At 70.4% G+C, this 57,671-nt stretch carries 50 protein-coding genes, 1 tRNA gene and 1 other RNA gene (2 of these 52 cut by a window edge); 39 read left to right on the plus strand and 13 right to left on the minus strand.

What is annotated here, in order from left to right; all coding sequences use genetic code 11:
* From ACIRJR_RS29030 to ACIRJR_RS29045, 4 genes are all read left to right on the plus strand, one after another.
* On the plus strand, positions 1 to 664 hold the end of the coding sequence (locus tag ACIRJR_RS29030; protein ID WP_403786025.1) for a serine/threonine-protein kinase. Its footprint begins 986 nt before the window's first position; the window shows 664 of its 1,650 coding nt (coding positions 987-1,650); the start codon falls outside the window, past its left edge; it ends in the stop codon at positions 662 to 664.
* A gap of 146 nt (positions 665 to 810) precedes the next feature.
* Positions 811 to 2,049 (plus strand): serine/threonine-protein kinase, encoded by a 1,239-nt coding sequence (locus ACIRJR_RS29035; protein WP_403786027.1) that lies wholly within the window; start codon positions 811 to 813, stop codon positions 2,047 to 2,049.
* Between the two features lie 69 nt (positions 2,050 to 2,118).
* Positions 2,119 to 3,225, plus strand: a complete 1,107-nt coding sequence (gene prfB, locus ACIRJR_RS29040; RefSeq protein WP_403786029.1) for a peptide chain release factor 2 — start codon at positions 2,119 to 2,121, stop codon at positions 3,223 to 3,225.
* Positions 3,226 to 3,583: 358 nt separating this feature from the next.
* Complete coding sequence (locus tag ACIRJR_RS29045) at positions 3,584 to 4,216, plus strand: hypothetical protein (protein ID WP_403786031.1); 633 nt, start codon at positions 3,584 to 3,586, stop codon at positions 4,214 to 4,216.
* 134 nt (positions 4,217 to 4,350) lie between these two features.
* Here the strand turns inward: ACIRJR_RS29045 and ACIRJR_RS29050 are convergent, their stop codons facing one another.
* Positions 4,351 to 4,542, minus strand: a complete 192-nt coding sequence (locus tag ACIRJR_RS29050) for a hypothetical protein (RefSeq protein ID WP_403786033.1) — start codon at positions 4,540 to 4,542, stop codon at positions 4,351 to 4,353.
* A 258-nt stretch (positions 4,543 to 4,800) separates the two neighbouring features.
* On the opposite strand from ACIRJR_RS29050, the gene ftsE reads away from it, so the two are divergent.
* The 5 genes from ftsE (at position 4,801) to ssrA (ending at position 8,740) form a co-directional block, all read left to right on the plus strand.
* Complete coding sequence (gene ftsE / locus ACIRJR_RS29055) at positions 4,801 to 5,490, plus strand: cell division ATP-binding protein FtsE (RefSeq protein ID WP_014046319.1); 690 nt, start codon at positions 4,801 to 4,803, stop codon at positions 5,488 to 5,490.
* 70 nt (positions 5,491 to 5,560) lie between these two features.
* Complete coding sequence (gene ftsX, locus ACIRJR_RS29060) at positions 5,561 to 6,481, plus strand: permease-like cell division protein FtsX (protein WP_403786035.1); 921 nt, start codon at positions 5,561 to 5,563, stop codon at positions 6,479 to 6,481.
* A 68-nt stretch (positions 6,482 to 6,549) separates the two neighbouring features.
* Positions 6,550 to 7,737 carry a S41 family peptidase gene (locus tag ACIRJR_RS29065; protein WP_403786037.1) on the plus strand — a complete coding sequence of 396 codons (1,188 nt, stop codon included), beginning with the start codon at positions 6,550 to 6,552 and terminating at the stop codon, positions 7,735 to 7,737.
* Between the two features lie 18 nt (positions 7,738 to 7,755).
* Positions 7,756 to 8,244 (plus strand): SsrA-binding protein SmpB, encoded by a 489-nt coding sequence (gene smpB / locus ACIRJR_RS29070; protein ID WP_103760447.1) that lies wholly within the window; start codon positions 7,756 to 7,758, stop codon positions 8,242 to 8,244.
* A 108-nt stretch (positions 8,245 to 8,352) separates the two neighbouring features.
* Positions 8,353 to 8,740, plus strand: a transfer-messenger RNA (tmRNA) gene (gene ssrA / locus ACIRJR_RS29075).
* Positions 8,741 to 8,823: 83 nt separating this feature from the next.
* Here the strand turns inward: ssrA and ACIRJR_RS29080 are convergent.
* Positions 8,824 to 10,020, minus strand: coding sequence for an MFS transporter (locus ACIRJR_RS29080; protein ID WP_403786039.1), 1,197 nt, complete (start codon positions 10,018 to 10,020; stop codon positions 8,824 to 8,826).
* Between the two features lie 83 nt (positions 10,021 to 10,103).
* Between ACIRJR_RS29080 and ACIRJR_RS29085 the strand changes: the two genes are divergently transcribed.
* From ACIRJR_RS29085 to ACIRJR_RS29145, 13 genes are all read left to right on the plus strand, one after another.
* Complete coding sequence (locus tag ACIRJR_RS29085) at positions 10,104 to 11,075, plus strand: LysR family transcriptional regulator (protein ID WP_403786041.1); 972 nt, start codon at positions 10,104 to 10,106, stop codon at positions 11,073 to 11,075.
* Between the two features lie 306 nt (positions 11,076 to 11,381).
* On the plus strand, positions 11,382 to 11,894 hold the full coding sequence (locus ACIRJR_RS29090) for a hypothetical protein (RefSeq protein ID WP_403786043.1): 513 nt from the start codon (positions 11,382 to 11,384) through the stop codon (positions 11,892 to 11,894).
* A complete protein-coding gene (locus ACIRJR_RS29095; RefSeq protein ID WP_403786045.1) occupies positions 11,895 to 14,087 on the plus strand; it encodes a glycosyltransferase in 2,193 nt (730 codons plus the stop codon).
* A complete protein-coding gene (locus tag ACIRJR_RS29100) occupies positions 14,084 to 15,484 on the plus strand; it encodes an acyltransferase (protein WP_403786047.1) in 1,401 nt (466 codons plus the stop codon). Before ACIRJR_RS29095 ends, ACIRJR_RS29100 begins: the two co-directional genes overlap by 4 nt.
* A 151-nt stretch (positions 15,485 to 15,635) precedes the next feature.
* Positions 15,636 to 16,967 (plus strand): nitrate/nitrite transporter, encoded by a 1,332-nt coding sequence (locus ACIRJR_RS29105; RefSeq protein ID WP_403786049.1) that lies wholly within the window; start codon positions 15,636 to 15,638, stop codon positions 16,965 to 16,967.
* 130 nt (positions 16,968 to 17,097) lie between these two features.
* Positions 17,098 to 18,243: a uroporphyrinogen-III synthase gene (locus tag ACIRJR_RS29110; RefSeq protein WP_403786051.1), complete on the plus strand. Its 1,146-nt coding sequence runs from the start codon at positions 17,098 to 17,100 to the stop codon at positions 18,241 to 18,243.
* 20 nt (positions 18,244 to 18,263) lie between these two features.
* A complete protein-coding gene (locus ACIRJR_RS29115) occupies positions 18,264 to 18,827 on the plus strand; it encodes a GNAT family N-acetyltransferase (protein ID WP_403786053.1) in 564 nt (187 codons plus the stop codon).
* 233 nt (positions 18,828 to 19,060) lie between these two features.
* The gene (locus tag ACIRJR_RS29120; protein ID WP_403786055.1) at positions 19,061 to 19,654 is read left to right on the plus strand and encodes a CGNR zinc finger domain-containing protein; all 594 of its coding nucleotides are present in this window, start codon (positions 19,061 to 19,063) and stop codon (positions 19,652 to 19,654) included.
* Positions 19,655 to 19,776: 122 nt separating this feature from the next.
* Positions 19,777 to 20,364 carry a sigma-70 family RNA polymerase sigma factor gene (locus tag ACIRJR_RS29125; protein ID WP_403786057.1) on the plus strand — a complete coding sequence of 196 codons (588 nt, stop codon included), beginning with the start codon at positions 19,777 to 19,779 and terminating at the stop codon, positions 20,362 to 20,364.
* On the plus strand, positions 20,361 to 21,245 hold the full coding sequence (locus ACIRJR_RS29130) for a zf-HC2 domain-containing protein (protein WP_403786059.1): 885 nt from the start codon (positions 20,361 to 20,363) through the stop codon (positions 21,243 to 21,245). The genes ACIRJR_RS29125 and ACIRJR_RS29130 overlap by 4 nt, the downstream gene beginning before the upstream one ends.
* Positions 21,246 to 21,329: 84 nt before the next feature.
* Complete coding sequence (locus ACIRJR_RS29135; protein WP_403786061.1) at positions 21,330 to 23,699, plus strand: HelD family protein; 2,370 nt, start codon at positions 21,330 to 21,332, stop codon at positions 23,697 to 23,699.
* Between the two features lie 449 nt (positions 23,700 to 24,148).
* Positions 24,149 to 25,582, plus strand: a complete 1,434-nt coding sequence (locus ACIRJR_RS29140; RefSeq protein ID WP_403786063.1) for an NAD-dependent malic enzyme — start codon at positions 24,149 to 24,151, stop codon at positions 25,580 to 25,582.
* 402 nt (positions 25,583 to 25,984) lie between these two features.
* Positions 25,985 to 26,266 carry an HU family DNA-binding protein gene (locus ACIRJR_RS29145; RefSeq protein WP_403786065.1) on the plus strand — a complete coding sequence of 94 codons (282 nt, stop codon included), beginning with the start codon at positions 25,985 to 25,987 and terminating at the stop codon, positions 26,264 to 26,266.
* Between the two features lie 359 nt (positions 26,267 to 26,625).
* Here the strand turns inward: ACIRJR_RS29145 and murA are convergent, their stop codons facing one another.
* The gene (gene murA / locus ACIRJR_RS29150; RefSeq protein WP_014155976.1) at positions 26,626 to 27,966 is read right to left on the minus strand and encodes a UDP-N-acetylglucosamine 1-carboxyvinyltransferase; all 1,341 of its coding nucleotides are present in this window, start codon (positions 27,964 to 27,966) and stop codon (positions 26,626 to 26,628) included.
* 286 nt (positions 27,967 to 28,252) lie between these two features.
* Between murA and ACIRJR_RS29155 the strand changes: the two genes are divergently transcribed.
* The 13 genes from ACIRJR_RS29155 (at position 28,253) to ACIRJR_RS29215 (ending at position 43,927) form a co-directional block, all read left to right on the plus strand.
* Entirely contained in the window at positions 28,253 to 28,813 is a 561-nt protein-coding gene (locus ACIRJR_RS29155) for a YqgE/AlgH family protein (protein ID WP_103760433.1), read from the plus strand.
* Positions 28,814 to 28,843: 30 nt separating this feature from the next.
* Positions 28,844 to 29,143 (plus strand): DUF3039 domain-containing protein, encoded by a 300-nt coding sequence (locus tag ACIRJR_RS29160; RefSeq protein WP_014155978.1) that lies wholly within the window; start codon positions 28,844 to 28,846, stop codon positions 29,141 to 29,143.
* 280 nt (positions 29,144 to 29,423) lie between these two features.
* On the plus strand, positions 29,424 to 30,728 hold the full coding sequence (locus ACIRJR_RS29165) for an extracellular solute-binding protein (protein ID WP_403786067.1): 1,305 nt from the start codon (positions 29,424 to 29,426) through the stop codon (positions 30,726 to 30,728).
* Between the two features lie 2 nt (positions 30,729 to 30,730).
* Complete coding sequence (locus ACIRJR_RS29170) at positions 30,731 to 31,702, plus strand: carbohydrate ABC transporter permease (RefSeq protein WP_403786069.1); 972 nt, start codon at positions 30,731 to 30,733, stop codon at positions 31,700 to 31,702.
* Positions 31,699 to 32,547: a carbohydrate ABC transporter permease gene (locus tag ACIRJR_RS29175; protein ID WP_403786071.1), complete on the plus strand. Its 849-nt coding sequence runs from the start codon at positions 31,699 to 31,701 to the stop codon at positions 32,545 to 32,547. The genes ACIRJR_RS29170 and ACIRJR_RS29175 overlap by 4 nt, the downstream gene beginning before the upstream one ends.
* 1 nt (position 32,548) lies before the next feature.
* Positions 32,549 to 34,189, plus strand: a complete 1,641-nt coding sequence (locus tag ACIRJR_RS29180) for a beta-N-acetylhexosaminidase (protein WP_403786073.1) — start codon at positions 32,549 to 32,551, stop codon at positions 34,187 to 34,189.
* Between the two features lie 249 nt (positions 34,190 to 34,438).
* Complete coding sequence (locus tag ACIRJR_RS29185; protein WP_403786075.1) at positions 34,439 to 35,335, plus strand: FAD binding domain-containing protein; 897 nt, start codon at positions 34,439 to 34,441, stop codon at positions 35,333 to 35,335.
* Positions 35,332 to 36,933 (plus strand): 2Fe-2S iron-sulfur cluster-binding protein, encoded by a 1,602-nt coding sequence (locus ACIRJR_RS29190; protein WP_403786077.1) that lies wholly within the window; start codon positions 35,332 to 35,334, stop codon positions 36,931 to 36,933. Before ACIRJR_RS29185 ends, ACIRJR_RS29190 begins: the two co-directional genes overlap by 4 nt.
* 88 nt (positions 36,934 to 37,021) lie before the next feature.
* Positions 37,022 to 39,355 carry a xanthine dehydrogenase family protein molybdopterin-binding subunit gene (locus ACIRJR_RS29195; protein WP_403786079.1) on the plus strand — a complete coding sequence of 778 codons (2,334 nt, stop codon included), beginning with the start codon at positions 37,022 to 37,024 and terminating at the stop codon, positions 39,353 to 39,355.
* 141 nt (positions 39,356 to 39,496) lie between these two features.
* Positions 39,497 to 39,964, plus strand: a complete 468-nt coding sequence (locus ACIRJR_RS29200) for a hypothetical protein (RefSeq protein WP_403786231.1) — start codon at positions 39,497 to 39,499, stop codon at positions 39,962 to 39,964.
* 107 nt (positions 39,965 to 40,071) lie between these two features.
* On the plus strand, positions 40,072 to 41,469 hold the full coding sequence (locus ACIRJR_RS29205; RefSeq protein ID WP_403786081.1) for a hypothetical protein: 1,398 nt from the start codon (positions 40,072 to 40,074) through the stop codon (positions 41,467 to 41,469).
* A gap of 26 nt (positions 41,470 to 41,495) precedes the next feature.
* On the plus strand, positions 41,496 to 42,890 hold the full coding sequence (gene mycP, locus ACIRJR_RS29210; protein WP_403786083.1) for a type VII secretion-associated serine protease mycosin: 1,395 nt from the start codon (positions 41,496 to 41,498) through the stop codon (positions 42,888 to 42,890).
* 377 nt (positions 42,891 to 43,267) lie between these two features.
* Positions 43,268 to 43,927: a hypothetical protein gene (locus ACIRJR_RS29215; RefSeq protein WP_403786085.1), complete on the plus strand. Its 660-nt coding sequence runs from the start codon at positions 43,268 to 43,270 to the stop codon at positions 43,925 to 43,927.
* Between the two features lie 64 nt (positions 43,928 to 43,991).
* Here the strand turns inward: ACIRJR_RS29215 and ACIRJR_RS29220 are convergent.
* A tRNA-Cys gene (locus ACIRJR_RS29220) sits at positions 43,992 to 44,066 on the minus strand.
* A 185-nt stretch (positions 44,067 to 44,251) separates the two neighbouring features.
* On the opposite strand from ACIRJR_RS29220, the gene ACIRJR_RS29225 reads away from it, so the two are divergent.
* Together ACIRJR_RS29225 and ACIRJR_RS29230 are read left to right on the plus strand one after the other, a co-directional pair.
* Entirely contained in the window at positions 44,252 to 45,748 is a 1,497-nt protein-coding gene (locus ACIRJR_RS29225; RefSeq protein ID WP_403786087.1) for an MFS transporter, read from the plus strand.
* A gap of 229 nt (positions 45,749 to 45,977) precedes the next feature.
* Complete coding sequence (locus tag ACIRJR_RS29230) at positions 45,978 to 47,759, plus strand: DEAD/DEAH box helicase (RefSeq protein ID WP_403786089.1); 1,782 nt, start codon at positions 45,978 to 45,980, stop codon at positions 47,757 to 47,759.
* A 62-nt stretch (positions 47,760 to 47,821) separates the two neighbouring features.
* Here the strand turns inward: ACIRJR_RS29230 and ACIRJR_RS29235 are convergent, their stop codons facing one another.
* From ACIRJR_RS29235 to ACIRJR_RS29245, 3 genes are all read right to left on the minus strand, one after another.
* Complete coding sequence (locus tag ACIRJR_RS29235; RefSeq protein ID WP_403786091.1) at positions 47,822 to 48,388, minus strand: hypothetical protein; 567 nt, start codon at positions 48,386 to 48,388, stop codon at positions 47,822 to 47,824.
* A gap of 117 nt (positions 48,389 to 48,505) precedes the next feature.
* Positions 48,506 to 50,797, minus strand: coding sequence for a hypothetical protein (locus ACIRJR_RS29240; protein WP_403786093.1), 2,292 nt, complete (start codon positions 50,795 to 50,797; stop codon positions 48,506 to 48,508).
* A complete protein-coding gene (locus ACIRJR_RS29245) occupies positions 50,797 to 51,246 on the minus strand; it encodes a hypothetical protein (protein ID WP_403786095.1) in 450 nt (149 codons plus the stop codon). Before ACIRJR_RS29245 ends, ACIRJR_RS29240 begins: the two co-directional genes overlap by 1 nt.
* A gap of 661 nt (positions 51,247 to 51,907) precedes the next feature.
* Between ACIRJR_RS29245 and ACIRJR_RS29250 the strand changes: the two genes are divergently transcribed.
* Both ACIRJR_RS29250 and ACIRJR_RS29255 read left to right on the plus strand, forming a co-directional pair.
* Positions 51,908 to 52,549: an IclR family transcriptional regulator gene (locus tag ACIRJR_RS29250; RefSeq protein ID WP_099172898.1), complete on the plus strand. Its 642-nt coding sequence runs from the start codon at positions 51,908 to 51,910 to the stop codon at positions 52,547 to 52,549.
* A gap of 72 nt (positions 52,550 to 52,621) precedes the next feature.
* A complete protein-coding gene (locus tag ACIRJR_RS29255; RefSeq protein WP_403786097.1) occupies positions 52,622 to 53,410 on the plus strand; it encodes a S16 family serine protease in 789 nt (262 codons plus the stop codon).
* Here the strand turns inward: ACIRJR_RS29255 and ACIRJR_RS29260 are convergent.
* The 6 genes from ACIRJR_RS29260 to ACIRJR_RS29285 all read right to left on the minus strand — a co-directional run.
* Positions 53,340 to 54,659 carry an MFS transporter gene (locus tag ACIRJR_RS29260; RefSeq protein WP_403786099.1) on the minus strand — a complete coding sequence of 440 codons (1,320 nt, stop codon included), beginning with the start codon at positions 54,657 to 54,659 and terminating at the stop codon, positions 53,340 to 53,342. The genes ACIRJR_RS29255 and ACIRJR_RS29260 overlap by 71 nt on opposite strands.
* Positions 54,660 to 54,685: 26 nt before the next feature.
* Entirely contained in the window at positions 54,686 to 54,868 is a 183-nt protein-coding gene (locus ACIRJR_RS29265; protein WP_403786101.1) for a hypothetical protein, read from the minus strand.
* A gap of 13 nt (positions 54,869 to 54,881) precedes the next feature.
* A complete protein-coding gene (locus ACIRJR_RS29270; protein ID WP_403786103.1) occupies positions 54,882 to 55,493 on the minus strand; it encodes an ArsR/SmtB family transcription factor in 612 nt (203 codons plus the stop codon).
* A 149-nt stretch (positions 55,494 to 55,642) separates the two neighbouring features.
* A complete protein-coding gene (locus tag ACIRJR_RS29275; RefSeq protein WP_403786105.1) occupies positions 55,643 to 56,611 on the minus strand; it encodes a glycine betaine ABC transporter substrate-binding protein in 969 nt (322 codons plus the stop codon).
* Entirely contained in the window at positions 56,608 to 57,462 is an 855-nt protein-coding gene (locus ACIRJR_RS29280; protein WP_403786107.1) for an ABC transporter permease, read from the minus strand. The genes ACIRJR_RS29275 and ACIRJR_RS29280 overlap by 4 nt, the downstream gene beginning before the upstream one ends.
* On the minus strand, positions 57,459 to 57,671 hold the 3' end of the coding sequence (locus tag ACIRJR_RS29285; RefSeq protein WP_403786109.1) for a betaine/proline/choline family ABC transporter ATP-binding protein. Its footprint extends 1,056 nt past the window's final position; only the last 213 of its 1,269 coding nucleotides appear in the window; the start codon falls outside the window, past its right edge; it ends in the stop codon at positions 57,459 to 57,461. Before ACIRJR_RS29285 ends, ACIRJR_RS29280 begins: the two co-directional genes overlap by 4 nt.

Here is a 57,671-nt window from a genome sequence, read left to right on the forward strand (position 1 = left end):
CCCCGCGGCCCCGACCAGCGTGATGCAGCAGACCCCGGGGGCGGGCGGCCAGGCCGACCCGACCGCGATGATGCCGCCCGTGCCGCCCGGCCCCCCGCGGCCCGACGAGCCCCACCCCTGGCAGTCCCAGCTCCGTGCGGCCCGTGACCGCAACGAGCAGACGCAGGTCCAGTACCTCGACCCCGGTCAGGACCCGCTGCGCCGCCGTCCGCAGCGCCAGCAGCCGCCGCAGGACCAGCGGCAGCAGGGCCGGCAGGACCAGCGCCCGCAGCCCCAGCGCGGCCAGCAGTACCCGCAGCAGCAGCCCCAGCGCCACCAGCCTCAGCAGCAGCGGCCCCCGCAGCAGCAGAGGCCCCAGCAGCCGCAGCGTCAGCAGTACGCGCCCCCGCAGCCGCCGCCCCAGACGCCGGCTCCGCGCCAGCCGAGGCAGCGCAGCGCCAATCCGATGCGCATCCCCGGCCTCGGCTGCCTCAAGGGGTGCCTGTTCTCGGTGGTGCTCCTGGTCGTCGCCGCCTGGCTCATCTGGGAACTGACACCGCTTCAGGACTGGGTCGCTCAGGGCAAGAGCTTCTGGGACGCCATAGGGGACGGCATCACCAACGTCACCGACTGGTTCGAGGAGCTCGGCGCGAGCGGCGACTCCGGCGGCCCGACCGGTCAGTAGCACCGTCGACTCTGTGTCTTTGTCGACTTCCGCGGGCCCAATTCGCCCGCAGAAGTGAAGGTTGGCGCCATCCAGGGCACGCAACACCCCGATCGCCGCGTAACTTTGTCGACCGGGGGTCAACGCCAGCCGCTGAGGGAGCAGTCTTGGCACGGAATATCGGCAGCCGGTACACCGCGCACCAGATCCTGGGGCGCGGCAGCGCCGGCACGGTGTGGCTCGGCGAGGGGCCCGAGGGCCCGGTCGCCATCAAGCTGCTCCGCGAGGACCTCGCGTCCGACCAGGAGCTCGTGGGCCGCTTCGTGCAGGAACGCACCGCGCTCCTCGGGCTCGGACATCCGCACGTCGTCGCCGTCCGCGACCTCGTGGTGGACGGCACCGACCTGGCCCTGGTGATGGACCTCGTGCGGGGCACCGACCTGCGCACCCGTCTCGACCGGGAACGCCGCCTCGCACCCGAGGCCGCGGCGGCGATCATCGCGGACGTCGCCGACGGCCTCGCCGCCGCGCACCGCGCCGGTGTGGTGCACCGCGACGTCAAGCCGGAGAACATCCTGCTCGACATGGAGGGCCCGGTCGGTCCCGGCGGCTCGCACCCCGCGCTGCTCACGGACTTCGGCGTCGCCAAGCTGATCGACACCCCGCGCCGCACCAAGGCCACCAAGATCATCGGCACGCCGGACTACCTGGCCCCCGAGATCGTCGAAGGACTTCCGCCGCGCGCCGCGGTGGACATCTACGCCCTCGCGACCGTGCTCTACGAGCTCCTCGCCGGCTTCACCCCCTTCGGCGGCGGCCACCCCGGTGCCGTCCTGCGCCGCCACGTGACCGAGACGGTCGTCCCGCTCCCGGGCATCCCCGAGGAGCTCTGGCAGCTCCTGGTCCAGTGCCTGGCCAAGGCCCCGGCCTCCCGGCTGCGCGCCTCCGAGCTCGCCGCCCGGCTGCGCGAGCTGCTCCCGCTCCTGTCCGGGATACCTCCGCTCGACGTCGACGAGCCGGACAACGAGGCCGAGCCGCAGGCGTACGACGAGCAGCAGTACACCCCGGCCCCGGAGGAGCCCCGCCGCCGTGGCGCGGTGCCGCTGGTGCCCGGATCCTCCCCGGACTCCAACCGGGACACCCACACGAGCATGCGGGTGCCCGCCCCCGACGAGCTCTCCGGCGGCCCCCTCGGCACCGCCCGCGCCCCGCGCGCCCCCGGCCGCCCCCGGCCCGGCTCGGCCCGGAACAAGTCGGCGGCCGTCCGTAAGCGCAGGATCACCCTGGGCGTCGCGGCGGTCGCGCTGTGCGCCGCGATAGGGGTGGGCGGCTGGCTCGCCGTGAGTGGCGACGACCCGGGCGCGGCCCCCGAGGACACGCGGAATTCGGCGCCGACGGCCCCCTGAGAGCCCCGCGCGGACGGCCGGGAACCGGGGGAGGGCCAGGTTCACTCGCCCAGCCGTTAGGCTGGACCCGTGGCAGTCGTCGATATTTCCGAAGAGCTGAAGTCCCTCTCCTCGACCATGGGGTCGATCGAGGCCGTCCTGGACCTGGATGCGCTGAGGGCCGACATCGCCGCGCTCGAGGAGCAGGCGGCGGCACCGTCCCTCTGGGACGACCCCGACGCGGCGCAGAAGATCACCAGCAAGCTTTCGCACCTCCAGGCCGAGGTCCGCAAGGCCGAGGCCCTGCGCAGCCGTATCGACGATCTCGGAGTCCTCTTCGAGCTCGCCGAGGACGAGGGTGACGCCGACACGCTCGCCGAGGCCGAGACGGAGCTCGAGTCCGTCCGCAAGGCGCTCGACGAGATGGAGGTCCGCACCCTCCTCTCCGGCGAGTACGACGCGCGTGAGGCCCTGGTCACCATCCGGGCCGAGGCGGGCGGAGTCGACGCGGCGGACTTCGCCGAGAAGCTCCAGCGCATGTACCTCCGCTGGGCGGAGCGGCACAACTACAAGACCGAGGTCTACGAGACGGCGTACGCCGAAGAGGCCGGCATCAAGTCGACCACCTTCGCGGTGGAGGTGCCGTACGCCTACGGCACGCTCTCCGTGGAGCAGGGCACGCACCGACTCGTCCGCATCTCTCCCTTCGACAACCAGGGCCGCCGCCAGACGTCCTTCGCGGGGGTCGAGGTGCTGCCGGTCGTCGAGCAGACCGACCACGTCGAGATCGACGAGTCGGAACTGCGCGTGGACGTCTACCGCTCCTCGGGCCCCGGCGGCCAGGGCGTCAACACCACGGACTCCGCGGTGCGCCTGACCCACCTGCCGACCGGCATCGTCGTCTCCTGCCAGAACGAGCGCTCGCAGATCCAGAACAAGGCGTCCGCGATGAACGTCCTCCAGGCGAAGCTCCTCGAGCGCCGCCGCCAGGAGGAGCAGGCGAAGATGAACGCGCTCAAGGGCGACGGCGGCAATTCCTGGGGCAACCAGATGCGTTCGTACGTCCTGCACCCGTACCAGATGGTCAAGGACCTGCGTACGGAGTTCGAGATCGGCAACCCCGAAGCGGTCTTCAACGGTGAGATCGACGGCTTCATCGAGGCCGGTATCCGCTGGCGCAAGCAGAGCGAGAAGTAGCCTCGGCCGTGAGGCTGTCGGGCCCGGACGGGATTCACCGTCCGGGCCCTTCGCGTTCCCACCCCGTCGGATGCGCAGGGGAGTTGAGGGGAACGTGTGGCGAACGCGTCACAGTCGTGGTTCCTATTAGCGGTCAAGAGCCCCCATAGCGGCCCGTATCCCCTCGGAACCGCCTTGACGTACTCCTTATCTCTGGACAGGGTGCTGAAGCAGCACGCGTATGTCTGGGACAGGCGTGAACGGGGGCGGGCGGGATGACCACGGTACGGCGTGGCCCTGCAGTACGAGTTACCCCGCAGGGCCGAGGACCGCATATGGCTGCTCCATCGACGAGATCAGCTACTGGGGGTAGCAACAGATGACGAAGAAGACGCGAATCCGCGTCGCGCGTATAGCCGCCTGCGCGGTTATCGCCGCAGGTGCCTCGCTCACGGCCGCCGGTGCGGCCCAGGCGTCGGGGCTGGGCGACATTTTCGGTATCGACGGCACGGAGGCCGGCGCCAACGGCTTCGGTCCTGGCGACGACGAGACGGAGGACCCGAACAACCCGGGTACGCCGACCGACGGGACCGACCCGACGGACGAGCCCACGGATGAGCCCACGGACGAGCCGACCGATGAGCCCACGGATGAGCCCACGGACGAGCCGACCGATGAGCCGACCGATGAGCCCACGGACGAGCCGACCGATGAGCCCACCAGTGAGCCCACGGACGAGCCGACCGATGAGCCCACCAGTGAGCCCACCGACGGCTCGACCGACGGGCCCACCACCGCCCCGTCCGACCCGTCCTACCCGGACGCCGGTGACAACACCGACACGGACAGTGTCGGCAACCAGCCGGTCGAGCAGGGCAAGGGCAAGGACGAGCTCGCCGAGACCGGTGCGGCGGAGACCACGTTCCTGCTGCTCGGTGCGGCCACGATGATCGCCGGCGGCATCGGCTTCCGCCTCCTGCCGCGTCTCGCGGCCGGTCGCACGACCGCCTGACGGTCCTCACGCGCACGCTGAAGGGCCCGGGAGAGCCTCAGGCTTCTCCCGGGCCCTTTCGCGTACCGGAACCGCTCCTGCGGCCGTACGCGCACGTCTCAGCCCCGCGGAGCATGCGAGGCGCGGTGTCCGGCTCAGACGGCCTGGTGCGCCAGCAGGGCCAGGGCGGCCACCAGGATCACCATCAGCGCGATCAGCATCGCGGGACTGAGCCCCGCGAACGGCCCCTGCTCCTGCATGCGCTCCCGGCTCGCACGGCAGACGCGGCAGCGGCCCTCGCTCACGGGCGCCGCGCAGTTCGCGCACACCAGTCGGTCGTAGGTCATGCGCACTCCTCCTCCCGCGCGGCGGAGCCGCATCCACGTTCTCTCCGCACAACGCTCAGGGAAACGCGACCGTTCCCCCTACCACTGTGACAGCTCGGGGCGATTTCGGCGCGGCCCGCCGGACAAGGTCCGGCACGCCCCGTTTCGTTCCCTGGCGCTTTCCGTCACAAATCCCTCATTGCCGGACGCCGACTGCACGCGCTCACCCGGTTCGCGTATGGTCACGCTCACCTACCCCCGGCCGACCGTGGTGCATCCGTGATCCGATTCGACAACGTCTCCAAGACCTACCCGAAGCAGAGCCGTCCAGCTCTCCGGGACGTCTCACTCGACATCGAGAAGGGTGAGTTCGTCTTCCTGGTCGGGTCCTCCGGCTCCGGCAAGTCCACCTTCATGAGGCTCATCCTCCGGGAGGAGCGCGCCAGTCAGGGCATGGTCCACGTGCTCGGCAAGGACCTCGCGCGGCTGTCCAACTGGAAGGTGCCGCAGATGCGCCGCCAGCTGGGCACGGTGTTCCAGGACTTCCGTCTCCTCCCCAACAAGACCGTCGCCGAGAACGTGGCCTTCGCGCAGGAGGTCATCGGCAAGCCCCGCGGCGAGATCCGCAAGGCGGTGCCGCAGGTTCTCGACCTCGTGGGTCTCGGGGGCAAGGAGGACCGGATGCCCGGTGAGCTCTCCGGTGGTGAGCAGCAACGTGTCGCGATCGCGCGGGCGTTCGTCAACCGCCCCATGCTGCTGATCGCGGACGAGCCGACCGGCAACCTCGACCCGCAGACCTCCGTGGGCATCATGAAGCTGCTGGACCGGATCAACCGGACCGGCACCACCGTGATCATGGCGACCCACGACCAGAACATCGTCGACCAGATGCGCAAGCGCGTCATCGAGCTCGAGCAGGGACGTCTCGTGAGGGACCAGGCGCGCGGCGTCTACGGCTACCAGCACTGAGCAGGGCCGGTGGCCCGACGCGCCGGCCCCTCGCAGCCCCTGCATGAGCATCGAGTACTGAAAGGACGCCATGCGCGCCCAGTTCGTCCTGTCGGAGATCGGGGTCGGTCTTCGTCGTAATCTCACGATGACCTTCGCCGTCGTGGTCTCCGTCGCCCTCTCGCTCGCCCTTTTCGGCGGCGCGCTGTTGATGCGCGAGCAGGTCAGCTCGATGAAGACCTACTGGTACGACAAGGTCAACGTCTCGATCTTCCTCTGCAACAAGAACGACGCCAAGGACGTGCCCAAGTGCGCCAAGGGCGCCGTCACGGCGGATCAGAAGAAGGAGATCAAGGCCGACCTGGAGAAGATGGAGGCCGTCGAGAAGCCGGTCCTCTTCGAGACGGTCGACCAGGCGTACAAGCACTACCAGGAGCAGTTCGGCGACTCGCCGATGGCCGGCAACATCACGCCGGACCAGATGCAGGAGTCGTTCCGGGTCAAGCTGAAGGACCCGCAGAAGTACAAGGTGGTCGCGACGGCCTTCGCGGGCCGTGACGGGGTGCAGTCCGTCCAGGACCAGCGGGGCATCCTCGACAACCTCTTCGGGCTGATGAACGGCATGAACGTGGCCGCGATCTTCCTGATGGGGCTGATGCTGGTCATCGCGCTGATGCTCATCGTGAACACCGTCCGCGTCTCGGCGTTCAGCCGGAGACGGGAGACGGGCATCATGCGGCTGGTGGGAGCCTCGGGCTTCTACATCCAGATGCCGTTCATCATGGAGGCCGCCTTCGCCGGCCTGATCGGCGGACTGCTCGCCTGCGTCATCCTGATAGCGGCACGGTACTTCCTGATCGACGGCGGACTCGCGCTGCAGGAGAAGTTGAATCTGATCGACTTCATCGGCTGGGAGGCGGTGCTCACGAAGCTTCCGCTCGTCCTCGCGATCGGCTTGCTGATGCCCGCCGTTGCCGCCCTCTTCGCGTTGCGCAAGTACCTCAAGGTGTGACGAGCGCCCCGTCCCGCATGCGGCCAACGCGCCGTGTGCGGACGGGGCGTTGTCCTACACTCGGCCACATGCCGGGCCGTACGTACCACCTGAAACCCCGCGGTATCCATCGCGGGGCGGCCCTGACGTTGGTGTTCGCGAGTGTGCTTGCCACCGCCGCGGCCACCGGGTCCCTGCCCCGCGAGGGCGGCACGGGCACGGAGATAAAGGCCCGTGCGGTGTCGTCCACCGTCGGTTCCGTGGACCGCGAGGAGATCGCTGAGGCGGTCGCCGACGCCGAGGCCGACGGGAAGTCCGGCGCGGACGCCGCCGAAGAGGTCGTCAGCCGCAGCGGGGACCGCTGGGGCGCGGTCTACGACGAGCGGGAGTACGAGGAGCTCGAGCAGGCCCTCGACGGCACGTACACCGGCGTGGGGATCTCCGCCCGCCGCTCGGCCCGGGGCGAGGTCACGGTGACCGCGGTCAAGCCCGGTGGACCGGCGGACCGGGCGGGCGTGCGCGAGGGCGACCTGCTGCGCACCGTCGACGGCCGTCCGGTCGAGCGGCGCCCCGTCGCCGAAGTGGTCGCGCTGCTGCGCGGCGACCGCACCAAGGCGGCCGAGGGCTCCTCCGTGATCCTCGGACTGAGCCGTGGCGGGCACTCCTGGACCACGACCCTGCGCAGGGCCCGGCTCAGCACCGATCCGGTGAGCGTCCGGCGCCTCGGGCCGGCCCCGTCCTCCGCCGTGCTGATCAAGGTCGCCGCGTTCACCAAGGGGGCCGGCACCGCCGTCCGCGAGGCCGTGGACGAGGTGCCCGGTGAGGCGGGGATCCTCCTCGACCTGCGCGCCAACGCGGGCGGCCTGGTCACCGAGGCCGTCACCGCGTCCTCCGCATTCCTGGACGGCGGTCTCGTCGCCACCTACGACGTGCACGGTGAGCAGCGCGCCCTGTACGCCGAACCCGGCGGGGACACCGAGCGGCCCGTGGTGGTCCTGGTGGACGGCGGCACGATGAGCGCGGCCGAGCTGCTGACCGGTGCGCTGCAGGACCGGGGCAGGGCCGTGACCGTCGGATCCCGCACCTTCGGCAAGGGGTCCGTGCAGATGCCCAGCAAGCTCCCGGGCGGATCGGTGGCCGAGCTGACCGTCGGGCACTACCGCACTCCGGCGGGCCGCAGCGTCGAGGGAAGCGGCATCACACCGGACGTCGGAGCAGGTCCGGAGGCCCAGCAGCGGGGCGAGACGGTATTGAGTGGCATCGGGGGTGGGTCGTAGTGCGAAAATGACCGCACTATGGCCAAGGAAAAAGACACCGGGCGCAAGATGATCGCGCAGAACAAGAAGGCGCGGCACGACTACCACGTCCTCGACACCTACGAGTGCGGTCTCGTGCTCATGGGTACGGAGGTCAAGTCGCTGCGGATGGGCAGGGCGTCGCTGGTCGACGGCTTCGTCCAGATCGACAACGGGGAGGCGTGGCTGCACAACATCCACGTCCCCGAGTACGTGCAGGGCACCTGGACCAACCACTCGGCCAAGCGCAAGCGCAAGCTGCTCCTGCACCGGGCCGAGATCGACAAGCTGCAGTCCAAGTCGCAGGAGACGGGCCACACGATCGTGCCGCTCGCCCTGTACTTCAAGGACAGCCGCGTCAAGGTCGAGATCGCGCTCGCGAAGGGCAAGAAGGAGTACGACAAGCGCCAGACGCTGCGCGAGAAGCAGGACACGCGGGAGACGAACCGGGCGATCTCGGCGGCGCGCAGGCGCCAGCGGAGCGCCTAGCGGCTGCACCGCCCCGGAGCCGCCGGAATACAGTGGCATCCGTGCGCGTTGGTCACGTACGATGGGCCGTGCACCTCAGCGAAGGTGCGCGGATTGAAAAATCAACATGGGGATGATCGGTTTCGACAGCGGATGTCGAAGCAGGGGAAGCGAGTCGAGGAAGCGGCAATGATCTCGTAAACCATATGTCGCAAACAATAATCGCCACTTCCAAGCGCGATTCCTCCGCCTTCGCCCTCGCTGCCTAATTAGCAGCTAAGCGAAGACTCTGCGGAGTGTCAGCCCGGGATTGATCCCGACCCGGTTCCTGGCATCAACTAGGGATCTAAACTTCTAGGCCCGGTCACGGGGCCTGGGAGGAAATCAAACAGTGACTGGGCCTGTCGGAGGCTTGTTCGCGTGACCTCCGGGGCCGAGAAAAGCGTAGCGAACTGCACTCGGAGAAGCCCTGGTTCCGCACCGTTGGACGCGGGTTCGATTCCCGCCATCTCCACAATTCCCATGTGAACGAGGACCCCGTTGCCCCAGGCAGCGGGGTCCTCGTTTTTTGCGTGCGCGGAATCAGACGGTGCCCCGGAATCAGGCGCGGCGCGTGCCGATCGCCGATACGGCCAGGGCGAGAGCCGCGGCGCACATCGGCACCGCGTATCCGGTCACCGTCCCGGAGTGCTCCACCGCCCAGCCGCCCACCGCCGAACCCGCCGCTATGCCGCCCAGCAGTGCGGTGACGGCGAGGGTCATGCCCTCGTTGAGCTGCGCCCGAGGGGTGAGCCGCTGGATCAGGGTCATGCCGGTGACCATCGTGGGCGCGGTGGCCGCCCCGGCCAGCAGCAGGCAGGCCGCCAGGACGGGCAGGGAGCCGGTCGTGGCCGCGGCGAGCAGGGGGAGTGCCATCAGCGCGGTCATGCCCGTCAGACACAGGAGCAGCCGGCGGCCGATGCGTGGCGCGGGGCGCAGTGTGCCGTACAGCAGCCCGGCCACGCAGGAGCCGCCGGCCTGGAGCGCGAGGATCGCGCCTCCGGCGTGGGCGATGGAGACGACCTCCATGGCGCCGAAGACGGCACCGGTCGCGAGGAAGACGGCGAGCAGCGCGGGGATGCCCGGGGTGCGCAGGGGCGAGGCCGCCTGTGTGCGGGGCGACGCCGGGGGCTCCGTCGCGCGCTGCGCGGCGAAGATCAGTACTCCGGCCATGAGCAGGACCGCGCCGGTGAGCGTTCCGGCTTCGGGGAAGAGCGCGCCGCAGAGAGTGGCGGCGAGCACCGGCCCGAGCATGAAGCACAGTTCGTCGACGGCCTGTTCGAAGGAGTTCGCGGTGTGCAGGGCCGCCGCGTCGCCCTGGTGCAGATGGGACCAGCGGGCCCGCGACATGCCGCCTGTGTTCGGGGTGGTGGCCGTCGCGGCGTAGGCGGCGAACAGCGTCCAGACCGGTGCGTCGTAGTGGACGCACAGCACCAGGGCCAGTGACCCGAGCACCGCGACGGCGGTGGCGGGCACCGCGACCCTGGCCTGGCCGTACCGGTCGACGAGGCGTGCGGTCCAGGGGGCGACCACGGCGGTCGCGGCCAGCCCGGTCGCTGTGACCGCACCGGCCAGGGCGTACGAACCGTGCGCCCCGGCGATCATAATGACGGCGCTGACGCTGAACATCCCCATGGGTAGCCGGGCGAGCAGATTGCCCGCGGTGAACGCGCGTGCGCCGGGGGTGGCGAGCAGCCGGCGGTACGCATGGGGTGTGGCGGCCGAAGGGGGAGCCGGGGCCGCGGTTTCGTAGGACACGCGTTCACCCTCGGGCCGTGCGGGCCGCGGCGTCCAACACCTGATCGGAGCACATTCACGCACCTCCGTTGTAGGTTGGGCGCGTGGCCGTCCCCGACATCGACCCCCGGCTCCTCCGTGCGTTCGTCGCCGTGGCCGAGGAGCTGCACTTCACCCGCGCTGCCGCCCGGCTCTACGTCGCGCAGCAGGCCCTCAGCCGGGACGTCCGCCGGCTGGAGCGGGAGGTGGGCCGGGACCTCTTCGTCCGCACCACCCGGCAGGTGGCGCTGACCCCGGAGGGGGAGCGCCTCCTTCCGTACGCCCGGCGGGTGCTCGACGCGCACTCCGCGCTGTCGGCCGCCTTCGCCGACCCGGCTGACCGCCCGCTGCTCGTCGACCTGAACACCGACGGGATGACCGCGGCCCGGGTGCTGGCCCGCGCACGGGAGCTCGCGCCGGAGTGCGAGCTGATGGCGCGCTTCGAGAGCGGGCTGACCTGGGCGGCCGACGAGGTGCTCGCGGGGAGGCTCGACGTCTCCTTCGGGCGGGCCGCCGGCCTCGCTCCCGGAGTGCTCGCCCGGCTCTCCGTGCAGCCGGTGCGGTACGAGCCGATGGCCGTCCTCCTGCCGGACGGTCATCCTCTGGCCGCGCACGAGACCGTCGCCATGAGCGATCTGGCCGGAGAGACCGTCTACGCCGGTGCGGGCAATACGCGCACGTCCGAGTGGACGGATCTGGCCGCCGCCCTGTTCGCGGAGTGGGACGTCGTCCTGGCTCCGCCCGCCCCGCTCGCTGTCGGAGTGGCCGAATTCCAGCGGGTCATGGCGAAGACCGGGAACCCCGTACTGGCCGTTTCGGGCTTCCCGCCCCTGCCGGGGACGGTGTTGCGCCCGCTGGTCCGGCCGGTCCCCCTCTCCCCGTTGCTGATGGTGTGGGCCAAGGGCCTCCGGCACCCGGGACTGGACGCGTTGCGGGCTGCGGCGAGGGGCCTGGCCAGGGCGGAAGGGTGGATGGTGCGGCCACCGGCATCGTGGTTGCCTGAGACCGATTCGTCACTCATGGGTCACCATTCATGAACAACACGTGATTACGCCCCCTGGGCGTCGTCGGCGTGCGCTACATTCGGGGTTCTGGTGCACGGTGGCAGGTGACGCGCGGACGGGAGTGGGGGCTCCGATCCGACAGCAGGATTCCAGTCATTTCCCGCGCACCTGTTTCATTGAGTGGGGGAAGTGCGAACACCTGTGGAAAATTGGCGCGAAGGTACCCGAACCGGGCATACCCATGAGCCGAACGACGTCACCGTCCCGTTGGACGGGCTGGGCCGTCAGCTCTCCGAACTACCTGTTGAACCCAGCTCTCCGGAGCCTTCCGACGGTCCGGTGTTCGTCGACGAGAGCGGTCGCCGCAGCAAGACCTACCGGCGTGTGGGCTGGGTACTCGCCGCGATCTGCGCCGTGTACGCGGTGACGCTCGTGGTCGCCGTGCTCGGCGGGAACTCCGCCGCTCCCTGGCTGCCGCTCTCCGGTCCGGAGAAGAAGCACGCGGAAGAGGTCGAGGTGCGGCCCGCCCCGAGCAGCGACGCCGTGTCCGAGAGCCCCGGAGCGACGCCCAGCGCCTCGTCCTCGGTCTCCGGAGCCGCCTCGGCATCACCGTCCGACGGCGTGTCCGCGTCCGCCCCGGCGGCCCCCGGCGCGAGCGCCTCGGCCTCCGCCTCCGTCAAGCCTCCCCGGGGCGGCTCCTCGTCGGCGCCCGCCCCGCACACCTCGGCCTCCACGGCGCCCGCCGGTGAACCGACGGTGACCAACAGCCCCGAGCCGCCCGTCGAAGAGAGCCCGCCGGTATCGCCGGACCCCTCGGAATCTCCGGTGCAACCACAAGAAGGCACTCAGTAGATGACAACCCCCGTTTCGCGGGGCAGGCACAACCGGAAGAAGAAGCGGACCGTCCGGCGCAGGCTTCCCATGCGCTATCTGCTTCCGTCGCTCCTGCTTGTGGCCCTGCTCGCCATGCTCATGCTGCGCGGTTACGTGCACAGCGAGATCCTCGCCGACCACCGTATCCAGGCGCCGGCCCCCACCAGTCAGGTGCCGGACGACGTCCTCGAAGGCGGCCCGGTGATCGACGCCCGTACGCCGGGCAAGGGCGCGGAGACGCTCCGGATACCCGACCACAAGATCGTCCTGACCTTCGACGACGGCCCCGACCCGGTGTGGACGCCGAGGGTCCTGGACGAGCTCAGGAAGCACCACGCGCACGGAGTCTTCTTCGTCACCGGCACGATGGCCTCCCGCTACCCGGACCTCGTGAAGCGGATGGTCGACGAGGGCCACGAGGTCGGGCTGCACACCTTCAACCACCCCGACCTGTCCTTCCAGACCACCAGCCGCATCGACTGGGAACTCTCCCAGAACCAGCTGGTCCTGGCGGGTTCGGCAGGCATCCGTACGTCGCTCTTCCGGCCTCCGTACTCCTCGTTCTCCGACGCCATGGACAACAAGTCCTGGCCGGTCACGCAGTACATCGGCAGCCGCGGCTACCTCACCGTCGTGAACAACACCGACAGTGAGGACTGGAAGCGCCCCGGCGTGCCCGCGATCATCGAGCGCGCCACGCCCAAGCACGGCAAGGGCGCCGTCATCCTGATGCACGACTCCGGAGGCGACCGGTCCCAGACCGTGGCCGCGCTGGGGAAGTTCCTGCCGCAGATGCAGGCGCGGGGGTACGACTTCACCAACCTGACCTCGGCGCTCGGCGCCCCCAGCGCGCACACCCCGGTCACCGGGCTCGCGCTCTGGAAGGGCAAGGCGTTCATAGGGGCGGTGGAGATCTCCGAGCACGTCACCGGCGTCCTGGTGGTCGGTCTCGCGGCCATCGGCGTCCTGGTGATGGTCCGCTTCGGGCTGATGCTGCTGCTCTCCTTCCTGCACGCCCGGAAGGTCCGCCGGAGGGACTTCCGCTGGGGTGAGCCCTTCACCCGCCCGGTGTCGGTCCTCGTGCCCGCGTACAACGAGCGCGAGTGCATCGAGGCCACCGTGCGCTCGCTGGTGGCCAGTGACTACCCGATCGAGGTCATCGTCATCGACGACGGCTCGACGGACGGCACGGCCGACCTCGTCGAGGCGATGTGGATCCCGAACGTCCGGGTCGTGCGCCAGCGCAACGCGGGCAAGCCCGCGGCGCTCAACAACGGCATCGCGAACGCCCGTTACGACATCGTCGTGATGATGGACGGCGACACGGTCTTCGAACCGTCCACCGTGCGCGAACTCGTCCAGCCGTTCGCCGACCCCCGCGTCGGGGCGGTCGCGGGCAACGCCAAGGTCGGCAACCGCGACTCGCTGATCGGTGCCTGGCAGCACATCGAGTACGTGATGGGCTTCAACCTCGACCGCCGGATGTACGACCTCCTGGGCTGCATGCCCACCATCCCCGGTGCGGTCGGCGCCTTCCGCCGGGACGCGCTGGACCGGATCGGCGGCATGAGCGAGGACACCCTCGCCGAGGACACCGACGTCACCATGGCCCTGCACCGCGACGGCTGGCGCGTCGTCTACGCGGAGAACGCCAGGGCCTGGACGGAGGCTCCCGAGTCCGTGCAGCAGCTGTGGTCGCAGCGCTACCGGTGGTCGTACGGCACGATGCAGGCCATCTGGAAGCACCGCCGCGCGGTCATCGAGCGGGGGCCCTCGGGCCGCTTCGGGCGGGTGGGACTGCCGTTCGTCTCCCTGTTCATGGTCGTCGCGCCGCTGCTCGCACCCCTCATCGACGTCTTCCTGCTCTACGGGCTGGTCTTCGGTCCGACGGGCAAGACGGTCGCGGCCTGGTTCGGGGTGCTGCTGGTGCAGGCGGTCTGCGCCGCCTACGCCTTCCGGCTCGACCGGGAGCGCATGACCCATCTGATCTCCCTGCCGCTGCAGCAGATCCTCTACCGGCAGCTGATGTACGTCGTGCTGCTCCAGTCCTGGATCACCGCTCTCACCGGTGGCCGGCTGCGCTGGCAGAAGCTGCGGCGTACGGGTGTGGTGGAGGCGCCGGGCGGCACGCAGAACCGTCGCAAGGAATCGGACCGGAGGCCGGTGGCATGACCTGTCCAGACCGCCACGACGGCGCCGGATACGGCGACGGCGCCCGGCCGTCCTCCGACGCCGCCTGGGCGCCGCCGCACCAGCCGGACGGCGCCGCCCGCCCGGCGCACGCCGGCGCCGCGTACACCGCTCCCCGCACACCCGCCTCCGGGTACCCCGCCCCGGCGGGGTACCCGGAGCAGGCCCCCGTCGCCACCGTCCCCGCCCCGGCGGCCCACCCGGACCGGGCTGACACCGCTCCGGGCACCGCCGCCGAGGCCCCCGCGCCCCCGGCCAAGCCCGGCCGGGACCGCTACCTCGACCTGCTCAGGGCCGTGGCCCTGGTCCGTGTCGTCGTCTTCCACCTCTTCGGCTGGGCCTGGCTGACCATCCTGTTCCCCTCCATGGGCGTCATGTTCGCCCTGGCCGGGTCTCTGATGGCCCGCTCGCTGGCCCGGCCTGCGGGCAGCGTCATCCGCGGGCGGCTGCGCAGGCTGCTCCCGCCCATGTGGGCGTTCTCGCTCGTCGTCGTCCCGGTGATGTTCGCGCTGAGCTGGAAGCCCGTCCGGGAGGAGGGGATCTGGTGGTTCATCAAGATCGGCAGCTACCTCTTCCCGCTCGGCTCCCCTCCGTACCCCGAGGAGAGCGGCTCCGCCGGGGGCTGGCTGGAGCTGTCCTGGGCCGACCAGGCGGCGGGTCCGCTCTGGTACATCCGCGCCTACCTCTGGTTCGTGCTCGCCTCACCCCTGCTGCTCAAGGCCTTCCGCAGGCTGCCGTGGGTCACGCTGCTCGCCCCGGTCGCCCTCACCGCGGTGATCGGCACCGGCCTCGTGACCGTCCCCGGCACCTTCGGCGAGGGGCTCGTCGACTTCGCCGTGTTCGGTTCCTGCTGGATCCTGGGCTTCGCGCACAACGACGGCCTGCTCCAGCGGATCCCGCGCTATCTGGCGGTGTCGTCCGCGGCGATCGTCATGGGCTTCGGCCTGTGGTGGGCGTCCGGACACCTCACCGAGGAGGGCTGGAACCTCGACGAGATCCCGCTCGCCCAGTCCACCTGGTCCCTCGGCTTCTGCGCGATCCTGCTCGTGTACGCGCCGTCCTGGCAGAAGCTCCCCGGCCGGCTGGCCGGGTGGGACAGCCTGGTCACGCTGGCCAACAACAGGGCCGTGACGATCTATCTGTGGCACAACCTGCTGCTGATGGCCGCCGCGCACCTCGTGGACGAACTCTGGTCCGTCCCGTGGTTCGGTGACACGTTCGACACCTACATAGAACGCTCGTACGAAGTGCTGGTCCTGATCGCGATCTGGCCCCTGACAGGGCTCGCGATCCTGGCGTTCGGCTGGGTCGAGGACGTCGCCGCCAAGCGCCGGCCACGCCTGTGGCCGAACGGGGCGGCCCGCGGGCGCCGGGCCTGAGCTGGACGCGGGGGTGCGGCGGGCCGGCTCACCGCACCCCCGGCGGCCGAGTGAGAGCAAGGTTGCGCACCGGTCACCTCACGGCACCGCACCGAAACGCGGACTCCCTAGCGTCGGAGGAACAACACCCCGACCCCTGTGGAGGCGCGTGATGGCCGGTCGTTGGATCGAGCAGTGGGAGCCGGAGGACGAGACCTTCTGGCGGGAGACGGGCGAGAAGGTCGCCCGCAGGAACCTGTGGTTCTCCGTGCTCTCGGAGCACATCGGGTTCTCGATCTGGTCGCTGTGGTCGGTCATGGTCCTGTTCATGGGGCCGGAGTACGGGGTCGACCCGGCCGGGAAGTTCTTCCTGATCTCCACGGCCACCCTGGTCGGCGCCATCGTCCGGGTCCCGTACACCTTCGCCGTCGCGCTCTTCGGCGGACGCAACTGGACCATCTTCAGCGCGCTGTCGCTCCTGGTGCCCACCGCCGCAGCCTTCTGGGTGATGGAGCCCGGCACCTCGTACACCACCTTCATCGTCGTCGCCGCGCTCACCGGCATCGGAGGCGGCAACTTCGCCTCGTCGATGACGAACATCAACGCCTTCTTCCCGCTGCGCAAGAAGGGCTGGGCGCTCGGCCTCAACGCGGGCGGCGGCAACATCGGCGTCCCCGTCGTCCAGCTCATCGGCCTCCTGGTGATCGGCACGGCCGGAGCCGCGAACCCGCGGATCGTGCTCGGGGTGTACATCCCGCTGATCGTCGTGGCCGCACTCGGCGCCGCGCTCCGCATGGACAACCTCCGGCCCATCCAGAACGACACCGGTGCGGCGCTCCAGGCGGTGCGCGAGCCGCACACCTGGATCATGGCGGTGCTCTACATCGGCACCTTCGGCTCGTTCATCGGCTACAGCTTCGCCTTCGGTCTCGTCCTGCAGACGCAGTTCGGCCGGACCCCCCTGCAGGCCGCCTCGCTCACCTTCATCGGCCCCCTGCTCGGCTCCCTGATCCGGCCGGCGGGCGGCTGGCTGGCCGACCGGTACGGCGGCGCGCGGATCACCCTGTGGAACTTCGCGGGCATGGCCGCCGCGACCGGCGTCGTCGTCTACGCCTCCGGCATCGAGTCGCTGACGGTGTTCCTCGTCGGCTTCATCGCCCTGTTCGTGCTGACGGGACTGGGCAACGGGTCGACCTTCAAGATGATCCCGGGCATCTTCCACGCCCAGGGCATCGCCAAGGGACTGCGCGGCGAGGAGGCCGCGGCCTACGGGCGACGGATCTCCGGCGCGTCCATGGGCCTCATCGGGGCGGTCGGGGCGCTGGGCGGCCTCGCGATCAACCTCGCCTTCCGCCAGTCCTTCGCCACCTCGGGCGCCGGGACGGCCGCCTTCTGGTGCTTCCTCGGCTTCTACGCCGTCTGTTTCTCACTCACCTGGGCGGTATACCTTCGCCGCACCGAAGCGGTGGCCGCGAAGCCCCAGCTCAGCTACGCGGAGGTGTGAGGATGACCACAGCGCGTCGCGGGACGTAACGGGCGGGAAATACAGGAGGACTGAAACTGTCACGCGGGATTGACAGTCTCGGTCCTCCTCATCATCGAGCAACAGCGGGACGAGAGCCGGGTATCACGCCATGCACGACGACGACACACAGCACGGGCCCCTGGCGGGCTTCACGGTCGGGGTGACCGCAGCCCGTCGCGCGGAGGAGCTCGGGACGCTCCTGACGCGCAGGGGTGCCGTGGTCCTGCACGCGCCCGCCCTGCGGATCGTGCCGCTCGCGGACGACAGCGAACTCCTGGCCGCGACCAAGGAACTGATCGACAACGCCCCCGACGTCGTCATCGCGACGACCGCCATCGGCTTCAGGGGCTGGGTGGAGGCCGCCGACGGCTGGGGCATCGGGGACGACCTCCTCGACCTGCTGCGCGGCATAGAGCTGCTCGCCCGCGGCCCCAAGGTGAAGGGCGCCATCCGCGCGGCCGGGCTCACCGAGGAGTGGTCGCCGCAGTCCGAGTCGATGGCCGAGGTCCTGGACCGGCTGCTGGAGGAGGGCGTCTCGGGCCGCCGGATCGCCCTCCAGCTGCACGGCGAACCGCTGCCCGGCTTCGTCGAGTCGCTCCGGGCGGCCGGTGCCGAAGTGGTCGGCGTACCCGTCTACCGGTGGATGCCCCCGGAGGACATCGCCCCGCTCGACCGCCTGCTCGACGTCACGGTCGCCGGCGGTCTGGACGCCGTCACCTTCACCAGCGCCCCCGCCGCCGCCTCCTACCTCAACCGGGCGGAGGCCCGGGGCATGCTCCAGGAAGTCCTGTCGGCCCTCGGCCACGACGTCGTCACCGCCTGCGTCGGACCGGTCACAGCCCTGCCCCTGCAGGCCAAGGGCATCGACACCGTCCAGCCGGAACGCTTCCGGCTGGGCCCGCTCGTCCAGGTGCTCTGCGCCCAACTGCCCGCCCGCGCCCGCACGCTGCCCGTCGCCGGTCACACGGTCGAGATCCGCGGCCACGCCGTGCTGGTCGACGGCGCCCTGCGCCCGGTGCCCCCGGCCGGCATGGCCCTGCTGCACACCCTGGCCCGCAGGCCGGGCTGGGTGGTCTCCCGCGCCGACCTGCTGCGGGCCCTGCCCGGCAGCGGCACCGACGAGCACGCCGTGGAGACGGCGATGGCCCGGCTGCGCACGGCCCTCGGAGTGGCCCGGCTGATCCAGACGGTCGTCAAGCGGGGTTACCGCCTGGCCCTGGACCCCTCGGCGGACACCAAGTACGACGGTTCCTGAGACGGCGTTACGGTGCGGGGATGATCAATGACATCCATCCCCTGGCCGACGGGGTCCGGCTGCGGCCCGTGCGCATCGAGGACGCCGGGTCCTTCGCCGCGACGATGACCCGCAGCCGCGCGTACATGCGGCGCTGGGAGCCCGTGCGCCCCGAAGTCTTCTACACCCCGGAGGGCCAGGTCCAGCGGCTCACCGGGCTGCTGGCCGACCGGGAGACGGGGCGCGCGATGCCCTGGGCGCTGGTCGACGACGAGGACCGGGTCGTGGGGGCCATGACCCTGGCCTCCATCGAGCGCGGGCCCTTCCGCAACGCCCGGCTCGGCTACTGGATCGACGTCGACCGGGCGGGCCGGGGCCTGGCCACGGCGGCCGTCACCCGGGTCTGCGAACTGGCCCGGGACGGGCTCGGGCTCCACCGGATCGCGGCAGGGACGGTCCTGGACAACATCGCCTCGCAGCGCGTCCTGGCCAAGTCCGGGTTCGAGCTGTACGGCACGGCGCCGCGCTACCTCCACATCAACGGTGCGTGGCAGGACCACCGCATGTTCCAGCGGATCCTGCACGACGGCCCTCCGCAGGGCTGAGCGGCGCCTCACGGGAGTGCCGGTGGCCGGCCGACTCCGCGAGCAGCGCCGGTATGTCGTCGTGCCGCCACCGGCGCAGGAGCGGGGCCCCCGTCGGCGTCACCGTCCCGTCGATCACGCGGACGCGGTACGGCGGTGTCCCGGGGCCGGCTGGAGGGGTTCCGGGCCGGGCCGGATGCGGGCACTCTGGGGGTGGCTTCCCCCTGGGCTACCCCTGAGGCGGTGACGGGCTCATGACGGCGGGCACGGGTGCGTACGTCCGGCGGTTCGACTCCGGCCGCCTCTGCCTGGACCTGGTGGCGACGGGGGCGGAGGCCTCCGGTGCGTACGAGCGGCTCGGCTCCCCGGAGCTCCTCGCCGAGTGGCTGGTGGCCTCGCGGCTGGTGCCGTGCGGGACTCCGCTGTCGGCCGTCGACGACTCCTGGGTGGCGCGCTTCCGGGAGTTGCGCACGTGTGTGGACGGACTGATGACGGCCCAGCTGACCGGCGGCAGGGCCGACGAGGCCCTGGAACGGGTCAACGCGCTCGCGGCGGGCGCCCCGCCGGGCCTGCGGGCCGTGCGGGCCGAAGGCGGGGTGCTCGTACGGACGCTGAGCGCCGATCCGGCGTGCGGGGCGCTGCTCGCCGCGGTGGCCCGGGACGCCGTGGACCTGCTGACGGACCCGGTGGCGCGGGCCGGGCTGCGCAGGTGCGAGGGGGACGCCTGCGGGCGGCTCTACCTGGACACCTCGCGGGGGCGACGGCGCCGCTGGTGCTCCAGCGAGGTCTGCGGCAACCGGGAGCGGGTGGCCAGGCACCGTCGGCGTGTCAGGGCCGTCCGGTCGTGACCGTCGCGAACGGTCCCAAATCCTCACCCGTGAAAGAAAGTTGCGCGCTCGTTGAATGAACCCGCGTCCACTTCCGTACCGATGGCCACAGAGCTCGACAGGGTCTCGACCGGGAGGTTCGTGTGCGCAAGGATGCGGCCGTGGCCGATGACCGTCCGCACAGGGCTCGACATCGCGGTACCCCGCCCCGCTCTCCCTCGGACGTTCCCGACGAGGAGCTGATGCGGGCGCTCTACCGCGAACACGCCGGCCCGCTGCTCGCGTACGTCCTGCGGCTCGTCGCGGGGGACCGCCAGCGGGCCGAGGACGTGGTGCAGGAGACGCTCATCCGTGCCTGGAAGAACGCCGGTTCGCTCAACCGGGCCACCGGCTCCGTCCGACCCTGGCTGGTGACGGTCGCCCGGCGCATCGTCATCGACGGGCACCGCAGCCGGCAGGCCCGGCCACGCGAGGTCGATCCGTCGCCGCTGGAGGTCATCCCCGCGGAGGACGAGATCGACAAGGCGCTGTGGCTGATGACCCTCTCGGACGCGCTCGACGATTTGACCCCGGCCCACCGGGAAGCATTGGTCGAGACCTACTTCAGGGGCCGTACGGTCAACGAGGCCGCGGAGGTGCTCGGCATCCCCAGCGGGACCGTGCGGTCCCGGGTGTTCTACGCACTCCGTTCCATGAAGCTCGCACTCGAGGAGAGGGGGATCACGGCATGAGCGACGGCGAGTGGCAGCCGTTCGGGCCCCGGCCGGCCGGCCGCCGCGGCCCCGTGGACCCTTCGGGACCCACCGGGCCCCCGGACACGTCCGACGGTCTCTTCGGCCTCTCCGCCGAGGGGCCGGGGCACGACGCCGCGGGCGCCTACGTGCTGGGCGTCCTCGACGACGCCGAGGCGACCGCCTTCGAGGCCCATCTGGCCGGATGCGCGCTGTGTGCCGCCCATCTCGACGAATTCGCCGGGATGGAGCCCATGATGGCCATGCTCGCGGAGGCGCCCGCCGCCGTCCCGGGCGCGCGACCCGTCCCCCATGTCCCGGAGCGCCCGGCGCCCCGGCTCCTGGACGGCCTGGTCGACGAGGTCGCGCGGAAGCGGTCACAGCGCCGCAGGCGCACCCGGTTCCTGATCGCCGCGGCGGCGGTCCTCGTCATCGGCGGCCCGGTGGCCGCGGTCACCGCCACGGCCGGGGACGATCCGGTCCGGCGGACCGAGGCGGCCGACCCGCATCCCACGAGCCCGGCCGAGGACGCCTTCTTCCACCACATGCCGGAGAAACTGCGGGCGACCGATCCGGTCACCCGGGTGGACGCCACGGTCGGCATGGAGCCCAAGGCGTGGGGCACCCATACGGTCCTGCAACTGAAGAACGTCAAGGGCCCGCAGAAGTGCAGCCTGATCGCCGTGTCCCGGACCGGCGAGGAGGAGGTCGTCACCTCCTGGTCCGTGCCGGAATGGGGATACGGGATCGAGGGCTCCTCGCACGCGAGCGCCGCGCGCCCGCTCTACGTGCACGGGGGCGCGGCGATGGCGCGCGGGGACATCGACCACTTCGAGGTCCGCACCTTCGACGGAGAGCGGCTGGTGGAGATCGACGCGTAAACGCGATCTTGTCGGCAGGTGCGCCGGGGGCCCCCTTTCGCGTACGGTTGACGGCTGCCCGATGCACGTCAGAAGGGGGCCTCGGTGGCCGCGCAGGATGCCGCTGTCGATTCGTTGCGGGACCGGGAAATCGGTGTCGAACAAGAACATCTGGACCGGGTCTACCACCGCCTCGAAGAGAAGATCGACGAGGCGGAATTTCTCATGCAGGACGCCAGCAAACGGGGCCAGGTAGGCACCCCCGGGGCGCTCGCCGAGCGGGACGCCCAGGTGTTCCGCGCCGGTGTCCATCTCAACCGGCTGAACAGTGAGTTCGAGGACTTCCTCTTCGGGCGCATCGACCTGCTGCGCGGCAAGGACGGCGAACGCGGCCCGGACGGCGCCTTCACCTCCGTGGAGACGGCCGACGACGCGGTGGGGGAGGACAGCACCGCCGACATCGCCGAGACGCTCCACATCGGCCGCATAGGAGTGCTCGACTCCGACTACGCGCCGCTGGTGATCGACTGGCGCGCTCCGGCCGCCGCGCCGTTCTACCGCTCGACGCCCAAGGAGCCGGGCAGGGTCGTGCGCCGCCGGGTCATCCGCTCCAAGGGCCGCAAGGTCCTCGGGGTCGAGGACGACCTCATGCGCCCGGAGCTGACCGCGTTCCTGAGCGGCGAGAAGCTGCCCGTCATCGGTGACGGGGCCCTGATGGCCGCGCTGGGCCAGGCCCGCAGCCACACCATGCGGGACATCGTCTCGTCGATCCAGGCCGAGCAGGACCTGGTGATCCGCGCTCCCGCGGCCTCCGTCACCGAGGTCTCCGGCGGACCGGGCACCGGCAAGACGGCGGTGGCCCTGCACCGGGCCGCGTACCTGCTCTACCAGGACCGGCGGCGGTACGCGGGCGGCATCCTCGTCGTCTCGCCGACCCCGCTCCTGGTGGCGTACACCGAAGGGGTGCTGCCCTCGCTCGGCGAGGAGGGCCAGGTCGCGATCCGCGCGGTCGGATCACTCTCCGACGAGGCTGCCGGGGCCGAGGGGGCGACCACGTACGACGAGCCCGCCGTCGCCCGGATCAAGGGCTCGTCGCGGATGCTCCACGTGCTGCGCAAGGCGTCCCGGGGGGCGCTGGAGCAGCTCGCGCCCAAGCCCGCCCCCCAGGAGGGGCAGCTGGAGTTCGGAGAGGCCCCGGCGGAGGCGGGCACCCCCACCCGGCTGAGGGTGGTGGCCTTCGGTGCCCGTGTCGAACTCGAGGCGGACGAGCTGCGGCGGATCCGGCACAACGTCCTCGGCGGCACGGCCCCCGTCAACATGCTCCGCCCGCGCGCCCGCAAACTGCTCCTGGACGCCCTGTGGAACAAGTCCTCGGGCCGCGGCCGCTACACCGACCCCGAGCTGGTCGCCGAGCTGCGCTCCTCGTTCGACGAGGACGTGTCCACGGAGACCCCCTTCCTCACCTTCCTGGACGCCTGGTGGCCGGAGCTCACCCCTCGCCAGGTGCTGGCCGCGCTCTCCGACGAGCGGCGGCTGAGCAGATGGGCGCGCCGGATCCTGAACCAGGGCGAGGTGCGCCGCCTCGCCCGTTCGCTGCGACGGCTGGACGGGGACGGCAAGGGGCCGCTCTCCGTCCACGACGTGGCGCTCCTGGACGAACTGCAGATGCTGCTGGGCACCCCGGCCCGTCCGAAGCGGAAGCGGGAGGCCGACCCGCTGGACCAGCTGACGGGTCTGGAGGAGCTGATGCCGCAGCGCGAGGAGACGCAGCGCGAGCGGGCCGAGCGGCTGGCGGCCGAGCGCACCGAGTACGCCCACGTCATCGTCGACGAGGCGCAGGACCTGACGCCGATGCAGTGGCGGATGGTCGGCCGCCGCGGCCGGCACGCGACCTGGACGATCGTCGGCGACGCGGCCCAGTCCTCGTGGTCGGACCCGGACGAGGCGGCGGCCGCCCGTGACGAGGCGCTCGGCAACCGGCCGCGGCGCCACTTCACCCTCACCGTGAACTATCGCAACCCCGCGGAGATCGCCGCGCTCGCGGCCAAGGTGCTCGCGCTGGCCATGCCCGGGATGGAGTCCCCGGCCGCGGTCCGCTCGACCGGCGTCGAGCCGCGCTTCGAGACGGTGCGGGACGGGGACCTCGCCTCCACGGTCCGCGAGGAGGCGCGCAGGCTGCTCACCCAGGTGGACGGCACCGTCGGGGTGGTCGTCGCGATGAACCGCCGCGCCGAGGCGCGCGCCTGGCTGGAAGAGCTCGGCGAGCGGGTCGTGGCGCTGGGCAGCCTCGAGGCGAAGGGCCTGGAGTACGACGCCACGGTGGTCGTCTGCCCCGCGGAGATCGCCGACGAGTCCCCGGCGGGACTGCGGGTGCTGTACGTGGCACTCACCCGTGCGACGCAACAGCTCACCGTCGTCTCCGGGGAGCGCGACATGCCGGACGAGGACGGTGTCCCGGACCTCCTGAGGGACTGAGAGGGGGCGGCCGGTGTCCCGCGTGCGGAGTGAATTCCGAGTCAACACGTCGCGCGGGAATCACTTCTCCGGGGTCTTTGTTAGCCTGGTGTCGGCACCGGTTCGATCCAAGCCCCCGGGCCCAACCTTCGTCGCTACGAGCGACCACTTGCCGCGAGGCGAGCATGGCGGGCCGGTGCCACCTACGTGAAGAAGACAGACCCGCGTCACCTGCTGGTGGCGCGGGTCTGTTTCTGTTTCCGGGGACGCCGGCATCGCCCGCCTCCGGAGTTTCACAGCCGGTCCGGGGTTACGTGGAACGACTACTTCTCGTATGGTGGAAAAAAGTTTCCGAAAGGTGGCAGTCATTACCTGCTACCGGCCGGTAGGTGCGACCATCGGAACGCACGTGCGGGGCCCCGTCCCCGCCGCGTGCGGCAACGAAGCTCAGGAAAGCGAAGGACTCGGCCATGGCAACGGCGCCCAGCGTCTCGTACTCGATGACGGTCAGGCTGGAGGTGCCCGCGAGCGGCACAGCGGTCTCCCAGCTCACCACGGCCGTGGAGTCCTCCGGAGGCTCGGTCACCGGCCTCGACGTGACCGCTTCCGGCCACGAGAAGCTTCGGATCGACGTCACGATCGCGGCGTCCTCGACCTCGCACGCGGACGAGATCGTCGAGGGGCTGCGCGACATCGAGGGTGTCGTCCTCGGCAAGGTCTCCGACCGTACGTTCCTGATGCACCTCGGCGGCAAGATCGAGATGGCGTCCAAGCACCCCATCCGCAACCGTGACGACCTCTCGATGATCTACACCCCGGGTGTGGCGCGGGTCTGCATGGCGATCGCGGAGAACCCCGAGGACGCCCGCCGTCTCACCATCAAGCGCAACTCCGTCGCGGTGGTCACGGACGGCTCGGCCGTCCTCGGCCTCGGCAACATCGGCCCGATGGCCTCGCTCCCCGTGATGGAGGGCAAGGCGGCCCTCTTCAAGCGCTTCGCCGGCATCGATGCCTGGCCGATCTGCCTGGACACCCAGGACACCGACGCCATCGTCGAGATCGTCAAGGCGATCGCCCCGGGCTTCGCGGGCATCAACCTGGAGGACATCTCCGCACCCCGCTGCTTCGAGATCGAGGCGCGGCTGCGCGAGGCCCTGGACATCCCCGTCTTCCACGACGACCAGCACGGCACCGCCATCGTCGTCCTGGCGGCGCTGACCAACGCGCTGCGTGTGGTGGGCAAGGGCATCGGTGACGTACGGGTCGTCATGTCCGGTGCCGGAGCGGCCGGTACGGCCATCCTGAAGCTGCTGATCGCCGCGGGCGTCAAGCACACGGTCGTCGCCGACATCCACGGTGTGGTGCACGCGGGCCGCGAGGACCTGGTGGACGCCACCCCGGACTCCCCGCTGCGCTGGATCGCCGACAACACCAACCCCGAGGGCGTCACCGGCACCCTCAAGGAGGCCGTCGTCGGCTCCGACGTCTTCATCGGCGTCTCCGCCCCCAACGTCCTGGACGGCACCGACGTGGCGGCCATGGCCGAGGGCGCCATCGTGTTCGCGCTCGCGAACCCGGACCCTGAGGTGGACCCGGCAATCGCCCGTGAGACGGCGGCTGTTGTGGCCACCGGGCGCTCCGACTTCCCGAACCAGATCAACAACGTCCTGGTCTTCCCGGGTGTCTTCCGCGGCCTGCTGGACGCCCAGTCCCGCACCGTCAACACGGAGATGATGCTCGCCGCCGCGCGCGCCCTCGCGGACGTCGTTGCCGAGGACGAGGTGAACGCGAACTACATCATCCCGTCGGTCTTCAACGACAAGGTCGCGGGAGCCGTCGCGGGTGCCGTACGGGAGGCCGCGAAGGCGGCCGGAGTCGCCGAGTCCGCGAGCGACCCGGCGTAGGACCCCGCGTCCGGACAGCCCCGTCACACGCCGTCCGCGGGGGTCGGCCACGGCTCCCGCGGACGGTGCCGTAGGTCACGTCCGGGCGCTCCGTACGGCGCGTCGCGGGTCGCGGCGTCCCAAACGCCCCTTTAGGGTGGGCGGGCAGCGAGCCCCACAGGCCCGGCATCCGCTGCGGACCGCTCCAACAAGTCGACGGAACGTCATCACGGCCATGCGGTGGTGCTTTTCGTGTGACGCCGAGGGGTTCCGGATTGGCGTTAGCGCCGCAGGTGGGGGCAGGATGCGTATTCGGGCGCGAGGGTCTGACATCAGACCCGGGTCCGGGGGCTGTCAGAGGGCCCTGGCAGCATCGGCTTCGATCTCACGCCTCACAGGCAAGAAGAACACGGGAGTACAAACATGAACCGCAGTGAGCTGGTGGCCGCCCTGGCCGACCGTGCCGACGTGACCCGCAAGGACGCCGACGCCGTTCTGGCCGCTCTCGCCGAGACCGTCGGCGAGATCGTCGCCAAGGGCGACGAGAAGGTCACCATCCCCGGCTTCCTGACCTTCGAGCGCACCCACCGTGCCGCTCGCACCGCTCGTAACCCGCAGACCGGCGACCCGATCAACATCCCGGCCGGCTACAGCGTGAAGGTCTCCGCGGGCTCGAAGCTCAAGGAAGCCGCCAAGGGCAAGTAAGTCCCCCTGGGCACCAAGAAGGGCGGCCGTCCCGACCGGGACGGCCGCCCTTCGGCGTGTCCGGAGCCGTTCCGGGAGCCTTCGCTCCCGCGCACACCGCCCGTGCGGGCGCTGTGAGGCGGGCTGCGCCGCCCGGCACCCCCGGGCGGGCCCCCGAGGCGGACACACGTCGCGTTCGGCCCTGTACGGGCGTTCTGCGGCGCCCGTGCACACGAGGGCCGGGTGCCCCGACGAGGGCGACGGGGCGGACACCGAAAAGCCCGCCGCCCCGGTCCCTCGTGAGGGAGCCGGGGCGGCGGACCGTGGTGCGGGGGTGCGCAGTGCTGTGTGCGGCAGCACTGTGCGCGCGGGGCGCGCTCTCAGACGAGTGAACCGCCCGGCAGCTCGACCTTCGCGCCGAGCTTCTCCAGCTTGTCCATGAAGTTCTCGTAGCCGCGGTTGATCAGGTCGATGCCGTGCACCCGGGACGTGCCCTGGGCCGCCAGCGCCGCGATCAGGTACGAGAACCCGCCGCGCAGGTCGGGGATGACCAGATCCGCGCCCTGGAGCTTCGTCGGCCCGGACACGACCGCCGAGTGCAGGAAGTTCCGCTGCCCGAATCGGCAGTCGGAGCCCCCGAGGCACTCACGGTAGAGCTGGATGTGCGCACCCATCTGGTTGAGCGCCGAGGTGAAGCCCAGCCGGGACTCGTAGACCGTCTCGTGGACGATCGACAGGCCGGCCGCCTGGGTCAGGGCCACCACGAGCGGCTGCTGCCAGTCGGTCTGGAAGCCGGGGTGGACGTCCGTCTCCAGGGCGATGGCGTTCAGCGCGCCGCCCGGGTGCCAGAAGCGGATGCCCTCGTCGTCGATCTCGAAGGCGCCGCCCACCCGGCGGAAGGTGTTGAGGAAGGTCATCATCGAGCGCTGCTGGGCGCCGCGCACGTAGATGTTGCCCTCGGTCGCCAGTGCGGCGGACGCCCAGGAGGCGGCCTCCAGGCGGTCGGGGATCGCCCGGTGCGTGTAGCCGTCGAGCCTGTCGACACCCGTGATCCGGATGGTCCGGTCGGTGTCCATGGAGATGATCGCGCCCATCTTCTGCAGTACGCAGATGAGGTCCTCGATCTCCGGCTCGACGGCCGCGTTGGACAGCTCGGTGACGCCCTCGGCGAGGACGGCGGTCAGCAGGACCTGCTCGGTGGAGCCCACCGACGGGTACGGCAGCCGGATCTTCGTGCCCCGCAGCCGCTGCGGGGCCTCCAGGTACTGGCCGTCCGCCCGCTTCTCGATGGTCGCGCCGAACTGGCGCAGCACCTCGAAGTGGAAGTCGATCGGCCGTCCGCCGATGTCGCAGCCGCCGAGCCCCGGGATGAAGGCGTGGCCCAGCCGGTGCAGCAGTGGGCCGCAGAAGAGGATCGGGATGCGCGACGAGCCCGCGTGGGCGTCGATGTCGGCGACGTTCGCGCTCTCGACGTGCGACGGGTCGAGGATGAGTTCGCCCGGCTCGTCGCCGGGGCGGACGGTCACGCCGTGCAGCTGCAGAAGTCCCCGGACCACCCGCACGTCGCGGATGTCGGGAACGTTGCGCAGCCGGCTGGGCCCGCTGCCGAGCAGCGCGGCGACCATTGCCTTCGGCACCAGGTTCTTGGCGCCTCGGACGCGGATCTCGCCCTCCAGCGGGGTTCCGCCGTGGACAAGCAGGACATCGTCTGTGCCGGTCATGAATCTCGCGTTCCGGAGTGGTCGGGCAGGGGGCCATCAAAAGGGTAATGGGCTTCCGCCCCCCTTCAGTAAGCCACCGGGGTGCATACGAACGTCATGACTCCGCCACAACACGTTCCGCTGCCCCCGCCTTGCGGAGGGTCACCACCCTCACGGGCCCCGCGGGCGTGCGCTCCCCGTGCACCCGTACCACGGCCGTGCGCCCTGAGCTGCGGGCGGAGCCCGTCCCGGACCGGGCGGGCCACTTGGCACCCGCTGAGGGCGAAGATGCGGGATCATCTGTGCCATGACGGAGGTGTCCTCGCTCACAGGACGGCTGCTCGTGGCCGCACCCGCCCTGGCGGACCCGAATTTCGACCGTGCGGTGGTGCTGCTCCTCGATCACGACGAGGAGGGCTCGCTGGGCGTCGTCCTGAACCGGCCCACCCCGGTCGGCGTCGGGGACATCCTGGCGTCCTGGGCCGGTCTGGCCGGCGAGCCGGACGTGGTCTTCCAGGGCGGCCCGGTCTCCCTGGACTCGGCGCTGGGCGTGGCCGTGATCCCCGGGGACGAGGGTCCTCTGGGCTGGCGCCGGGTGCACGGGGCGATCGGCCTGGTCGACCTGGAGGCCCCGCCGGAGCTGCTCGCGGCGGCGCTCGGTTCGCTGCGGATCTTCGCCGGATACGCGGGCTGGGGGCCCGGCCAGCTGGAGGCGGAACTGGCCGAGGGTGCCTGGTACGTGGTCGAGTCGGAGCCCGGTGACGTCTCCTCGCCCCGCCCGGAGAACCTCTGGCGGGCGGTTCTGCGGCGGCAGCGCAGCGAGCTGGCCATGATCGCCACGTATCCGGACGACCCTTCGCTGAACTGATGCACGGAGCTTTCAGTACGCTTGGCAGTTATGAGCACTCTTGAGCCCGAGCGCGGGGCAGGTACGGGGACCCTCGTGGAGCCGACACCTCAGGTGTCGAACGGCGACGGCGACCACGAGCGCTACGCCCATTACGTCCAGAAGGACAAGATCATGGCGAGCGCCCTGGAGGGCACTCCCGTGGTGGCGCTGTGCGGCAAGGTCTGGGTCCCGGGGCGCGACCCCAAGAAGTATCCGGTCTGTCCCATGTGCAAGGAGATCTACGAGTCCATGGGCGCCGGCGGCGACAAGGACAAGGGCAAGGGCGGCAAGGACAGCGGCAAGAAGTAGTCCGTCCGGCTCCCTTTCCAGGACCTTTCCGATCTGACCCCGGCCCCCGGGACACGCGGCGACGCGTGCCCCGGGGGCCGTTCGCATGCCCCTGAGCACCCGGGTGCCGTCCGCCCCGGCCGGGGCGGCGACGGGCGCGCGTTGCACGGGCTGCACCGCGTGGTCACAGAGTGGTAGAGACCACTTGTCGGCGTGCGGACGCGCCCTTAGTCTCCTGCCAGTTGTGCAGAACGAAACGTACGTTGCATAGAATGCAACGAATGACCGGTAGGGGTCCCGGATGAAGCTTTCTGCCCGAATTGCCGCTCCGGCCGCGGCCCTTGTGCTGGCCGGCCTCACCGCCACCGCCTGCGCGCCGGGGACCTCCGGCACCGGCGCCGAGGGTGACGAGAAGACCGGCACGCTCCGTGTCTGGCTCTTCCAGGAGGTCGGCAACAAGCCCAAGGAGAAGGTCGTCGACGCCGCGGTCGCCGACTTCGAGAAGTCCCACGAGGGTGCCGAGGTCGAGGTCGAGTACATACCCGTCGACACCCGGGCCCAGCGCATCAAGGCCGCCTTCAACGACCCGAAGAGCGCCCCCGACCTCATCGAGTACGGCAACACCGACACCGCCGGATACGTGAAGGACGGCGGACTGGCCGACGTCAGCGAGGAGTTCGCGGCCTGGGACGAGGCCAAGGACACCGACCCGACCGCCAAGCAGTCCGTGACGGTGGACGGCCAGGTCTACGGGGCGCCGCTCTTCGTCGGCGTACGCGCGCTGTACTACCGGACCGACGTCTTCGAGGAGCTCGGCATCGAGCCCCCGAAGAGCCAGGACGAACTGATCTCCACGGCGAAGAAGATCCACCAGGAGAAGCCGGACCTCTACGGCCTCGCCGTCGGCGGCGCGTACACCTACGGCGCGATGCCCTTCATCTGGGCGCGGGGCGGCGAGCTGGCCGACGAGACCGGCGTGACCTACAAGTCCGCCATCAACAGCGAGAAGGCCCGCAAGGGCATCGAGGCCTACACCTCCCTCTTCGGTGACGACAACTGCCCGGCGGCCAAGTGCGCGGCCATGGGAGGCAACGCGACCGTCACCGCCTTCGCCTCCGGCAAGGCGGCCATGGCGATCGGCGGCGACTTCAGCCACGCCGCCGTCGAGGCGGGCACCGTGAAGGGCGAGTACGCCGTCGTGCCGCTGCCCGGTGTGACGAAGGGCTCGATCGCCCCGGCCTTCGCCGGCGGCAACAACATCGGCGTACTCAAGAGCACTTCGCACCGCACCCTCGCCGTCGACCTGATGAAGTCGCTGACCGGCAAGAAGACCCAGGCGAAGATGTTCGACGCGATGGGCTGGCTGCCGACGTACACGGACGTGCTGGGCACGGTCGCGGAGAAGGAGCCCTTCGTCGGCCCCTTCGTCGAGACCCTCGGCGCGGGCGCGAAGTTCGTCCCCGCCTCGCCCGCCTGGGGCCAGATCGACGCCTCCCTGGTCCTGCCGACCATGTTCCAGGAGATCGTCAGCGGCCGTAAGGACGTGGACGCCGCCTCGGACGACGCGGCGAAGAAGATGGACGCGGCGTTCGCCGAAGCGGGCTGACGATGACCGCGGACACCACCCTCCACAAGGCAGCCGCGAGGCCCGGGGCGAGCGGGGCACCTGCCCGAACGCCCCGGCGCCGCCCGGCGTCACCGGCGCGGCGAGGCGGCTGGACCCCCTGGCTCTACCTGCTCCCCGCGCTCGTCCTGCTCGGCGGACTCCTGGTCTACCCGATCTACCAACTGGGCCTGATCTCCTTCCTGGAGTACACCCAGGCCCAGGTCAGCGGCGGCCGGCCGACCACCTTCCAGGGCTTCGGCAACTACGCCACGCTCTTCGGCGACAGCCAGTTCTGGCAGGTGCTCCTCGCGACCGTGCTCTTCGCCGCGGCCTGCGTGCTCGCCACCCTGTTCACCGGCTGCGCGCTGGCCGTCCTGCTGACCCGGGTCCGGGCCGTCCCCCGGCTCGCACTGATGCTGGCCGCCCTCGGGGCCTGGGCGACCCCGGCGATCACCGGCTCGACCGTCTGGGTCTTCCTCTTCGACCCCGACTTCGGCCCGGTCAACAGGGTGCTGGGGCTCGGCGACTTCTCCTGGACCTACGGCCGCTACAGCGCCTTCGCCCTGGTCCTCCTCGAAGTGCTCTGGTGCTCCTTCCCGTTCGTGATGGTGACCGTGTACGCGGGCATCCGCGCGATCCCCGCCGAGGTGCTGGAGGCGGCCTCGCTCGACGGTGCCTCGCAGTGGCGGACCTGGCGGTCGGTCACGGCCCCGATGCTGCGGCCGATCCTGATCGTCGTGACCATCCAGTCCGTCATCTGGGACTTCAAGGTCTTCACCCAGATCTACGTCATGACCAACGGGGGCGGCATCGCCGGCCAGAACCTGGTGCTCAACGTGTACGCGTACCAGAAGGCCTTCGCGTCCTCCCAGTACAGCCTCGGATCGGCGATCGGCGTCGTGATGCTCGTGATCCTGCTGGCCGTCACGCTGGTCTATCTGCGCCTGGTGCGGCGCCAGGGGGAGGAACTGTGAGCGCGCGTACGCTTCTGCGGGTCCGCCGGCCGGGAAGGCTCGCGGCGGAGGCGGCGGCCCTGGTCATCGCCGTCGTCGTCGCCTTCCCGCTGTACTGGATGGTGCTCTCCGCCTTCAAGCCGGCAGGCGAGATCCAGTCCACCGAGGCCCGCCCCTGGACGCTGGCCCCGTCCCTCGACTCGTTCCGCCGGGTCTTCGAACAGCAGGAATTCGGCCGCTACTTCCTGAACAGCCTGGTCGTCGCCGGCACCGTCGTCATCGCCTCCGCGCTGATCGCCTTCCTCGCCGCCACGGCCGTGACCCGATTCCGCTTCAAGTTCCGCACCACACTGCTGATCATGTTCCTCGTGGCGCAGATGGTGCCGGTCGAGGCACTGACCATTCCGCTGTTCTTCCTCATGCGGGACTTCGGACAGCTGAACACCCTGGGATCGCTGATCCTGCCGCACCTCGCCTTCTCGCTGCCGTTCGCGATCTGGATGCTGCGCGGCTTCGTCAAGGCCGTCCCGGAGGCGCTGGAGGAGGCCGCGTACATCGACGGCGCGAGCCGCACACGCTTCCTCTGGCAGATCCTCTTCCCGCTCGTCCTCCCCGGCCTCGTGGCGACCAGCGTCTTCTCCTTCATCTCGACCTGGAACGACTTCCTGTTCGCGAAGTCGTTCATCATCAGCGACACCTCGCAGTCGACGCTCCCCATGGCGTTGCTGGTCTTCTTCAAACCCGACGAGAACGACTGGGGAGGGATCATGGCGGCCTCGACGGTGATGACCGTGCCCGTGCTGGTCTTCTTCGTCCTCGTACAGCGGCGCCTGGTCTCCGGACTGGGCGGAGCGGTAAAGGACTGACATGCACCACCTGATTCCGGCACCCGCGCACACCGGCGGCGAGGACCGCGGCGGACTCCTCCTCGACGGGTCCACGACCCTCACCGCCGGCCCCGGCACCGACGGCACGGAGCGCTGGCTCCGCACCACCCTCGGGGCCGCCTTCGGCCTGCCACTCGCCCCGGGTGCCGCGGGCGCCGAAGCGACCGCGAACACCATCGAGTTGCACATCGACCCCTCCCTGGAGCCCGAGGGCTACCGGCTGGGCGTCTCACCCGCCCGGGGCGTACGGATCACCGGCGGCAGCGCGGCCGGAGTGTTCTGGGGTGCCCAGACCCTCCGTCAGCTCCTCGGTCCCGAGGCGTTCCGCCGGGCGCCCGTCCGCACCGGCGCGAGCCGGACCATCCCGTTCACGGAGATCGAGGACGGCCCCCGCTTCGGCTGGCGCGGGCTGATGCTCGACGTGGCACGGCACTTCACGCCCAAGGACGGCGTGCTGCGCATGCTCGACCTCCTGGCCGCCCACAAACTGAACGTCTTCCACTTCCACCTCAGCGACGACCAGGGCTGGCGCGTCGAGATCAAGCGCCACCCCCGGCTCACGGAGGCCGGCGCCTGGCGCGCACGCACCAAATACGGCCACCGGGCGTCCGAACTGTGGGACGAGACCCCGCACGGCGGCTTCTACACGCAGGACGACATCCGCGAGATCGTCGCGTACGCCGCCGAACGGCATATCCGGGTGGTCCCCGAGATCGACATCCCGGGCCACTCGCAGGCAGCCATCAGCGCGTATCCGGAACTGGGCAACACCGACGTCATCGACACCTCCGCGCTTTCCGTGTGGGACACCTGGGGCGTCAATCCGAACGTACTCGCACCCACTGACACCACCCTGCGGTTCTTCGAAGGGGTCTTCGAGGAGATCCTCGACCTGTTCCCCGCCGACACCTCGCCCTTCATCCACGTCGGGGGTGACGAATGCCCCAAGGACCAGTGGAAGCAGTCGCCGGCCGCGCAGGCCCGGATCACCGCTCTCGGCCTGAAGGACGAGGACGAGCTCCAGTCCTGGTTCATCCGGCACTTTGACCGGTGGCTCGCCGACCGGGGCCGCCGCCTCATCGGCTGGGACGAGATCCTGGAGGGCGGCCTCGCCGAGGGCGCGGCCGTGACCTCGTGGCGGGGGTACGCGGGCGGGATCGCCGCCGCCGAGGCCGGGCACGACGTCGTGATGTGTCCCCTGCAGCAGGTGTACCTGGACTACCGTCAGGACGGCGGCCCCGACGAGCCGATGCCCATCGGCTACGTCCGCACCCTGGAGGACGTCTACCGCTTCGAGCCCGTGCCCCCCGCCCTCTCCGAGGAGGCCGCCGGTCACGTCATGGGCACCCAGGCCAACGTCTGGACCGAGGTCATGCAGAACCAGGACCGTGTGGACTACCAGGTGTTCCCCAGGCTCGCCGCCTTCGCCGAGGTCGCCTGGTCCCGTCTCCCGGCCCCCGGGGAGCGGGACTTCGCCGACTTCGAGCGGAGGATGACCACTCACTACACCCGGCTCGACGCCCTTGGCGTCGCCTACCGGCCGCCCACGGGCCCGCGGCCCTGGCAACGCCGCCCCGGCATCCTGGGTCGCCCGATCGAGGGACCGCCCCCGACCGTGTGACCGCCACCGGACGCGACGGCCGGGGGAACCGGATAAGTCGTACGAACGCGCTGAAGGGTGGCATTCCGTGCGCGGGGCAGAAGGTCTGCCAAAGGTGACTTTTCCCCTGGTCGGGGACGGAAACACCCTTCGCGGACCCTCGCTTCGGACAGCCCGGAAGATGTGCCAGAGTTGCCACGTCCCGGCCGTGAGCACGTACCGTACGGCGGACAGGCGGGACTGCCGGGACACCGGGAAGGGGCAGCTGGGTTGACCACGCACGCACCGCAGGCGATGCAGTCGGTGACGCTCCCGGCCTCGCTCGACGAGGCCGTGGCGGCTCTCGGCGCCATGCCCGCCGCCGTTCCCGTGGCCGGAGGCACCGACCTCATGGCCGCCGTCAACAAGGGCCTGCTGCGGCCCTCGGGACTGGTCGGCCTCGGCCGGATCAGCGAGCTGCGCGGCTGGCACTACCAGGACGGCCACGCCCTGCTCGGAGCCGGTCTGACCCATGCGCGCATGGGGCGGCCCGACTTCGCCGCGCTGATTCCGGCGCTGGCCGCCTCCGCGCGCGCCGCGGGCCCGCCGCAGATCCGTAACGCCGGGACGCTCGGCGGCAACATCGCCACCGCGGCCCCGACCGGTGACGCCCTGCCCGTGCTGGCGGCCCTGGAGGCCGAGCTGGTCATCGCGGGCACCGGGGGCTCCCGGCGGGAGATCCCCGTCTCGCACCTGCTCGCGGGCCGCGAGATGCTCGAGCCCGCCGAGCTGATCGGCTTCGTCCGCGTACCGCTGCTGCACGCCCCCCAGGTCTTCCTCAAGGCGACCGGCCGCACCGGACCCGGCCGCGCCACCGCCTCCGTCGCGATCGTCCTGGACCCGGCCCGCCGCGGCGTGCGCTGCGCGGTCGGCGCGATCGCCCCGATGCCCCTGCGGCCCCTGGAGGCCGAACGCTGGATCGCCTCCCTGATCGACTGGGACGGCGAGCGCGGCCTGGCCCCCGACGCGCTGGCCGCATTCGGCGAGTACGTCGCGGCGGCCTGCATCCCGGACCAGGCACCACCGGACGACGGGGGAGAGGCACCCCCTCTGTCGCCCGCCGTCCTGCACCTGCGGCGCACGGTCGCCACACTCGCCCGACGCGCACTGGGGAGGGCACTGTCGTGAGCAATGAGGAGAACCCCGAGCAGCAGCACGGGCACCCCGACCCGTACGCCGGCTGGCAGCCGACCCCGCAGAGCGGTGAGTACGACGCCGACGCGACCGCCTTCGTCCACCTGCCCCCGGAGGACCTGGCCGACCTCGGGAACGACCCGCTGGCCGCCCCCGGCCACAGTTACGTGCCGCCGATGATCCTTCCGCTGACCCCGGCTGCCGGGCTCGACCCCGCGGCGACGGGCAGCTGGGTCGTGCGGACGGGGAGCCAGGGGGAGCAGGGCGGCCAGGAGACCACGCCCGACGCGGTGCACTGGCCCGACCCGAACCAGCAGCAGGACCCGTACCACCCGCAGGACCCGTACCAGCAGCCGTACCCGGACACGGCGCAGTACGCGCAGACGTCCTCCACGACCGCCCAGTGGAACTTCGACGCGGCGGCGTCCGCCGAGCCCGACCCCGAGCCGGCCCACGAGCCCGCCGGCCACACCGGCCAGTGGACGATCCCCGTGGCGGACGGCGACCTCCCGGACGAGTCCGGCGAATTCGCGGCCTCGGCGATGGCTTCCTCCTGGTACGCGGACACGCCCCCGGCCACGCTGCCGGGCGGAGCCCCCGCCCCGTGGGCGACGCAGGAGCCCCAGGAGCCCGCACCCGCACCCGCACCCGAAGCCGTCGCGGAGGAGGCCCCGGAAGGGCCCCAGGAGCCCGAAGGCGCCCCTGAGGCTCCCGAGGCTCCCGAGGCCGCCGTGGAGGCCCTGGACAGGCCGGAAGAGGGCCTGGAGGCACCGGACGGGCCGCGAGGGGGCCTGGAGTCGGAGGCACCCGGGGAAGGCCCTGCCCCCGGGATGCCGGCACCCGAGGCGGACGTCCCCGAGGCCGAGGCATCCGGGGACCCGGCCCCCGGGGCGCGGACGCCCGAGGCCGACACCGGACACGACACCGGACACGACACCGGACACGCCCCGCTCCCCGGTGAGGAGCACGCCGCCGCCTCCGCTCCTGCGGACGGCCCCAGCGAGCACCCCTCCGCCTCGTACGTCCTCCACGTGAACGGTGTGGACCGCCCGGTGAGCGACGCCTGGATCGGCGAGTCACTCCTCTACGTGCTCCGGGAGCGACTCGGCCTCGCCGGCGCCAAGGACGGCTGCTCCCAGGGCGAGTGCGGCGCCTGCAATGTCCAGGTGGACGGCCGCCTCGTGGCGTCCTGCCTGGTCCCCGCAGCCACGACGGCGGGCAGCGAGGTCCGCACCGTGGAGGGTCTCGCGGTGGACGGCGAACCGTCCGACGTCCAGCGGGCCCTGGCCCGGTGCGGAGCCGTCCAGTGCGGCTTCTGCATCCCCGGGATGGCGATGACCGTGCACGACCTCCTCGAGGGCAACCACGCCCCCAGCGACCTGGAGACGCGGCAGGCCCTGTGCGGCAACCTCTGCCGGTGCTCCGGCTACCGGGGTGTGCTCGACGCCGTACGGGACGTCGTCGCGGGAAGGGAGGCGACCGCCGAGGCGGCCACCGTCCAGGACGACACCGAACCGCGCATCCCGCACCAGGCGGCCCCCGGCGCGGGCAGCGTCCAGGCGCACGAGGCGCACGAGGGAGACGTCCGGTGAACACGGTGAACACCGCGCCGTCCCCCGCACCACCGGTCACCCCCACCACCAGCAGCCGCCGCAGCGGAGCGAACGACAAGGAGGCGGCGTGACCAGCGACGCAGCCACCGCGACCAGCACCACGCACACGACGACGCCGTCCGAGGGCCCCGCCCCGGACCAGGAACTGCCCGCGCTCGGACTCGGCACCTCGCTGCCGCCCGCCGACGCCCGCGCCAAGACCGAGGGCACCTTCCCCTACGCGGCCGACCTGTGGGCCGAAGGGCTGCTGTGGGCGGCGGTGCTGCGTTCCCCGCACCCGCACGCGCGCATCCTGTCCATCGACACGACGGCAGCCGCCGGCATGCCCGGCGTGCGCGCGGTCGTCACGCACGAGGACATCCCCGGGGACGGGTCGTACGGCCGCCGGGTCGTCGACCGTCCCGTGTTCGCGTCCGAACTCGTCCGCCACCACGGCGAGGCCCTCGCCGCCGTCGCGGCCGACCACCCCGACACCGCCCGTCTGGCCGCCGCCGCGATCGCCGTCGAGTACGAGGTTCTCGAACCCGTCACCGACCCCGAGAAGGCCTTCGCCGCCGAACCCCTCCACCCCGACGGCAACCTCATCCGCCACATCCCACTGCGCTACGGCGACCCGGACACCGTGGGCGAGGTCATCGTCGAGGGCCTGTACCGCATCGGCCGCCAGGACCCCGCCCCCATCGGCGCGGAGGCCGGCCTCGCCGTGCCCCGGCCCGACGGGGGCGTCGAGCTCTACACGGCGTCCACCGACCCCCACACCGACCGTGACCTCGCCGCCGCCTGCTTCGGCCTGGACCCCGAGCGGGTCAAGGTCGTCGTGACCGGCGTCCCGGGAGCGACCGGCGACCGCGAGGACCCCGGCTTCCAGATCCCGCTCGGCCTGCTCGCCCTGCGCACCGGCTGCCCCGTCAAACTGGCCGTCACCCGCGAGGAGTCCTTCCTCGGGCACGCCCACCGCCACCCGACCCTGCTGCGCTACCGCCACCACGCGGACACCGAGGGCAGGCTGGTCAAGGTCGAGGCCCAGATCCTCCTCGACGCGGGTGCGTACGCCGACTCCTCGTCCGAGTCCCTGGCCGCCGCCGTGGCCTTCGCCTGCGGCCCGTACGTCGTCCCGCACGCCTTCATCGAGGGCTGGGCGGTCCGCACGAACAACCCGCCCTCCGGACACGTCCGGGGCGAGGGCGCGATGCAGGTCTGCGCCGCGTACGAGGGCCAGATGGACAAGCTGGCGGCGAAGCTGGGCATCGACCCGGTCGAACTCCGTCTGCGCAACGCCCTGTCCACGGGCGACATCCTCCCCACCAGCCAGACCGTGACCTGCCCCGCACCCGTCGCGGAACTCCTCGGCGCACTCCGCGACTTCCCGCTGCCGGCGCTCCCCAAGGACTCGCCGGAGGATGACTGGCTGCTGCCCGGGGGGCCTGAGGGCGCCGGTGAGCCCGGGGCCGTCCGCAGAGGTGTCGGCTACGCCCTCGGCATGGTCCACATGCTCGGCGCCGAGGGCACCGACGAGGTCTCCACGGCCACGGTCCGGGTCCATGACGGCGTGGCCACCGTCATCTGCGCGGCAGTCGAGACCGGCCAGGGTTTCACCACGCTCGCCCGCCAGATCGTCCAGGAGACCCTGGGTGTCGAAGAGGTCCACGTGGCGGCGGTGGACACCGACCAGCCCCCCGCGGGCCCGGCGACGCACGGCCGCCACACCTGGGTCTCCGGCGGCGCGATCGAGCGGGCCGCCAAGATGGTCCGGACCCAGCTCCTCCAGCCGCTGGCCCACAAGTTCGGCATGTCCACGGAGCTCCTCCAGATCGCCGACGGCAAGATCACCTCGTACGACGGTGTGCTGTCCACGACGGTCACGGAGGCCATGGACGGCAAGGAACTCTGGGCGACCGCCCAGTGCCGCCCCCACCCCACCGAACCTCTGGACGAAGCAGGCCAGGGCGACGCGTTCGTGGGTCTGGCCTTCTGCGCGGTCCGCGCGGTCGTCGACGTCGACATCGAGCTCGGCTCGGTCCGGGTGGTGGAGATGTCCGTCGCCCAGGACGTCGGCCGAATCCTCAACCCGTCCCAGCTGGCGGCCCGTATCGAGGCGGGCGTCACCCAGGGCATCGGCGCGGCCCTCACGGAGAACCTCCGCACCGCCCGTGGTCTGATCCGCCACCCGGACCTCACCGGGTACGCGCTTCCGACGTCCCTGGACGCGCCGGACATCCACATCGTCAAGCTGATCGAGGAGCGCGACGTGGTGGCCCCCTTCGGCGCCAAGCCCGCCTCGGCGGTCCCGGTGGTGACGTCCCCCGCCGCGGTGGCGTCGGCGGTCCGCGCCGCGACGGGCCGCCCGGTCAACCGCCTCCCGATCAGGCCGCAGGCGGCGGTGGCGACGGCCAAGTCCTGAAGCCTGATCCGCGATGAACCGGCGACCGGGGACACGCAGTGTCACTGGCAGTGCCTACAGTGGTCCCTGAAGTCGTGGCAGGCCGGATACGGGGAGGGTGCTGTGCTGCCTGATGACGGGGGCGGAGCCGCTTTGGCGGCAGTGCCGTTCATAGGGGTGACCTCGGCGGCAGCGGCCGTCGAACTCGCCACGGAGCTGACGTCGTTCACCGCGTTCCGCAACCGCGTCGACGAGATACTGGTCGCCCTGAAGGAATCACCGGCCGACGCGACCAAGCTCGGCCAGGACCTCATGAAGCGCACCCAGTTCGGCGGCGGCGACAACCACTGGGCCGAAGCGGCAAGCCTGTTCACGTCGTACCAGACGGTGATCACCGAGCTGGAGACCCTCTCGAAGAGCCTCTCGGACTCCATAGAGGGCATGAGCATCGCGGTCCTGGCCGCGCACAACGGCTACGAGAACGTGGATGCCGACATCCGGCGCCGCATGCTCGCGATCTCCGACGAGGCGAAGGAGCGCTACGGCGGCGAGTACGACCCGACGCGGCGTGGGGGCGGGGAAGCGGCCGAGAGGACCCCGAAGCCCGAGCCGACCACCGGGGAGATCTGATGACGACGACGGACACCGGCGGTTTGACGCGGGGATAGGCGGGGGCCGACATGGATCACAAGGAAGCAGGACAGGGCACACCCTTCGACGGGATGACCCACGAGACCATGCTGGCCTGGCTGGACATGGCCAACAGCGGGGCGATCCAAGGCGCGTCGGACCGGCTGATCGGTGCCGCCAAGGAGATTCGCAAGATCGCGGAGGAGCTGAAGGTCCGGCCGCAGGCCGTCGAGTGGAAGGGCGAGGGCGCCACGGCCTTCCGGACCTGGAGCGACGACCTCGCCAACGCGACGCTGCGCCTGGGCGACTACAGCGAGGGAGCGTCGAAGTGGCTGGCCCAGGCCTCCGACGCGCTGGCATCGGCCCAGGTGTCCATCCCGCGCACCGACGCGGGCGCACAGGCCAACCTGGACGCGGCGAAGGCCGCGCGGAACGACCCCGACGCGTCGGCGGTCGCGCAGAAGTCCCTGGAGACGCTGCTCGCCGCCAAGGAGGCGAACCGCCAGGAGGCGGCGGCGCAGATGCGGAAGCTGGCGCAGTCGTACGCCTTGTCGGCCTCGCAGATGGACGGGCTGGAGAAGCCGGTGTTCCCCCCGCCGCCGGGGGCGATCGTGCCGGAGCGGTCTGGGGGCATCGATGATGCCCGGACATGGGGGCCGCCTGGCGGCATGGGAACCGCAGAGGGAGAAGGTGCGATTCGCGGGGTGACCACGCGCTCCGAGTTCTCGCCGTCAACGGGCTCCGGGAGCCAGGGAGCTCCTGACTCATCAGCGGTCCGGGTTCCGCCCGACCCGGGAACCCCGGTGAGTATGGAGGTCAACAGCACGGCGACTCTGCCACAGTCGTCGTCCACGCCCTCGGTGTCACAGCCGGGGCCGCCGGTTGCGGGTAGGCCGGACGGCGGTCTGCCTTCCGGGCTACCCGTGCCACAGGCGTTCGGCGGCGGCACACGGTCGGCTCCAGGCCCGTTCGGCAGCGCGAAGGACTCAGGGCTGAATGTCCGCACACCGTCGCTGCCCGGCCAGAGCGCGTCCGGTTCGGGGTCGGTAAGCCGCACGCCTCGTGATGCGGGCATCACCGGTGGTCGGCCGGTAGCGCAGCCCACAGGCAGAGGGCTTCCCGGCGGAACAGTCGTCGGCGGTGAGACGACGCAGGGACGGAGCCCCATGGGACATGGGGGAATCAGTGGTGGCGGTGCCGCTCGGAGCGGTGCCATGGGCGGGCGGCCACCGGCTGGAGGAAGCGGCGGAGTCGTCGGTGGCCGGCCCCGGCAGGCGGGGCGTTCAGGTGAACGTCCCTTCACGCCTGGTGGCACCGGCCTTGTGCGGGGCAACGAAAGCGGACGCGCTGCCGGACAGGCCGCAGGTGGATTGCGCGCACCGTCGAGCCGTCGGCCTGCAGACCTCCGACGCGATGAGGGCGGCGAACGTCCGGACTACTTGATCGAAGACGAAGAGACATGGAAGCAGGGCGGACGTCGCGCTACGCCGCCCGTCATCGACTGATGGAACGACTCCGGATGAGGACGCGAATGCTTGCCAGCGGTGTGCACAGGGGCCGGACAAGGGCCTTTGTTTCGGTGGCGCTCGGAACACTGCTGGTGGCTGTCACGGCAGGGTCTGCTCATGCGGAGTCGGTCCGTTCGAATCAATGGCACCTGACAGCGATGAAGGCCGAGGGGATGTGGCAGAGCAGCACCGGGAAGGGCATCACGGTTGCTGTGATCGATTCGGGGATCGATGTGTCAAATCCTGATCTGCGGGGGCAGGTCCTCAAAGGAAAGGACTTCGCCCCTGGTGAGCCTGGCGATGAGCACTCCGACTACGACGGTCACGGTACGGGGATGGCCGGGCTGATCGCAGGGACAGGCGACGGTCGTAACGGAGACGGGGCGTTCGGACTGGCGCCAGGCGTGAAGATTCTTCCTGTCCGGGTTCCCGACAAGGCCGCCAACCTTGCTGAAGACATTGCGCAGTTCAACACCACGGTTCCTGCGGCCATTCGGTATTCCGCTGACAAGGGTGCCAAGGTCATCAATATCTCGTTGGCTGCGAGCGAGGGTTCACAGCAGTTGACAGACTCGGTGAAATACGCGATTGGCAAAGGGTCGCTGGTCTTCGCAGGTGTGGGTAACGACGCCGAGCGTTCCAATGGCGTCAAGTACCCGGGAGCCACTCCCGGGGCGGTAGGCGTGGGCGCCGTCGGCAAGAATCTGCAGAGGACAGAGGAATCCCAGTACGGCCCCCAGGTGGACCTCTCCGCGCCGGGCGAGGAGATGATCCACGCCTGCAAGAGCGAAACAGGCCTCTGCACCTCGCACGGCACCAGTGACGCCACTGCCCTGGTTTCCGCCTCCGCCGCACTGATCTGGTCCAAGTACCCGGACTGGACGAACAACCAGGTCCTTCGCGTGCTGCTGAACACGGCCGGTGGCCCCACGACCGGCGAGGAGCGTGTGGACGACATCGGGTACGGCATTGTCCGGCCCCGCATCGCACTGACAACCCCCGGCGACCCGGGCCCCGCCGACGAGTACCCGCTTCCGGATCTTGCGGCGGCTGAGTCCCCGACTCCCTCCGCCGAGCCGTCCAAGGCCACGGGCGGGTCCGAAAAGAGCGACGAGCCGGCCGCCGCAGCACCGGCCGCCGACGACAGTGGCAACACCGGCCTCTGGATCGGCCTGGGTATCGGCGCAGCTGCCCTCATCGGAGTCGCAGTGGCCGTCCTGGTCATCCGCTCCCGCCGCCGAAGCGCGCCTCCGGCCGCCCCGCAGTCGTACCAGCCCGCGTACCCCCACCAGCAGGAATCCCAGCCCCCGTACCCGCACCAGCAGCAATCTCCGCCTCCGTACCCGCAGTACGGCCCCCCGCCCGGTGCTCCTGGGCCCAACGCGCCGTACGGGGGCCCGCCGGGTCCGACTGCCTGAAGCCCACTATGGCGGGCCTTCCGTCTCGCCTTTGTCAGGCAGGGTGGCGCATCGCTCTACTTCGAGTGCGTGAGTCCTCAGCTGGAAGATTCGGACAAGACGCCGTTGCGGATTCAGGCAGGTTTCGGGCGTGGAAAAGGAAGCGACGCGCCCGATACGCGTGAGTACCGCAACATGAGCATGACCATCCTCCACGCCATGGCGCTCAAGCTGGTGAAGGAACTCGACTGCGAGAACAACGGCGGTCTCCCGAAGACCCCCGTGCTCACTCCGAAGTAAAGACGTTGTGTCTGGCGCGGTCTCTCCGGTGGTTCCGCAGCCTTGCGGACTGAACCACCGGCGGCAGAGAGAGAAACAGATGGTCCTGGGGTGTGCCCATGCGTAGAGCAACCGCCGGCCTGGCGATGGCCGTTTCGCTGGCGGCCGGCGTCGTCGGCTGCGGTGAGGACGAGAAGAGCCGCGCCGAAGAGGCCTGGGAGCAGGCGGTACCTCCCGAGCGGCTGTGCGGAGGTGCCGCGGTGTCCGCCCGGGCTGGTGAGGCGCTGGAGTTGATCACTGGTTCCTCGCGGTTCGAGGCGTCGAGTGAGACGTCCACCGTCGCGGACGCCGCGCAGGAATTGAGCGACCAGTTCACGTCCTCCTTCACGGGACACGGAGACATCTGCCGCGTCTTCACCCCCGTCGGCGTACCCGGCGACAGTATGCGGATCACCTGGCGCCTTTCGGGTACCGCCCCGACGGGGGGCCCGTCTTCGAGGTACACCGCCCTGAGGATGGGGGAGCAGGCCGGTACGGCACCGGACCGCGCGTTCGTGACCTTCGCCTGTCAGGGCGGGGAACTGCCAGGTCTCTCGCCGGCGCATATCGACATCCACGTCAATTTCGGGGCTGTGCCCACGGAACCCGAAGGCGACGTCGAGGCGTTGAAGAAGGCCTACGCGACCGTGGCCCACTCCTTCTCCCTGGCTATGGCCAAGGAGATGGGCTGCGAGGGCGACGGAGGGCTCGAGGCGCAGCCGTCGTTGGACCCGGCGTAAGGGCTGGTGTACCCAGGAACGGCCGCCCCCGTGGGGGCGGCCGTTCCTTTTCGGGTTCTCCCGCTGGAGACCGTGACCGGATTCGAACCGGTGTAACTCGAGTTGCAGTCGAGCCCCTGAGCCTCTCGGGCACACGGTCGTGCGTTTGTTGATCTGCTGTCGACCGTACGGGCGCCGGGGGAGTGGGCCAAGGGATCCGGACGGGCCGCAACGTGACTGCCATACCGCGTTCACGAACGGCTCAGGGGCCTAAGACGAAGGGACCAGCTGGATCCCGCCCACCGACAGGGGTCACCTGAGGAAATGACCCTTACGCTGGACGCCATGACTGCCCTGGAACCCCATGACGCCGAGGTCACCGCCGCCCTCGTCGAGACAACCGTCGCCGAACCGGCGGAAGGGGTCCTCGGGCGGACCTACCGGGCGCTCAGTATCGGCATCGTCTCCGTCGTCCTGCTCATCGCCTTCGAGGCGACCGCCGTCGGCACGGCGATGCCCGTCGCGGCCAGGGAGCTGCACGGCATCCCGCTCTACGCGTTCGCCTTCTCCGCGTACTTCACCACCAGTCTCTTCGCGATGGTGCTCTCCGGGCAGTGGGCCGACCGGCGTGGACCGCTCGCCCCGCTCGCCACCGGCATCGGGGCCTTCGGGGCGGGGCTGCTGCTCTCCGGGACGGCCGGCGGCATGTGGATGTTCATCCTGGGGCGGGCCGTCCAGGGCATCGGCGGCGGGCTCGTGATCGTGGCGCTGTACGTGGTCATCGGGCGGGCCTACCCGGAGCGGATTCGGCCCAGCATCATGGCCGCGTTCTCGGCCGCCTGGATCGTCCCGTCCGTCGTCGGGCCGCTGGCCTCGGGGACCGTGACCGAGCACCTCGGGTGGCGCTGGGTCTTCGTCGGCATCCCGGTGCTCATCGTCCTGCCGCTGGGCCTCGCGCTGCCCGCGATCCGGCGGATGGCGGGAGGGGCCACGGACGCGGAGGCCGCGGCGGAGCCCTTCGACCGGCGCCGCATCCGGCTCGCGCTCGGGATCTCGGCGGGCGCCGCGCTGCTCCAGTACGCGGGGCAGGATCTGCGGTGGGTCTCGCTGGTTCCGGCGCTGGCCGGTGCCGCGCTGCTCGTCCCCGCCGTGCGTGGGCTGCTGCCCCGGGGGACCTTGCGGGCCGAGCGGGGGCTGCCCGCCGTGATCCTGCTGAGGGGGATCTCGGCCGGCTCGTTCATCGTCGCGGAGTCCTTCGTCCCGCTGATGCTCGTGACCCAGCGCGGCCTGTCCCCGACGCTGGCGGGCCTCTCCCTGGCCGCCGGGGGGCTGACCTGGGCGCTCGGCTCGTACGTCCTGGCCCGGCCCCGTCTGGGGCCCCACCGGGGGGTGCTCATGGTGGCGGGCATGGTGCTGGTGACGCTGTCGATCCTCGCCGCGCCGAGCGTGCTGATCGAGGCGGTACCGGTGTGGACGCTCGCCGTGGTCTGGGGGGTGGGGTGCTTCGGCATGGGCATCGTGATCGCGTCGACGAGTGTGCTGCTGCTCAAGCTGTCGGCCCCGCAGGAGGCGGGGGCCAACTCTGCCGCCCTCCAGATCTCGGACGGCCTGTCCAACGCGCTGCTGCTCGCCGCGGGTGGTGCGGCGTTCGCCGCGCTCGGTGGCGGCGCGGTGGGTGCGGCTGCCCACGGGGCGGTCGGCAGCCAGGCCGCCGTCGCGCACCCCGGGGCGTTCACGGTGGTGTTCCTGCCGATGGCGGCGGTGGCGCTGGTGGGGGTGTGGGTCGCGGGCCGGGTGAAGGACACTCCCGCCTCTTCGTCGAGGCAGCGGATCACGCGCTGAATGCCGCTGAGGAGCCGAACCGGAGGCCGGTCTGTCGCGGAACGGCTTCCCGGGTCCGCCACGCAGGCGTCTCCTGTGAAGAGGGTCTCAGCAGTACCGGGCCACGGCTGATCCATAGGGGGTTCCGCCCCGACCGCCGGTAGGGTGGCCCGGTTGTCGTATCGCGTACGGGCCGGTCTCCGGTCCGTACGGCCAGCGCCCCACGTACCCGAGTGCCGAACCGGAGACCGTGACTACTACCGCCTCCCACCACCTCTCACCCGCCTTTCCCGGCCGCGCCCCCTGGGGTACGGCCGGCAAGCTGCGCGCCTGGCAGCAGGGTGCGATGGACAGGTACATCCAGGACCAGCCGCGCGACTTCCTCGCCGTCGCGACCCCCGGCGCGGGGAAGACCACCTTCGCGCTGACCCTCGCCTCATGGCTGCTGCACCACCACGTGGTCCAGCAGATCACCGTCGTGGCGCCCACCGAGCACCTCAAGAAGCAGTGGGCGGAGGCCGCCGCCCGCATAGGCATCAAGCTCGACCCGGAGTACAGCGCCGGACCCGTGAGCAAGGAGTACCACGGGGTCGCGATCACGTACGCGGGTGTCGGTGTGCGCCCCATGCTGCACCGCAATCGCTGCGAGCAGCGCAAGACGCTCGTGATCCTCGACGAGATCCACCACGCCGGTGACTCGAAGTCGTGGGGCGAGGCGTGCCAGGAGGCGTTCGACCCGGCGACCCGGCGGCTCGCGCTCACCGGCACGCCCTTCCGGTCGGACACCAACCCGATCCCCTTCGTCGCGTACGAGGAGGGCAACGACGGCATCCGCCGCTCCTCGGCCGACTACACCTACGGCTACGGAAACGCCCTCGCCGACGGGGTCGTCCGTCCCGTGATCTTCCTCAGTTACAGCGGCAACATGCGCTGGCGCACCAAGGCCGGGGACGAGATCGCCGCGCGGCTCGGTGAGCCGATGACCAAGGACGCCATCGGGCAGGCCTGGCGCACCGCGCTCTCGCCCACCGGTGACTGGATCCCCAACGTGCTGTCCGCCGCCGACAAGCGGCTGACCGAGGTGCGCAAGGGCATTCCGGACGCGGGCGGGCTGGTCATCGCGACGGACCAGGAGTCGGCGCGCGCGTACGCCAAGATCCTCAAGTCGGTCACCGGCGAGAAGCCGACCGTGGTCCTCTCCGACGAGAAGGCCGCTTCCAAGAACATCGACAAGTTCAGCGAGGACGGATCGCGCTGGATGGTCGCGGTCCGCATGGTGTCGGAGGGTGTCGACGTCCCGCGTCTCGCGGTCGGCGTGTACGCGACGACGATCTCCACCCCGCTCTTCTTCGCCCAGGCCGTCGGCCGTTTCGTACGCTCGCGAAGGCGTGGCGAGACCGCCTCCGTCTTCGTGCCGACGATCCCGATGCTCCTCGACTTCGCGAACGAGATGGAGGTCGAGCGCGATCACGTCCTCGACAAGCCCAAGAAGGGCAGCGACGAGGAGAACCCCTTCGCCGAGGAGGACCAGCTCCTCGCCGACGCGGAGAAGCTCGAGGACGAGGAAACCGAGGAGCAGCTGCCCTTCGAGGCGCTGGAGTCCGACGCGGTCTTCGACCGGGTGCTGTACGACGGCGCCGAATTCGGTATGCAGGCGCACCCGGGCAGCGAGGAGGAGCAGGACTACCTGGGCATCCCCGGCCTCCTCGAACCCGACCAGGTGCAGCTGCTGCTCCAGAAGCGGCAGACCCGGCAGATCGCGCACAGCCGCCAGAAGCCGGCCGCGGAGGCCGACCTCCTGGAGAAGGCGGCCGAGGACCGGCCCGTGGTCACGCACAAGAAGCTGCTGGAGCTCCGCAAGCAGCTCAACACCATGGTGTCGGCCTACACCCACCAGAGCGGCAAGCCGCACGGGGTGATCCACACCGAGCTACGGCGCGTGTGCGGCGGACCGCCCAGCGCGGAGGCGACGGCCGGACAGATCCAGGACCGGATCAAGAAGGTCCAGGAATGGGCCACCCGGATGCGGTGAGCCCACCCTGACGGCCCCGGTGCGGAGGCGGCGTGATCCGCGTTCGCACCGGGGCCGCGGTGTTACCCGGGCAGGGCGTCGGGGACCTCGGTGGGCAGCTTCGCCTGTGCGGCGCAGCCCAGTTGCTCGGCCAGGGCGCGGGAGACGTCGTTGAGGATCGTCATGCGGTCCTTGCCCGTGCTGCCGGCGTTCATCATGTTCTTCGCCGAGTACATCTCGGCCTTCACATAAGGGGCGCTGCCTTCGGCCCGACCTGTAGGGCATGCGAAGAACAGGGAAGTGGCGAGGTCACCCGTTGCGGACGCGTACACCCCGAGAGGGTAGAAGAGCTGGTCATAGTCCTTGTCCTTTGCCGACTCGACCGGATCCGGGTGGCTCTCCCTCGCCGTGAACCCGACGGTCATCAAAGGACGTCCGCTCGTGTCGCCCTCCCGGTACAGGTTGCACTCATAGCCGGATACTGCGGGCTCCCGAAGGCGTTTCGCGGCCGCCTTCAGCGACCACCTAACCGGATCCTCCAGTTCGGTGTACCCGTCCTTGCCCCCGATGCGCTCAAGTGCGGCTGCGCCTGCCGCGGACAGTGTGCTGTCGCAGACCTGGGACGCCGAGAGGACCTCAGGGCGCTTCACACTCCCATCCTCACTGTCGGAGCATGCTGCGGCCCCGCCGACCATCAGCGCCACGCAGACGGCCCGGCGAAGTGTTGGTCTCACCGATACACGGCCCTTTGTATCCATGATCAGTCCTTAGTACGGGGCGCGCCCGCGGTAGTCGTTCTGATGTGATCCCGTACCGAGGTAGCTGGCCTTGATCTCTTCCTTCCAGTTCTGGTCGTCGCCCGTTTCGGCGGCCGCGGGGTGGTCCTTGGTATAGGTGTCGTAGCTGGCACCCAAGTCGTCGACACCCTTGCTGTAGAACTCCTGACTGGTCACCTGAGCCTTTTCGGCGTGGTCCTGCTCGGCGTCGTCGATGCTCTTGTCGACCTCATGGCCGATGAACGTGTTGACGGCTTCACCGACGGTGTCCGCCGCGAGCGGTGCGATCACCAGTGCGGCCGCGGTGGTGCCGGGCAACGGAATCGCTGCAATGCCACCCGCCACGACTGCTCCGGCGCCAAGTTTGACCCAGTCCCCGGACCGTCCAAGGGACTTGTTGGCCTCCTCGGAGTCGTCCTTGTACGTCTTCTCCGCCTGCTCGACACGCGAGTTGTCCAGGATGCCGCGTGCCTCGGCCCCCGTTACCATCGCGTCCCGGGCGTAGTCGAAGTTTGCCTCGCTCGTGGCCGGGTGGGCGTCCAGGGCACTCAGGGTGTACAGGTGCTGCGCCGCCGTGACGACACCGTGAGAGGTTTCGTTCTGTCCCAGCACGCTGAGGAAGCTGATTGCGCCCTCGTTGCCGAAGTTCGCCCGTCCCTCGTATTTGGCGGGGAACGACCCGTCATCCTTCGAGTGGTCGCCGATTCCCGACAGGCTGTAGTCGATGTCGTCGATGTACGCGGCGCCCATCTTGCCCAGGCTGTCGGCCAGTTCGGACTGCTTGTGCAGCATCTCGGGGCCTTTCTCGCTCCCGTACAGGTATGCCACCTGCTCCATGACTCCCGCCGTCGCAGCCGTCCGGTGGTCCAAACTGCCGGGGATCAGGGGGTCCTTGCCGGACATGGGATCGGAGTCGTACGCGTAACCCGTGGTGGCGGACTCCAGTGCGTGGCCCAGCGAGTCCTTCCCGGCATTGACCTTGCTGTCGCCGTCGTGGGTGGGGTCCGCGAGCCAGATACGGTCCTGCGTCAGGTACTTGAGGTGCTCGTTGACCTCGCCGTCCTTGTCGACCGATTTCCCCGCGCCTTCCGGCTGGGCGAAGAACTGCGTCGAGGCGTCGGGGTTGTGGCCCAGGGCCTCCATGAAGCCCGTCATCGGGTCGCGGCCCCGGTCGTGCTTGCCGTAGAAGTTGAGGTCGCCCTGATTCCAGTTGTTCACCCAGGGGCTGTTGTCCTCGACGTTGCGCTCCTTGTCGTACGTGATGAGCTTGTCGCCGTACTGGTTGAGGAACTGGTCGTCGTAGTCGCCGAACCTCATGAGGTTGGACATGACGCCGAAGCCGGTGGGGTCGTTGGCGTCGTCGATGCCGAGCCGGTCCGGGCCCAGCTTCACCATCTTTGCTTCCCAGCCCTGCATCGTGTCGCTGTCGGAGAGGGTGGCCGTTCCCAGGGTGATACCGAGGTTCTTCTGGAGCTGCTTCGCCTGCTCATAGAACTTCGGGTCTCGCCCCATGCTCTGGTAAGGGTCGGCGACTCCGGCGTAGAACTCGAGGATTTTCTTCGGTTCAACCTGGGTGGCGAACCGCTCGGCGAAGAGCGGGTCGCTCTTGTACGTGGCCAAGGTGCTGTTGACGGTGTTCAGCTCGGTCAGCGTCACATCGTGCGGGTCCTTCTTGAGAATCTTGGCCACCCTTTCCGCCTCTGCCACGGCCTTGGCCGCAGAATCCCGGTCCTTGTAACTGGCGTCGGAGAAACCGTGTTCGGCTTGGTCGACGAGGAGCGTCAGCACCTTGGCCGCCGATGTGTCGCTCTCTGTGGCATTCCTCAGGATGTGCTGGATCTCGTCCCGGAACGTGTCCACGTCCCCCTGGGTGTGCTCGGGCACCGTGGTGCCCTTCGCCGCCCGATCGGGGTGGATGTTCATGGTGACGGTGAAGCCGCCGTCCCCAGTGTCACGCACAGTGAGGTTCTTCTGTGCGCCGCGATGGATGGCGGCTTTCATCTGATCCCGATAGCTCGTGAGTTCACCGAGAGTATCGGCGAGAATCCTTCTTACCGTCTCTGCCTGAGTGTGGGCATCGGCGAACTCGCCAGCCGTCTTGTCCACGAATGAGCGGGTGACGGTGGCATTGTCACCGGCCCAGTCGGCTTTGTCGGACTTCGCTTTGAGGTTGTCCTTCGCGTCACCCTGGAGGACCTTGAGCTTCGTGACCATTTGTTCCCAGTCGGTGATGGCCGTGCTCAGATCGGAGAAGTTGGCGAATCTAAGGGAATCGAGGTCCATCAGTTGCCGGACCTTTCGTTGAATCCCTTGTCGAGCGTTTCGATGTTGCTGACCACTGTGGCGATGTAGACCTCGTCGCCCGCGTGGGCGCCCTTGGTGAAGTCGAGGTGGTTGGAGATGTGGGCGCAGGCGTCCTGCAGGGAGCGGACCTGCTCGATCCAGCGCGCGGCCACGTGATCGAGGGCCCCGCCCAGGGCGAACGTCTCCGCCTTCAGGGTTCCGGCGGCCTTCTGGGTGGAGGCACGGGCATGGTCACCGACCTTCTCGAGGTCTCCGTACAGCCTGTACGCGGCATTTCCGATCGCCGCCAGATCCTGCTGGTTCACCTTCAGGTCGCCTTGCGGCGGCGGCCCGCCACCCGCTTCCGGCGGCAGTTGGTTCAACTGCATCCGTGTCGAATCCCTCTCGGCCGCCTCGGATTTCAGTTGTTCCCATTCATCCCATGCCATTGACGGTCACCCTCCCCATCGTGCCGATAATTCCCGTACGTCCGTGTTGTCCTGGGTGTGCGGCGAATTAATCCGTCAAGCGAGTCCGACAGTTACCTCAAGAGTTGACCACGAACCGAATGATCAATTGCGGCGCACGCGTGGAGGAGGTGTAGCGCAGGCACAGCGGGGCTATAGGGGCGGACGTGCTGGGGCTCGCGGCAGGGTGGACACGCGACTGGGGGGCCGGGCTTCCCGGCGGGCGGTGGGTGTGGGGCGCGCACCGGCTCTCGGGTGGGCGCGTGCGGGTGTGGTGAGCGCCAGGGAGAAATATTTTTGCCGCGCTTATTCACGGTGGGTTAACAATCGTTCACGTGTGATGCACGGAGCGTTGCCGCGGTGTCACCCGACTTGAACGCGCGTAGATGTTCGGGTTCCGGACGGTCCGCCGCTGACCGGCGGTAATGCGGCGCCGCTCCGGAGGGAGACCGGATTCTGGACGAGGTCTTCCGCTGAGCGGACTCCCTCGCTAATGTCCCCGAAACATGAACGCCCCGTGGCAGTGTGGCCGCGGAGCGCAGCCGGTGCCATGGCCAGTCGGCGGCCTCTCGGTGCGTCGCCGTGGGACCGGCGTCGGCACCCCGGAGACAACCGCCCCGCTCACCACGAGGGAGAGGGCGTCGTGACCGCGGAGACTTCTCAGACGCTCGACCGGGGACTGCGTGTCCTCAAACTGCTCGCCGATACCGATCACGGCCTGACCGTCACCGAGTTGTCGAACAAACTCGGCGTCAACCGCACCGTGGTCTACCGACTGCTCGCCACCCTGGAACAGCACGCGCTCGTCCGGCGTGACCTGGGCGGCCGGGCCCGGGTGGGCCTGGGTGTGCTGCGCCTGGGCCGGCAGGTGCACCCGCTGGTCAGGGAGGCGGCACTGCCCGCGCTGCGCTCCCTGGCCGAGGACATAGGGGCCACCGCACACCTCACGCTCGTCGACGGGGCGGACGCGCTCGCGGTCGCCGTCGTCGAGCCGACCTGGACCGACTACCACGTGGCCTACCGGGCCGGCTTCCGTCACGCCCTGGACAGGGGTGCCGCGGGCCGGGCGATCCTCACCGCCCGGCAGAAGACGGTCGACCACCCGGGCTACACCCTCACCCAGGGCGAGCTCGAAGCCGGTGCCTGCGGGGCGGCGGCACCACTCGTCGGAGTCTCGGGGGTGGAGGGCAGCGTGGGCGTGGTCATGCTCGCGGACGCCGTGCCGGAACGGGTCGGGCCGAGGGTCCTCGACGCGGCCCGCGAAGTCGCCGACGCGCTCCGTTAGGACGAGCCCCCGCCCGCCCCGCCCGGGCTGGGGCGGTCGGGGCCCGAGGGGCGTGGCGGATAGATTGGGCGGGTGGCCATTCGTCTCTCCCGCCCCCGCACCCTCGCCCTCTGCGCGCTGCCCGTCCTCGCCCTGTTCGGTACGGCCGCCTTCGCGCCGCTGCCGTTCACCGTGGCTCAGCCCGGCACCACCGCCGACGTCCTGGGGAAGGACAAGGGGGCGCCGGTCATCACCATCAAGGGCGCGCCGACCCAGCCCACCGACGGCAAGCTGCTGATGACCACCATCCTCGCGACCGCGCCGACCGCCGACATCGGCATCGGGGACGTGGTGGACAGCTGGTTCAGGGCCGACCGTGCGGTCATGCCGCGCGACTCGGTCTATCCGACCGGCGACTCCGAGAAGGAGATCGAGCAGCACAACCTCCAGGACATGGCGGAGTCGCAGAACGTCGCCGTCGACGCCGCCCTGAACTACCTGGACAGGAAGCCCGGCTCGGTGGACATCACCCTGCACCTCGCCGACGTCGGCGGTCCCAGCGCCGGCCTGTTCTTCTCGCTGGGGATCATCGACAAGCTGGACGGCGACGGCTCGGGCGGAGATCTGACCGGCGGGCGCACCGTGGCGGGCACGGGAACCATCGAGGCCGACGGCGAGGTCGGCGCGGTCGGTGGGGTCTCCCTCAAGACGCAGGCCGCCCGGCGCGACGGCGCCACCGTCTTCCTCGTACCGAAGGCCGAGTGCAAGCAGGCGAAGGCGGAGAGGCCCGAAGGGCTGCGGCTGATCCCCGTCACGACGCTGGAGAGCGCGGTGTCCTCGCTGCGGGCACTGGATCAGGGCGGCTCGGTTCCGAGCTGCTGACCTGGGGCTCCGGGCTTCCCATGGTGCGCCAGGCGGGGAAGACCAGCGGGCTCAGTGTCGCCAGGAAGTACACCGCGCCCATCGCCAGCAGTGCCCCCGTCGCCCCCGTGCCCTCGACCAGCACGCCTGCCACGAGGCCGCCGACCGGCATGGCGAGCTCGCAGCCCGCCGTGAGCGCGCCGGACACCCGGCTCCGCAGCTGCTCGGGGACACGTTCGTACGTCACCGTCGTGAGGATCGGGTTGAGCATGCCGCCGGCGACGCCGCCCAGCGCCATGGTGACCGCGAGGGGAAGCGTCGTCCCGGTGAGGGCCGCGACCACGAACCGGGGGGCTCCGCACAGCACCACGCACACCGCGAACACGGTCCGCCGCGAGAAGCGGTGCCCGACCGCCCCGTACAGCAGGGCACCCGCCAGCCCGCCCGCGCCGAACAGTGCGGTGAGCAGACCGAGGTCGGTCGCGCCGCCCAGCTCGCCCTCGGCGTGCACGGGGAGCAGTACGGCGTTCCACCCCTGGTCCGTGCCGTTCATGAACATCACCATGACCACCACGGCGAGCAGGAGCCGGTTGCCCAGCAGGTAGGCGTATCCCTCCTTCAGTTCTGTGCGGTACGCGCGCAGGGAGACCGGGGCCGCGGCCCTGCGGGGCTCGGCCGCGCGGATCCCCCGCACGCCCGCCGCGACGAGCAGTGCGGACAGCGTGAACGTGGCGGCGTCCAGCAGGAGCACGGTCTCGGCCCCGACGACGGCGATCAGCACACCCGCCAGTGCGGCGCCGACCATGCGGGCGCCGCGTGACACCGCGTCGAAGAGGCTCGCGGCGCGCGCGAGCGTGGTGCCCGCGTGTTCGGCCAGGTCGGGCACCAGGACGTAGCGCGCCGTGTTGCCGGGCGTGTGGGCCAGCCCGTTGAGCGCCATCAGGGCGCACAGCATCCAGAAGTGGAGCGCTCCCGCGTAGTGCAGCAGCGGGACGGCCGCGACGGCGGCTCCGCAGACCGCGTCGGAGGCGACGGCGACCCGCCGCCGGCCCACGCGGTCGATGACGGGCCCGCCGACCAGGGCCGCGACGACGATCGGCAGGGTCGCGCAGAAGGCGACGACCCCCGCCTTTCCGGCGCTCCCCGTGGTCTCGAGGACGAACCACGGTACGCCGATGAGGGTCAGCGAAGTCCCGGCCGTGGAAATCGAGTTGGCGGCGAGGACGGCCGCGAGCGGAGTGCGGCGCGGTGTGCGTTTCTCCCCGTCCACGGTTGTGCGTTTCCCCCCTTCCACGGTCACACCGCCCGTGGCGCGCGGGCTCGTACGGGAGGTGCCTGGGTCAGCTTGAGGCCGAGTTCGATCATCGTCCAGCCCACGCGGTGGCGGAAGCCGGGGCGTGCCGGGTGGAATCCAGCGGCCTCGTGGCGGAGTTCGGCGGCACGGTAGGTGTGGAGCATCAGGTGGATGTCACTGTGCATGGCGATGGTCTCCTCATTCGGCCGGGCGCGGGAAGACGTGCACGTGCGTGCGGACGACCGCCGATCCCTCGGTGCCGTCGGGGACGCGGCCCCGGTAGCTGTTCACCAGGTCCTGGATCCTCTGGGCGAGTTCCAGGGAGAGTTCCGGGGTGAGCCGCACCTTGAAGTCGCTGAGGTCGAAGGCCTCACGCCACTCCTGGGGCCACTCGTGCATCGTCCCGAGCCAGGTGTTCAGCTCCTGGGTGTGCGTGGAGGCGACCTCGTGCAGGACGACCCCGACGGCGCCGCGGACCTCGGCGTCCGGGTGGTCCAGGAAGCCGCTGGTGCTGAAGGTGTTGCCCGTGTGGACGGACTTCCACCACCGCTCACGCCCCTTGCCGCGCTCGGGGTCGTCCTCGACGAAGCCGTAGGTCGCGAGCTGGCGCAGGTGGTAGCTGGTGGCACCGCTGGACTCGCCGAGACGCTCGGCGAGCCCGGAGGCGGTGGCGGGGCCGAACTCCCGGAGGGCGTTCAGCAGGCGGATGCGCAGGGGGTGGGCGAGCCCGCGGAGCGTGCGGGTGTCGACGTGATGGACTTTCAGCTCTGGTGTACCGGGGGCGGGTTCACCCGGATCGTTCGACGGCATGGCATGACCATAATCTTGCAAAGGACCCTTTGCAAGGAGTTTTTTGCAGCACTTCCTTTGCATGTCGTCGGCGTGGCTCCACGCACCGACGCCGGTGCCCGTCCCGCGCAATGCGGGACGGGCACCGGCGTCGGTGCGCGGCGGGCTGCTCAGCCCTCCTGGATGAAACCTTCCTTCACCAGCCAGTCGAGGGCCACCTCGTGCGGGTCCTCCCCGCCCACGTCCACCTTCGAGTTGAGCTCCTGTGCGAGCGAGGTCGTCAGCTTCTTGGTGACGGGTGCCAGCAGTCCGGCGATCTCCGGGTACTTGTCCAGGGTCGCCGTGTGGATGAGGGGTGCGGCGTTGTAGTTGGGGAAGAACTGCTTGTCGTCCTTCGTGACGTCCAGGTCCATCGCCTTGATCCGGCCGTCCGTGGTGTACACCTCGCCCAGCAGGCAGCCGCCGGTATTCACCTGGGTGTAGATGATCCCCGCGTCCATCTTCTTGATGTTGGCGGCAGGCAGCTTCATCCCGTAGTGCTTCTGCATGCCGGGCAGCCCGTCGTCGCGTGAGGCGAACTCGTTCTCCACGCAGATGGTGACGGCCTTCGGGTCCTTCTTGGCGAGCGCGGCCACGTCCGAGAGGTTCTTCAGGTGGTACTTGGCGTTGTTCTTCTTGCTGATGGCCAGGGCGTACGTGTTGTCGAGGGTGGCCGGCGGCAGCCAGGTCACCCCGTTGCCGATGTCCTCGTCACGCACGGCCTTCCACTGCTTCTGCGGGTCGACGATCGGCTTGGCGTGACCCAGGTAGGTGATCCACGCCGTGCCCGTGTAGTCGTACAGCGCGTCGGCGTCGCCCTTGACGACCGCCTCGCGCGCACTGATCGACCCCGGCAGGTTCGTCCGGTCCAGGACCTCCGCACCCGCCGCCTTGAAGACCAGGCCCATGATCTGGCCCAGCACGATGTTCTCGCTGAAGTTCTTCGAGGTCACCGTCAGCGAGGCGCCCTTGAGCGGCTGTCCCTCGCCTACCGACCCCGGTTCCACCTCGTCCACCAGCGGTGACCCGCTCTTCAGCCCGCACCCCGTGAGCAGGAGGGCGAGCGCGGCCGCCGATGCCAGGCCCGTACGTACCCTCACGCTTCCTCCAGTCCTCGCGGCGTCAGCCACAGTTCGACCAGCGAGGCCAGCCAGTCCACCAGCAGTGCGAGCACCACCGTCAGTACGGAGCCGAGCACCAGCACGGGCATGCGCTGGGTCTGGATCCCCGACGTGATGAGGTCGCCGAGTCCGCCGCCGCCGCCGAAGGTGGCGAGGGTCGCGGTGCCCACGTTGAGCACGAGGGCGGTGCGTACACCCGCCAGGATCAGCGGCACGGCGAGCGGCAGCTCGACCTTGGTGAGGGTGCCCATCGCCGACATGCCGATGCCCTTGGACGCCTCCACGAGGGTCGGTTCGATCTGGTTCAGGCCCGCCACCGTGTTGGAGAGCACCGGCAGGACCGCGTAGATCACCATGCCGGTGATGGCGGTCGAGGGGCCGATGCCCAGCCAGATCACCAGCAGGGCCAGCAGCCCGATCGCGGGGGTCGCCTGGCCGATGTTCGCGAGGGCCGTGACCAGGGGGGCGGCCTTCTTGACGCCCCGCCGGGTCAGCGCGATCCCGAGGGGGAGCGCGATGATCAGCACCCAGAAGGTGGAGATCGCGGTCAGTCTGACGTGCTGCCACCAGCGGACCTCGACGTTGTCGCCGGCGAGCGAGTTCTCCGCGATCGAGTCGAGGTCGACGTTGGAGATCCAGAGATACGTCACGACGAGGACGACCGCGCAGACGGCCGGCACCACCACGAGCTTCTTCCATGTGATGCGGCGCGGGGGAGCGGCGGGCGGCGGGGTGGGCTCCGCCTCCTCGTCACGGAAGGCGTGGCCTCCCACGTCGTGCTCCCCGGAGGGCCGCTCCCCCTTGGGGGGTGCCTGATGACTGGGGGTCACAGCCCGCCGTCACCCCCCTCGAGCTCGTGCTCCGTCCGGTGGACGCGCAGTTCCTCCAGGTCGTGCTCGTGCTCCATCGCGGTGAGCCGGTCGGCCTCCAGGAGCTCCTGCACGGAGTTCATCAGGGTGTGCATGTCGACGACACCGATGAACTCGCCCCGTCGACCCGTCACGGCCACCCGCCCGCCGCTGTCGGTCAGCACCGCCTC

Source organism: Streptomyces sp. NPDC102402 (assembly GCF_044765765.1).
In the GTDB taxonomy this organism is placed as follows: domain Bacteria; phylum Actinomycetota; class Actinomycetes; order Streptomycetales; family Streptomycetaceae; genus Streptomyces.

Excerpts from the sequence above, each read along its gene's own strand:
- ACIRJR_RS29045 (WP_403786031.1), top strand. The coding sequence starts at position 3,584 with ATGACGAAGAAGACGCGAATCCGCGTCGCGCGTATAGCCGCCTGCGCG.
- ACIRJR_RS29050 (WP_403786033.1), bottom strand. The coding sequence starts at position 4,542 with ATGACCTACGACCGACTGGTGTGCGCGAACTGCGCGGCGCCCGTGAGC.
- ftsX (WP_403786035.1), top strand. The coding sequence starts at position 5,561 with ATGCGCGCCCAGTTCGTCCTGTCGGAGATCGGGGTCGGTCTTCGTCGT.
- ACIRJR_RS29065 (WP_403786037.1), top strand. The coding sequence starts at position 6,550 with ATGCCGGGCCGTACGTACCACCTGAAACCCCGCGGTATCCATCGCGGG.
- smpB (WP_103760447.1), top strand. The coding sequence starts at position 7,756 with ATGGCCAAGGAAAAAGACACCGGGCGCAAGATGATCGCGCAGAACAAG.
- ACIRJR_RS29095 (WP_403786045.1), top strand. The coding sequence starts at position 11,895 with ATGACAACCCCCGTTTCGCGGGGCAGGCACAACCGGAAGAAGAAGCGG.
- ACIRJR_RS29100 (WP_403786047.1), top strand. The coding sequence starts at position 14,084 with ATGACCTGTCCAGACCGCCACGACGGCGCCGGATACGGCGACGGCGCC.
- ACIRJR_RS29105 (WP_403786049.1), top strand. The coding sequence starts at position 15,636 with ATGGCCGGTCGTTGGATCGAGCAGTGGGAGCCGGAGGACGAGACCTTC.
- ACIRJR_RS29110 (WP_403786051.1), top strand. The coding sequence starts at position 17,098 with ATGCACGACGACGACACACAGCACGGGCCCCTGGCGGGCTTCACGGTC.
- ACIRJR_RS29115 (WP_403786053.1), top strand. The coding sequence starts at position 18,264 with ATGATCAATGACATCCATCCCCTGGCCGACGGGGTCCGGCTGCGGCCC.
- ACIRJR_RS29120 (WP_403786055.1), top strand. The coding sequence starts at position 19,061 with ATGACGGCGGGCACGGGTGCGTACGTCCGGCGGTTCGACTCCGGCCGC.
- ACIRJR_RS29130 (WP_403786059.1), top strand. The coding sequence starts at position 20,361 with ATGAGCGACGGCGAGTGGCAGCCGTTCGGGCCCCGGCCGGCCGGCCGC.
- ACIRJR_RS29140 (WP_403786063.1), top strand. The coding sequence starts at position 24,149 with ATGGCAACGGCGCCCAGCGTCTCGTACTCGATGACGGTCAGGCTGGAG.
- ACIRJR_RS29145 (WP_403786065.1), top strand. The coding sequence starts at position 25,985 with ATGAACCGCAGTGAGCTGGTGGCCGCCCTGGCCGACCGTGCCGACGTG.
- murA (WP_014155976.1), bottom strand. The coding sequence starts at position 27,966 with ATGACCGGCACAGACGATGTCCTGCTTGTCCACGGCGGAACCCCGCTG.
- ACIRJR_RS29155 (WP_103760433.1), top strand. The coding sequence starts at position 28,253 with ATGACGGAGGTGTCCTCGCTCACAGGACGGCTGCTCGTGGCCGCACCC.
- ACIRJR_RS29160 (WP_014155978.1), top strand. The coding sequence starts at position 28,844 with ATGAGCACTCTTGAGCCCGAGCGCGGGGCAGGTACGGGGACCCTCGTG.
- ACIRJR_RS29165 (WP_403786067.1), top strand. The coding sequence starts at position 29,424 with ATGAAGCTTTCTGCCCGAATTGCCGCTCCGGCCGCGGCCCTTGTGCTG.
- ACIRJR_RS29170 (WP_403786069.1), top strand. The coding sequence starts at position 30,731 with ATGACCGCGGACACCACCCTCCACAAGGCAGCCGCGAGGCCCGGGGCG.
- ACIRJR_RS29180 (WP_403786073.1), top strand. The coding sequence starts at position 32,549 with ATGCACCACCTGATTCCGGCACCCGCGCACACCGGCGGCGAGGACCGC.
- ACIRJR_RS29205 (WP_403786081.1), top strand. The coding sequence starts at position 40,072 with ATGCTGGCCTGGCTGGACATGGCCAACAGCGGGGCGATCCAAGGCGCG.
- mycP (WP_403786083.1), top strand. The coding sequence starts at position 41,496 with ATGCTTGCCAGCGGTGTGCACAGGGGCCGGACAAGGGCCTTTGTTTCG.
- ACIRJR_RS29215 (WP_403786085.1), top strand. The coding sequence starts at position 43,268 with ATGCGTAGAGCAACCGCCGGCCTGGCGATGGCCGTTTCGCTGGCGGCC.
- ACIRJR_RS29225 (WP_403786087.1), top strand. The coding sequence starts at position 44,252 with ATGACTGCCCTGGAACCCCATGACGCCGAGGTCACCGCCGCCCTCGTC.
- ACIRJR_RS29240 (WP_403786093.1), bottom strand. The coding sequence starts at position 50,797 with ATGGACCTCGATTCCCTTAGATTCGCCAACTTCTCCGATCTGAGCACG.
- ACIRJR_RS29245 (WP_403786095.1), bottom strand. The coding sequence starts at position 51,246 with ATGGCATGGGATGAATGGGAACAACTGAAATCCGAGGCGGCCGAGAGG.
- ACIRJR_RS29265 (WP_403786101.1), bottom strand. The coding sequence starts at position 54,868 with ATGCACAGTGACATCCACCTGATGCTCCACACCTACCGTGCCGCCGAA.
- ACIRJR_RS29270 (WP_403786103.1), bottom strand. The coding sequence starts at position 55,493 with ATGCCGTCGAACGATCCGGGTGAACCCGCCCCCGGTACACCAGAGCTG.